The sequence below is a fragment of the Ruegeria sp. AM4 genome (genome assembly GCF_056540665.1).
On record NZ_JBQFXD010000021.1, the window covers coordinates 1 to 46,123 of the forward strand.

Consider the following 46,123-nt stretch of genomic DNA (forward strand, 5'->3'; position numbering starts at 1 on the left):
ATATCTTTATCGAGCGATCAATATACACAGCAAGACCCTTGATTTCATGCTGTCCGAGCGTCGGAACAAGGCCGCTGCGACGAGGTTCTTCTGCCAAGACCCTTCTGACAATACTGTATTTTTCTGTTAGTCATGAAGCAAAGTCGAAATACGGTGACTAACCAGTTCGCAAACTGCAAACGAACGGCGATATGAAACATCTTTCAAGCCCTATGAAGGGTCTAAGCTTGGAAACACGCGATCGGATAACACTGGGTTTTCTGACGTTTCCCGGGTTTCCGATGGCTTGCCTTACGTCTGTGATCGAACCCCTGAGAGCAGCCAATGAGATTGCCGCCCGCGAAGTGTTTTCCTGGAAAGTTGTATCTGAAACCGGCGCTTCGACGCTTTCCAGCGCGAAATTGCTCTTTCCATCTGACATTGCCTTGCAAGAAGTCCTGGGGCTGGAAATGCTGTTTCTTCTTTCAGAACCTGATGGGAAATTCACGGATCCTGACGCAGCAAATGGAAAACTACGATACCTCGCGCGGCACGGGACAAACGTTTGCGCGATTAGCGGAGGAATTTTCCCGTTAGCCCGTTCCGGTGTTTTGGATAGTCAGACCTGCTCTGTTCACTGGTGTTACAAAACAGCTTTTGAGAATGAGTTCCCGGACATAGAAACAACCGATGATGTCATTGTTTTGAACCAGCGCTGCTGCACAGCGTCCGGAGCGGCAGCCGCCTTTGATCTATCGCTTCATCTGATTGAACTTGTTTTTGGTGAGGCCGTCATGACCGAAGTTGCTTGTTGGTTTCAACACCCGTCAATTCGCAGCCCAGGCATACGTCAACAGACACCCGCGTTCGAAACCGATGACACCGCTGATCACCTTCCAAGCATCGTATCCAAGGCGATCCAACTGTTTTCGGAAAACCTGGAGTTTCCTTTGACCACGCGCGAAGTTGCGCAGCGCGTCGGAGTTTCAGCCCGGCATCTTGAACGTAGCTTTCAGAAGGCCACAGGGCGAAGCCCGGGTCGCTATTATCGGCTTGTTCGGTTACGGGCAGCGCGTGAGCTTGTAATTTATACACAAGATGCTTTCACATCTATTGCAAGTGCGGTTGGTTATTCCAATCCAACTTCAATGTCACGAAACTATTCTGAACAATTCGGCTCTTCTCCGCGACAGGATCGGCAAGAGCGCAACCGTTTTCGCGTAACCAGAAATGCACCCTTCAATTGAGTCTCTAGTGCGTACGAACGACAGTCCGGGCGGTTTCAGTAAGAGCATGGTGCAGTGATTTGGCCGACGACCGCGGCCCGAGTGCAGAGAAAGATGTTTCTGTCTCATGGCACCACAAATAGCACCCGATGTGGTGCATCGAGCATCGGGTGGCGGCACCGGACTGCATCGCTCGGATATCAACATTGCAAATCCGTTCGAGCAGATCGCAGGCTGCCGGGCCGGTGATGTCGAACCGGCACCAGCCATCGGTTTGTTCGACAACAGAAGCCGTATCTCCGACTGCTGTCTTGACTTCGTCGGCGAGCATCTCGTGGCTTGCGTGATCCGCATCGATCATCCAACTGTCGGGACCGATCCAAAAGGCGGAATAGGTCAGACACGCTACCGATTTGCCCGGTGAAGGCAGCACCGCACCGATCAACTCATTGACCTGCGCGCCGCACGCTGCCTCATGCCCATGACGTGCGGTTAGGGATGCCAGCGCCCGCGATGGGTTTTCTGTGATCGTCAAGCCGGGAAAGTCGTCGGATCTCGGCTCGGCACCGCCAAGCGGTGCGAGTGGTTTCAGCTTATGCACGCTGACGTCCTCCATCGGGATCAACGAAATGGGCACTTACCACTTCGACCTTTACTTCGTTGCCTTCCAGCGGGTTGACCAGCCGCAGAACCTCGCCTATCCGTTCGCCTCCGTTCTTCAGGAATCCGATGCCGATCGAACTGTGCAGGACTGGTGAAAATGCGGCCGAGGTGACGTAACCCTGATCGTGGGCTGCATCGATAGGACCATCACCGTTCATCAAATGGCCCCCTGCGACAACGGAGTCGCCAGTATCCATCGGTTTGAAGCCCACAAGACGCAGAGCATCTGGCTCGTTCAGCCCGACGCGCTCGCTTAGGGTGTTGCCGATGCAGTCCTTCTTTTTGCTGACCATCCGTCCCATGCCAAGATTCAGAGCCGTGGTGGTGCCATTCAGCTCATTACCGGCGGCATGCCCCTTTTCGATCCGCATGACGCCCAGCGCTTCGGTACCATAAGGAACCACGCCAAACTCTTCGCCTGCCTCCATCAATGCGCGGATCATCGCATCGCCATAGCGTGTGGGCACGGCGATTTCATAGGCCAACTCGCCGCTGAACGAGATACGGAACAGACGCGCCCGGCAACCGCCACAAACGGTAATCTCGGCGCAAGCCATGAATGGAAACGCATCGTTCGACAGATCAAAGCCCGGATCGACAACTATCTCCAGCAGTTTGCGTGCATTCGGTCCGGCCACGGCATACTGCGCCCAAGCCTCGGTGGTCGAGATCAGTTGCACGTCCAGATCGGGCCAAAGACACTGCCGCGCGAACTCCATCTGGCGGTAGACCAGAACGGCGTTGGCGGTGGTTGTCGTTACCACAAAGTGGTCCTCGGCCAGTCGCGCCGCAGTACCATCGTCATAGGCGATGCCGTCTTCCCGAAGCATCAGGCCATAGCGTACCTTGCCCACCGGCAGTTTCGCGAACCCGTTGGCGTAAATTTTGTTCAAGAAAACCGCCGCGTCCGTTCCCTGAACGTCGATCTTACCCAACGTGGTGACGTCGCACACACCGACCGAATTGCGGGTCTGCAGCACCTCACGATCCACCGATTGCCGCCAGTGCTTTTCACCTTTTTGCGGGAACCATTGTGCACGCAGCCAATCGCCGACCTCGGTGAACACAGCGCCCTGTTCCGTTGCCCATTTGTGACTTGGGGTCTCTCGGGTCGGATGGAAATGCTTGCCGACCGACCGACCGGCCAGAACACCCATCGAAACCGGCGTATAAGGCGGGCGGAATATGGTGGTGCCGGTCTCTGGGATCGACTTGCCCGTCATCTCGGCCATCACTGCCAAGCCACCCATATTCGAGGTCTTGCCCTGATCGGTGGCCATACCCAGCGTGGTATAGCGTTTCAGATGTTCGACCGAGACATAGTTCTCTTGATGCGCCAGTTTGACGTCTTTGACGGTCACGTCGTTTTGTTGGTCTAGCCAGGCCCGGCCCTTACCCTCTTTCACATACCAAAATGGTTGCAGGTTCACCGGTGCGTCCTCGGCCTGCGGCAAATCCTCGACCTGCGCCGCGATCCCGAGATCAGACAGAGCCGCTACCGCCCCTTCCGCGCCGGATTTCAGCGCGCCGTGTGTCGACATAACGCCCGCCGCAGCACCGGCGACCGACATGCCGACCGGCAACACGTCACCTGGTACAAACGCTGAGAGGTCTTCGTTCCATTGTGGACGCCCGCGCTGATGGCAGGTCAAATGAATGTTGGGATTCCACCCACCTGAAACCGCCAGGCCGCCGCAAATGATATCACGGGTAAACCCCTTGGCTGTACGGACTGTCACTGACCCCAGGCCCAACCTGCCCTTGCTGTTGATCACCTGCGCACCGGCGAACAGTTCGGTCCCTTCGACCGCAGGAGCGTCGGCCCGTGTGTCGATCACGGCGGTGACATGCACACCTTTCGATATCAGGTCGGCGGCCGTGCGATGACCATCATCGTTGTTGGTAAATACAGCCACGTGCGCGTGCGGGGTCACTGCCCAGCGGTTGACATAGGCCCGGGTTGCCCCGGCCAACATCACGCCGGGGCGATCATTGTTGGCAAAAGCAATAGGCCGCTCGGTTGCACCGGCACATAGCAGCGCCCGTTTTGAATAAATCCGCCACATGCTCTGGCGAGGCTGCGCGGCATCGGGCGCGGGCAGATGATCAGCTACCCGCTCGACAGCACCATAAATGCCATGATCAAAAGCCCCGATCACGGTGGTGCGCGAAAGCAAGCGAACATTGTCCATCGCCGACAGCTCCGCAAGGATCTGCACCGCCCAGTCCGATCCGGCCAATTCGCCGACCTCATAGCGTTCGGCGTTGAGTCGCCCGCCCATGACAAAGTCCTCGTCCGCGAGAATGACCCGCGCACCAGCTCGACCAGCCGTCCGCGCCGCCATCAGACCCGCCGGACCGGCCCCGATCACCAGCAGATCGCAGTGCAGAAAGCCTTTGTCGTACACATCCGGGTCATCTTGTCCGGACACGCGGCCCAAACCGGCGGCGCGCCGGATCACCGGTTCGTAGAGCATCTCCCAGAACGCCTTTGGCCACATGAATGTCTTGTAGTAGAAACCTGCCGTCAGAAAATTGCTGAACAAGTCGTTGACCGACAGCACATCCCGTTTCAGGGATGGCCAGCGGTTCTGCGATTTTGCTTCCAGCCCGTCAAAAAGCTCGGCCACCGTAGCGCGGGTGTTGGGCTCCTGCCGTGCGCCAGAACGGAGTTCGACCAGCGCGTTGGGCTCTTCTGACCCGCAGGTCAGTGGCCCACGGGGACGGTGATACTTGAATGAGCGCCCCATCAGACGCACACCATTGGCCAGCAGGGCCGAGGCCAATGTATCGCCGGGATGGCCTTGATACTGTCTGCCGTCAAAGTTGAACTTCAGGGGCTGTGACTGATCGACAAGACCGCCATTCAGCCGGTTGGTCTGTACGCTCATATGCTGCGCCCCCTTGCCCGGGCCACATCACGGGCCAGTTCGACGGATGTGATCTCATGCGTCAACGTATTGCGCGTCACTACCAACCATGAGCGGTCGCCTTGCTCGTGATACCAAAGTTCACAATGCTCTCCGGCCGGATTGTCGCGCAGATAGAGGTAGTCGTGAAAGGCGTCGGCTGCGTTGTCAGCCTGCCAGTCGGGGCGGTCGATCAGTGCCACGTCGCCGAGATAGACAAACTCCTGCGCGTCGCGGGGGCCAAGAAGCGGATGGGTGATAATCATAGCATTGGCTCCTTTCGCATTTTCGAACCGTAGAACCAGTTCTCGGTTTTACGGAATACACTCATATCCCTTCAGTGCAGGTTGGGCTGCGCGCCCACCCCCTTCTCATCGATCATGTGACCGGTACGGAACCGATCCAGACGATAGGCTGTTGCAACTTCATGCGGTCGATCGGTGGACAGAAGATGCGCAAAACACCAGCCTGATGCCGGGGTCGCCTTGAACCCGCCATAACACCAGCCACCGTTAAAATAGAGACCATCAATGTGCGTCCGGTCGATGAACGGAGAGCCATCCATCGACATGTCCATGACGCCGCCCCAAGCCCGCAGCAATCGCACCCGCCCAAGCGCCGGGATCAGCGCCACGCCGCTTTCCACAACATCCTCGATCACCGGAAGATTCCCCCGCTGGGCGTAGGTGTTGTACATGTCGATATCGCCGCCAAAGACCAGTCCGCCTTTGTCCGACTGACTGCAATAGAAATGCCCTGCCCCGAAAGTGATCACCCCATCTATGACCGGCTTGAGCCCCTCGGACACAAAAGCCTGCAGCACATGGCTTTCGATCGGCAAACGCATGCCCGCAGCCTCCATCACCCGACTTGATGAGCCGGCCACGGCCGCCCCGACTTTCCTCGCCCCAATGAACCCGCGCGAGGTCTCGACCCCCAAAACCTTGCCATTCTCGATGCGGAAACCTGTAACCTCACAGTTCTGGATGATATCCACACCAAGCAGATCCGCGCCGCGCGCGTAGCCCCAAGCCACTGCATCGTGGCGCACCGTGCCGCCGCGCCGTTGCAAGAGCCCGCCCTTAATCGGAAAGCGACTGTTATCAAAGTTCAGGAACGGATACATCGCCCTGACGCCCGTCGCATCCAGCAGTTCGGCATCCGAGCCGTTCAGGATCATCGCGTTGCCCCGGCGCCGTGCCGCATCGCGCTGCGCATCCGAGTGAACAAGGTTAAGAATGCCACGCTGGCTAACCATGGCGTTGAAATTGAAATCCTGCTCAAGTCCTTCCCAGAGTTTCAGGGAAAATTCGTAAAACGGCTCGTTCCCGTCCAGCAGGTAGTTCGAACGGACAATTGTCGTGTTTCGCCCCACATTGCCCCCTCCGATCCAGCCTTTCTCAAGAACTGCGATCCGCGCTTCACCGAACTCCTTGGCCAGATAGTATGCAGTGGCCAATCCATGGCCGCCTCCACCAACGATCACAAAGTCATATTGCGTCTTAGGCTCAGGATCACGCCAGGCTTGTGTCCAGCCTTTGTGTCCAAGAAGTGCTTCCTTGATTACCCGAAATCCTGAATAACGCATGATTAACCCGCATTCCTTTTGAAGCACGCTGAGGATCAAACTTCGGCTTGACCATTTCGATATGCGGCGTCGAACTGACCTTTTGCGACCAAATAACCGAATGTTTCGCGTTTTATCCTATGAATCGAATGCTTCCAAAATTAGCTGACCAGGTCAGCTAGAACCTAAGGGAGTTAGTTTAGCGAGGCTTGAATTCACAACGCCACAAGGATTCACAATAGTCAGTGAATTTACCATCATCTGTTCCCAAGCGTCAGTTTGCCTGTTGTGATTTGGATTAGTTTTGGATTAATTTTTTTACTTCTGGTTTCGATTTGGTTTAGTGTAGCATTTTGTCGCAGACTCTTGAAATTCGTCTGTGAACACCGAGCACGGTCGGGAACTCAGCAAGGTTGGGAACATGGAAGAGCAACTAGCAGAACTAGCGGCCAAGGTCGCGGAACTGGAAGCATCGACGTCTGTAACGAACACGATGTTTGCCGAAACCTACTACTACCTCACGATACCCTTAATGGTCATCATCCATGCCGGTTTCCTGGCTTACGAGATGGGGGCATCGCGCCAAAAAAACGTGCTGGCTTCGGGAATAAAGAATATTCTCGCCTTCGCATTCATGATGCCTACCTTCTATTTCTTTGGGTGGTGGGTCTACTGGGGTTTCCCAACTGGGATCACGTTCTCAGAGGGCGCCATGGGCATTTCAGGTTCCACGTACGCTTCATTCGCGTTGCCATGGTCAGATAGCGCTGGCCCGAACCTAGACGATCAGTCAACTGGTGTATTTTGGGGTGCTTTTGCCCTTTTCGCTGCGACAACGGCCTCTATCTTCTCGGGTGCTGTCATCGAACGGATTCAAGTCGTCGGGTTTGTCATCCTCGCAGTCGTACTGGGCTCTTTCGCATGGGTTGTCGCTGCTGCCTGGGGCTGGCATGCAGATGGATGGATGGTCACACAATGGGGTGTCCACGACTTTGGTGCTGCCGGACTGGTTCACGCGGTAGCCGGGTTCTTTGCCCTTGGTGTTCTCATCAACCTCGGTCCGAGAATCGGCAAATTCAATGAGGATGGTACGGCCAACCACATAGGCGGTCACAACATGCCATTCACAGTCACAGGCCTGATGCTGATCATCGTTGGTTTCTGGGGCTTCTTAATGGCCTGCGTAATCGTGCCGGGCGAAGCCTGGAGCTGGTACGCTGACAAAGCCACCACCATTTATGGCACGCCGATGACACTAAGCTCACTGGCATTCAACATCCTGATGGGCATGTCAGGCGGCATAATTGGCGCATGGGCAATCGCTCGGGACCCATTCTTCATGATGTCAGGCGCCCTTGCAGGCATCATCGCCACCGCCTCAGGCTTGGACGTTTACGACCCGTCTCTGGCGTTTGTGATGGGCTTTGCCGGCGGCGCTCTGCTTAAGCCGTGTTATACATGGCTGGAGAACCGTGGCATCGACGACGCTGTCGGAGCGGTCACCGTTCACGGCACGATTGGCCTGTTTGGTCTGATCATGTTTGGTGTCTGGGGGTCAGGGCTTCCTGCAATTCAGGGCGACGACGTCGCGACTGTGTCGCTGCTTGGCCAGATAGTCGGTGCCGTGGTCTTCTTCCTCGTGGGCTTTGTACCTGGGTACGTCATCAGCTGGGTTCTCAACAAACTGGGAATGCTGCGCGTCACAAAGGAAGCCGAAATTGCCGGCCTCGATCTGACGAAAGTGCCCATGCAGGCATATCCCGAAGGTATCTCACCTTCGGCCAGCCCTGCCGAGTAACATCTGGAACAAGGAGACAAAATAATGGGATTTAGCCTAGCGAATGTGGATGAAATGAGCGGTCCGATTTTTATGGGTGCCGGAGGTTCTACGCCGATGCTTTGGTTCGTGCTCGCCGTACTAATTTGTTTGTTCGCACTGTGGAGTGGACAAAAGCACGAGCATGATGCCTACAAAAAACTAAAGGAATAATAGCCACTGTACTAAACTAAAGGCCGCACAATTTGTGCGGCCTTTTTTGTTGGACACCGATGAGTCGAATTCTTCCCTTTCTTGACCTGACCAATCCGGGGTTTTCCACTCGATCTCCGGAAGTACGTATGGCGCGCGAGGCGTCGTGGTGCGCTCGGACACCATTCGGATTTGCGGTCCTCCGGCACCGCGAAGCCGGTACAATTCTGCGAGATCGTAGGTTTCGTCAAGGCAGCCACGCCTGGCCAGAAGCGGTTGGGCTTCAGGGCAGTTTTGCAGAGTTCTGGAAGCGCAGTGTCATCTCGCTGGAGGGCGAAGAACACGCCGCTTTACGGAAAATCGCCCAGAATGCCCTTGCCAAGGAACAAATCCTTGCGCTGGAACCCACATTCACCAAAATCGCTGAAACCTTGTGTGATACCCTAAGGGGCCCCGGGCCCTTTGACATAATTGATGGCTTCACCGAGCCGTTCGCGGGACAGGCGATTACGGCGCTTCTGGGGTTGCCAATGCAGATTTCTGGACGGCTTGCATCAGATGCAACCTGTCTTGGTTTGGCAATGGGTCCCGAGGCTCTCCGCTACCAGACAGAAGTCAACGCGTCTTTGGATCGGCTAGCGGTGTTAGCAAATCGGTTAATCGATGCACCGCCGCACGACAGTTTTGTATCTCGCCTTGTGTCCCAAAAATATGAAGATCGTCAGGCGTTGGTCGATCTGACTGTCATCTCCATCTTTGGCGGCGTGGATACGACCCGTGCTCAATTGGCATTCGCGGCACATCTGTTCTCGCAACATCCGGAACAGTGGGAATGGTTGCGGGCCAACCCGCAAGCGGTTTCAAACGCCATCGACGAGGTGATCAGGATGCGCCCAACAACGACCTGGGCGACCCGAGAAGCATTGGAAGATATCACGATTGGGGATGTGACATTTCACTCAGGGGCAACCGTGCATATTCTTGTCCACGCCTCAGGTACTGATCCAAAGTCCGGCCACAATGGCGCATTTGACATTCGCGCGCGCCGGAAGTCGCATTTTGGATTTGGAGGAGGCGCTCATCACTGTCTGGGGCACTTGGTTGCAAGAACAGACATGATGGCGGCACTGAAGGTCTGGCTGCGTTACTGGGAAGCTATTGAACTTGCAGACGATCCGGTGTTTTTGCCTGACAGTGGCAACACAAGCCCGCTGCGGATGACCGTTTTACCGAAATGGGCGAACTAGCCGTTTGCGCTTCTGTCTTCACGAGGATCAACCCAGTTGCGGTACCACAAATCAATTGGGCGCAGGAAATGAGGTCGGCCACCGGGATAGAACCAACGCGAAGAAAGCCTCGTCTGCGTAAAGGCCGTCTCGCCGTCTGGTGACCCCACGGCGCGAAGTGCTGCCTTGCGGCCCAACCACGGGGCCAACACAGTTCCCCCGCCTGAATACCCCAAGGCATAGTGAATACCGTTTCGCTCGCCTACATGTGGCAACTGACCAAAGGTGAAACCAGTGTTTCCGGTCCAGACATGGGACAGCCGAACATCCCGCAGTCTGGGCCAAATCTCGGCTATCTTATTGTGCAAGCGGCGTGCGGCCTTGTGAAGGTCGATATCCACCAATGCCGCTCGACCTCCGAACAGCAAACGGGACCCATCGGGCGAAACCCGGAAGTAGCTGTGGTGCATTCGGGTTTCCACCATCATGCGCCGACCGGGTGCCAGTTCATTTATCAGTCCACGTTCCAACGGTTCTGTTGCCACGAGATAACTTGGCACCGGAAAGACACGCCGGTTGAACCAGTTGAATTGGTTGCCTGTATAGCCATTGGTGGCCAGAATGACCCTGTCAGCGGAAATGCTCCCTTGCGGTGTCGAAACCTGCAAAGCCACGCCTGCCTTTTGCATATTCGCCGCCGGGCAATTCGAAACAACGGGAATGCCCCGAACTGACGTGGCATTTAGCAAACCGAGCAGATACTTGGCCGGGTGAATTGCGCCATGTGTCGGGAATAAGATGGCGCCCTTGTACAGTGGCGTCCTAATGTTCATTGGCAACTCATTGCGACCCAGAATCTTGCACGGTCCAGCGCCTTTTTCTGAAATCTGAGTCGCCATCTTTTCTTGCGCCGCGAACTGGGACGAAGTGTAAGCCAGCTGAATGCGCCCGCATTCTTCGTAATCGCAAGTGATTTGCTCTTTCCTCAATAGGACTTTGACCCACCTCAGCGCATCTGAAGCCTCCGAGAACAGAGCATCAGCGACCTGCGGTCCATAGCGATTTGACAACGCGTCCCAACCAACCCTCGGGTGGGCTCCCAACATGCCACCGTTTCGGGTCGAAGCCCCCTGCCCCGGCTTACCGCTGTCTATAACCAAAACCCGAGCCCCCGCATCGTGGGCCGCGATGGCCGCCGAAAGTCCGGTGTAACCGGCGCCAATGACAAGAACTTCTGTTTTTGTGGGCAGCCTGCATTCAAGAGTGGGCCACACTACATCGTCCCACCAATAAGGACGCCCAGGAACGGCATCCTCTGTGAAGAGGCTCAATCGTAGTTCCCTTTTACCCGCTCTTTCCCGGGGTCGAAATGCGGGAAGGCGACCACCCGGGCCTTCAGTCGCTTTTGCTGGCCGTCCAATTGGCCGATTTCAATATCCGTCCCGACTTCGGCATGTGCTGTCGCAACCCTGCCAAGCGCGATCACTTTCCCTAGAACCGGCGATTTCACGGCAGAGGTAATCTCACCGACTTGCGCCTTGCCGATCCGAACACAATCGCCGGGCGAAGGCACGGTTCCTCCTTCGATATCAAACCCGACAAGTTTTCGGTGCGGATGCGCCTTGCGTTCTTCCAATGCGGCGCGGCCAATAAAGTCGTCCACTTTTGATTTCAGCGGCACGGTAAAGCCAATTCCGGCTTCAAACGGGTCAGTTGTGTCGTCAAACTCGCTTCCCGCGAAAATCAGACCTGCTTCGATCCTCATCATGTCCAGCGCAGCCAGGCCCAGCGGCGCAAGGTCATAATCCTGACCCGCGTCCCAGACGGCATCGAACACCTCGACCGCATCCTTTGGATGGCAGAAGATTTCGTATCCCAACTCACCTGAATAGCCGGTTCTGGAAATCACAACCGCGGTTCCCGAGTAATCGCCGATACGGGCGATTGTCATGCGGAACCACGGCAGTTCCTCAACGGACGGTTGGGTTGGCGGCATCCAGAAGACTTTCTTAAGGATATCCCGGGAATAGCGCCCCTGCACGGCAATGTTGTGAAGCTGATCCGTTGACGGACGGACCCAAGCGTTCAAACCCCGCTTGGCAGCCTGCTCCTTAAGCCACAAGCCACTTGTGTCATTGCCCCCTATCCAACGGAAATTGTTGTCCCCCAAACGATAAATTGTACCGTCGTCGATCATTCCGCCGTGCTCATAGCACATGGCGGTGTAGCTGACCTGCCCGACGCTTATTTTCTTGACGTTCCGCGTCACGCAGACTTGCATCAGCTCTTCCGCGTCCGGCCCCGTCACCTCGTATTTTCGCAGTGGCGACAGATCCATGACCGCTGCCTTTTCACGCACGGCCCAGTACTCTGCAATGCTTCCAAGTTTGGGGATCGTATTTGCAAGCCAGTAGCCGTTGTATTCAACGAAGTCCTCGGTGTGACGCGCAAAGCAATCATGGAACGCGGTTTTTTTGGTTTCTTCCACATCCGCCTCCGCAGATTTTCTATAGCCGACGGATCGTTTGAAATCCTCGGTGGCTTTGTACGTGCGGACCTGGATATCCGTCGGGTTCCATCCATTTGCCGGGTCGACATCGCAGGGGCACGCGGTGCTGACGCAAACCAGATCAGACAAAGCTCGGAGCAACACAAAGTCGCCGGGTCGTGACCAGGGGTCGTCCATTCCGATGGCGTTCGTATCATCGAGCATCGTGTTGAAAAAGAAATTGATCGCGGGCCAGCCGCCGCGTGGCCGGACGTTGAATCGGGCCAAATCCGCATTCATGTTGTCCGAGCAGTTGATATGCCCGGGGTAGCCGAGATCCTCGTAGTACCGTGCCGTGCACGCAAGACCAAACGTGTCGTGACGCCCGCAGGTGTCCTGCACGATCTCAACCAGCGGCTCCTGATCAACGGACCAGTATTTTGAGAAAGTTCCCGGGTTAGGGTAGAGGCTTCCCATTAAGCTGCGGGTCGTCGTCGGATCTATCTCGCGCTCAAGACCATTATCGAGCGCACGTAAGGAAAAGGCTTGAAAATCCGAGCATTCCCTGCCCTTCACGTCCAGTATCTGGATGTACTCACCCTTTTTGACTTCGTAGGCCGATGCGTGTCCGGGTTGGATGTTCAGGTCTTGTAGCGGATCGGCCAAAGGATCAGGTGGTCCCATCGCGCCCTTGGCATGCTTCGGGTCCGCCCTGCGGATGTAGAGGACAAGTTCCGTTGGCGCATTCTGTGCCTCTGGGCTCATCGGTTTGCCCGGAGCCGCGCAAATCAACAAACCATCACGTTCTGCCGTAAAATTGGCTGTTTCGCCGGGCTTCGATTCCTCTGGGAAGACTCTGATCGCATCCCCGGTTTCGATAGTGAATCCCGATGCTGCCAACGCCTTCAGAACGGTTGCGCCCGAACGTGAACCATTTGCTAGCGTTTCAATTGTCGCGGTGGGCCGTCCCTTGCCGATAGTCCCAAGCATCGCCGCATCTGAGGTTCGATCAGGTGCAAAAAACACCAGTTCACCCTGTTGCAAACCTTCTTTGTCGACAATGCTGATCTCATCACCTCGAAAGATCGGCACAGCTCGTGATCCGCCTCCGGGCACTGGATGGCGCTCAACACCATGAGGCAGTATCGGAAGGCCGGGCGAGACAATCCCCCGTCTTTCCCAAGGATGCTCAATGAACTCCGGCTTGTTCATATCATCAACCGAGCCCCAGTACTTTTTTGCGCTTCTCGGCCCACGCCATAACCGCCAGATCAAATGTCAGAGCCATAAACGCAACGTTCATCCCTAGTACGATGTTCTTACCGAGCTCGGTGCCTGCCAGCGTCCGCTGCAATTCCTGACCTAGGTCCTGGGTCCCAATGAAGGCGGCAATGATCACCATGAAGAAGGCGAACATGATCGCCTGATTGAATCCCACTGCCATAGTCGGCAGGGCCATTGGTAACTGAACCGCCCAAAGCTTCTGTCGACGTGTCGCGCCGGACATATCAGCCGCTTCGGTTATTTCCGGCGGAACAGTACGCAACCCTTCAATCGTGTATCGCGTGAGCGGAACAGTGGTGAAGATCACGATCGCGAAGACCACTGCAACATCATTCACACCGAACAGCATGATAGCCGGAATAAGGTAGATGAAACTGGGGAATGTCTGTGCCGTATCGCAAGCCAGCAAAATACGGTTCGACCACTTTGCGGAACGCGCAGCAAAAATCCCCAGTGGAATACCGATCAGCATCGAAATTATGACGGCCGAGATGACTGTATATAGCGTGATAACGGAACGGTCCCACCAGCCTGAAAAGGCGACCAGTGTGAAGAAAACAAACCCATAAATCGCGGGTCGTTTGCCACCAAGCCAATACGTCAGCGCTGTTATCAGCAAAATGAACGCAGGTGTTGGGATCCACAGAAGCGAGTTTCGGAATGGTATCAGAACTTTCACATTCAAGAACCAACGCAACCATTCCGTCACTGCATTCACCGCATCTATCGCCAAAAAGCCCTTTATTACGACGTCAATCTCTTTGCCCTTTGAGAAAGACTGACGTCGACCGATTTCGGCAAAGACATCAACGAATTGTGCGATTACACAGAACACAAAAAAGACGGACAGACCAATCAACAGGTAAGCGTGTTGCTGCCACCACGGCGTACCCTTCTCAAAATGCTCGGGTTGTTTGACAACCCACGCCTTTGACAACCGGTCGAGCATGATTGCGAACAAAACGATGGTCACGCCAATCTCAAAAGAACGGCCAAGTTTGAAACTGCCCATCATCGCGAGCAGCTTTGCGCCCAGCCCGGGCATGCCAATAAAGGCGGTCAAAACAACCATCGCGAGACACAGCATGATGACCTGGTTCACGCCGACCAATATTTCGGTCCGCGCAGCCGGCAAATAAACTCGCGTGAGCATCTGCCATCGTGTGCATCCGGACATCTTGCCTGCCTCGACAATCTCGGGACTGACTTTTTTCAGTCCAAGTGTCGTCATCAAAATCATGGGAGGGATCGCATAGATGATGGTAGCAACCGCCCCTGCCGTTGGGCCTACCTTGAAGAAGATAACTGCCGGCAAAAGATACGTAAAAAACGGAAGTGTTTGAAGCACACTTAGAACCGGTTTGATCGCGGTATCCACCCAAGGGTATTTCCAGGCGGCAATACCCAAGAGAAGCCCGATCAAGAACGCAATCGGTGCAGCAACGACCAACACAGACATAGTCTGCATTGCAATGTCCCATTGACCGATGAGCGCTGTCCAGACAAACGTGCCACCCGCCAGGGCGGCAAGCCTCCAGCCGCCGAGGTAAAAGCCGAGCACCGTCGCCGCGCCCGCAATTGCCGTCCATGGGATCGGCCCCATCATCGGCCAGCGACGCTTTCCGTAAAGCAGGTTTGCCGTTGCATCCAACAGAAACTCAAGCGGCCCTTCTGCGATGAACCGGGTGACGTAGATCAGGCCTAGATCGTTCTGAACAAAGGCGAAAACAGCGTCAAGCACCTCTGCGGTTGGTGGGATCATGGCCTCGGGTATCCGCTGTAACCAAGGCGGCAGCACGCCGAATGCATGCGCGGCCACAAAGGCCAGCGCCGTACCTATCAGTGCCAACAAAACCGGATCTCGACCGCTACCATTATGGGTGCGAGCACCAACTTCGGAGGCGTGCGTGACGGCCATCAACCAGCCCCCAGCAACAGATCAAGCGCTTCGGACCGCTGCATCACCCCGACAACTTTTCCTGATTTGTCAGCCACCGGAATCGCTTCGCGGGTTTCATTCACCAATTGCCTGGCTAGATCCTGAATCGTGGATTTGGCATCTACGGGATCGCCCTCGAGCGCGTGCCCGTTTATCGGCCTAGAAAGACCGCGGGCATGAACAACCCGAGCTTTGTCGATATCCTCAGTGAATTTCCGAACGTATTCGGTTGCTGGGTTCATAACGATCGCGTCTGGCGTATCACATTGTTCGATCGCGCCGTCTTTCATAATTGCGATCCGGTCCGCCAACCGAAGCGCTTCGTCGAAATCATGAGTGATAAACACAATCGTCTTGCCCAGCATCTCCTGCAAGCGCAGAAACTCATCCTGCATTTCGCGTCGGATCAAGGGATCAAGCGCTGAAAACGGTTCGTCCAGAAACCAGATATCCGGCTCAATCGCCAGCGACCTGGCGATGCCGACGCGCTGTTGTTGTCCGCCTGACAATTCTCGCGGGAAATAGTCCTCGCGCCCTTCGAGGCCAACCAAACGCACGACTTCCAACGCACGTTCTCGCCGCGTGTGTTTGTCTTGCCCACGCATCTCTAATGGAAACGCAACATTTTCCAGAACCGTTCGATGCGGCAACAGGCCAAAGGACTGAAACACCATTCCCATTTTGGACCGGCGCAATTCAATCAGGTCTCTTTCCGCCAATGACATAATGTCCTGACCCTCGACCTCGATGGTGCCGCCAGTTATATCGTGCAACCTGGAAAAACAGCGAACCAGAGTTGACTTCCCGGATCCGGAAAGCCCCATGATAACAAGCATTTCACCTTGACCGACATCTACAGAAACATCTTTGACCCCGGCAATGTACCCGTCGGCACGAATGTCGTCGAAGCCATGGCTTTCAGGCATCGAACGCAGGTATTTCTCTGGATGAGCCCCAAAAAGCTTCCAGACATTTCTGGCCGAAATTACCGGTGCCATGCCATTCCCCTGTCGTACAGTCACCTGCCCCACATGGTCTCGCGGGACAGGTACATTTGTCAAATCAGCTCAAGTTAACCCGAGCACTCCTGGATCCATGGATCGACAATGCCACGGTTTGCGGCCAGCCATTCAACGGCTGCTTCATCCGGTTCCAACTCGTCTGTGTCCACCAGTTTCGCCATTTCGGCGATTTGAGGGTTCGTGAACGAGATCTTGGTCAGCACGCAATACGCTGTTGGCCATTTGCCTTCCATTCCGTCCCAGGCCGCCTTTTTGAGATAGCCAGTGGCGGGGTTGCCGCAGTCGTACAGAGCGTCCGGATTTGGTCCGACGGAAGGATCGGTGTCGCACCCGTCCACCCACGCAGGAAATTCAACAAACTCACCCGGCCATACGGCTTCGGCAAAGTTGGGCGTCCAGTTGAACACGACGACCGGTTTCTTTTCAGCTTCTGCTGCACCAATTTCCGCCCAAAGCGCCGCAGCCGAACCGGCATTCACGACAACGAAGTCCATGTCCAATGCCTCGACACGTTCCTGTCCGTGTTTCAGCCAGTCCACCGGACCGTCCAGGTACCGGCCTTTGTCGCCCGTTTCAGCGGTTGCAAAAACTGCTGCACAATCGTTCAGCGCTTGCCAATCCGGCAGACCGGGGCACGCGTCCTTGGTCCACATCGGATACCACCAGTCTTCGCGGGTGACCGCGTCGTGGTCGCCGGCATCATGCAGACCGCCTTTTGACAGCGCTTCGCGGAATGACGCCCCGAACGCACCTTCCCAGACTTCCAATTCCAGCGCGACATCGCCCAGACGCACCGACTCGTAGACAGCCTGGCTGTCTGTGGTGACGTATTCGACATTCAGATCCATCTCTTCAAACATCTGACCAACGACATTCGACATCACGATCTGGCTTGACCAGTTGTGGATCGGGATCACGATCGGATCATCGCTGTCAGCGGCATGCGCCGAAACGGCCATCGCCGCGACCGCACTTGCAGAGGCCAATAAAGTCAGTTTTCTCATCTTCAGTCTCCCTGTTGTTTTCGGCGGTGGTCCGACGCCCGGTCAGGGCGAGGGTTCACGCGCCCTGTTCAAGTCTTCAGGTAATCCTCAAGACTGTCGTCCAGCGCATCCTTCCAGACCGTATGGTGCGGGGGCGCCTTTGTGCCGGTCATTGGGCTGGTATAGCCATGGTCCCGGAATTCCATAATTCCCTTCTTCTTGTGCTTCTTCCACTCGTAGAATGCCTGATTGGCCGCTTCGATATCGAACGAGGGATAGTCGGTCTCGGCGATCAGTTCGGCGGTATATGCGCCTTGATACGCAATGCAGGCATAGTCATCTTCGAGAGCGTCTTCGTCGGCCTGCCGTTTCTGCCAGTCCGCCGCCATTGTTGCGGCATCCGGCAATGCTATGCGGTCCATTATCACGTCCCGCACCCACCAGGCCTGCGCATCGAACATGTTGAACGTGTACCACTGGTCTTGCATCCCCAGATAAAAGAGGTTCGGGTTTCCGGTGTACACGACACCCTTATAAAGATCGTTTGCTGCCAATCGGTTAGCCGTTTTCAATCGCAAATCATCTGGAAGGAATGGGAAATGGTGCTTGTATCCAGTGCACAGAATAATCGCATCCACGTCGCGAGAGGTTCCGTCAATGAAGTACGCGGTTTTTCCGTCCACTCTCTCCAGCGCCGGGACTTCCGCCCAATTATTCGGCCAATTGAAACCCATGGGCGCTGTCCTATGTGCCACCGTTACTGATTTGCACCCGTACTTCCAACACTGAGAGCCGATATCTTCAGCAGAATAGGATGTTCCTAGGATTAGGATGTCCTTATCCTTGAACTCCACCGCGTCCCTGAAGTCATGTGCGTGCAGGATGCGACCTTTGTAGGACTCGAAACCGGGATAATGCGGTACATTCGGGAAACTAAAGTGCCCTGATGCTACCACGACCTGATCAAAGATCTTTCGCTCTTCAGTATCACTTAGAGCATCACGAACCGTTACTTCAAACCCGTCTTCAACCGTCCGCACATCTCGCACAACAGTGTTGAATTGAATGTACTTTCGGACATCCGCCTTTTTTACCCGGCCTTCGATATAGTCGAACAGGACAGCACGCGGTGGGTAGGACGCAATGGGTTTTCCAAAGTGTTCTTCGAAGGTGTAATCCGCAAATTCCAGCCCTTCTTTGGGCCCGTTTGACCACAAATAGCGATACATTGAGCCATGGCAGGGATTGGAATGTTCATCCAGACCAGTCCGCCACGTATAGCGCCATAGCCCACCCCAATCGGCTTGCTTTTCGTAACAAACGATCTCGGGGATATCCGCGCCCTTTTCAGCAGCTGATTGAAAAGCCCGCAATTGCGCAAGCCCCGAGGGGCCTGCCCCGATGATACAGATACGTTTGGTCATGCTACCCCCTCGACTATTGTCTGAACGCTGCTAGATGCGGACATTCGAAGTTCTTTGGCTTCTGCGTAGTCGGGTGAATGGTACCAGTCTTTGGGCGCCTGAAAGCTCGGGAACCGGATGACAACATGCCGATCACCATGTGGCGTGCCTTCGTGGCTTTCACTACGCCCGCCGCGCACAAGAAACTCGCCGCCGAACTTTTCGATAATCTTCTGAACCATCGCCACGTAGGTCGGATAGGTCTCTGCGTCTGTCACGCGGATCTGAGCGATCACATAACCCGGCACCATGTCAGCGCACCTCCGATTCAGATGAACTTGCACTCCAATCCGGCTCAAAGCCCAGAACTTCTGTGTCTTCTGGCAAAGCCGGGTTGAACAGTCGGTTATGAGCCATGGTCGCCTGATGCAGCGGGTTATGAAGGGCCAGCCGCCAGACCTTGCAGGACAAATCGAACACCTGCATATACGCCTCGAACCGTAGGCGGACCGTGCCCGCTTCGCGGATCGACGCGGCACCTGGAGAGCCTGGTGGGAACGTGGCCGTCAGGATATCGGAAAACTCTGCCGCTTTCTGATAGTATGTGGCCGAAAAAAACCGGATCGCCTGATCCCGCCGCTGTGCGGGATCATTTGTCTTTTTGGCCATATGCAACAGTTCCGGGGTGACCGAGTACCCAGTCGATTTGTTCAACACTGTGATTATGTGCCCCAGCGGATCGTCCTGCCCGGGCAGAAACAGGGCCGGGGTAATCGCGTCGTCGGGGCGACCGTGACTATCCCGCATAGCGATCTGACGCACCCGGCACTGCCATTTGAGAAAAGCCAGCCGCAGCGGCGAGGCTGAATAGCTTTCTCCAAGGACCGGGCCCAGTGAACTCATGCGACATCCTTCTTTTCTGAAACTCCAACATGATACGGCCTATCATGGCGTAAACTTGGAATGCGCGCCGCCGTAGACTGTACATGGACAAGGTCCAGTTGGGCGTGGATCACGCCAGGAATGTCGCCGCCGTCAGCCAGAACTTCACCCCAAGGGCTTACCACCAGCGAATGCCCATAACTGGCACCGCCACCCGGAACAGGACCGACCGCGCACGGTGAGACGACGAACGCAGTATTCTCAATGGCACGCGCGCGATTAAGAACATGCCAGTGCGCCTTGCCGGTCGTTTTTGTGAAAGCCGCCGGGCAGCACAGGATTTCCGCCCCATTCTGGGAAAGATCCCTGAATAACCCCGGAAAGCGAATGTCATAACAAATCGTGTGACCCACTTTGCACAACGAAGTGTCGTAGACCCGCGCACGGTCACCCGGCGCCACGGTATCGCTTTCGCGGTAAATGGCCCCTTCGGCCAGGTCCACGTCGAACAGATGTATCTTGTCGTATGACCCAAAGATATCGCCGGACGGATCGAGCATATAGCCGCGGTTGATAATTTTATCATCTGGCCCATCCACAGCGATTGAGCCCACATTCACCCAGACGTTTCGCTCGGCCGCGAAGCGGCGCAGCTTTGCCAGAACCTGATGCTCGGGCTCGGGCTGAGAAGGCGGGCACAGCTGCGCACCCTCTGACGCCAGCCCGCCACAATATTCGGGCAGGAACAACATCTGCGCGCCCGCGCGAACTGCCGCCTCGGCCATCGGCAAAGCCTCGGCTAAGGCACTCTCCATCGTCGGCATCGGCCGGGTCTGGAGGCAAGCGATATTTAGCGGGCGCGGCATGGGTCAGAACTTTTTGTAAGCCTTTCTGAGCATGACCAACGGATGGCGGTCAGACATCTGGAATTTCAACAGCAGCTCGCGTGCGATCATGTCGCGATCCTGCTGATTGTCCGGCAGATCGATGCTGTCCGGGATGCGGACCCAGCCGTTGATGTTGCGGTCAAAGACGGCGGGTTTACCTTCCTCGTAACCCATGTGAATGTCTTCGAGCCAATTGAGATCATCCCACCCCATGAATTCGATATAGCTTTTGAGGAAGGGCGTGATCCGGTTGTAGTCCGGCACAAGGTTCACGTCATAGCGATAGCCAATATGCTGGCCGATCTCTTTCTCACGTTCAGACTCCAAACCATCCGCATCGTTGATGAACTGGTTGACGTCCTTGATTTCAGACCCGCGGTACTGTGTTCCGGCCATGTCTCAGCTCTCCTTACAGATGGTGATAGTCTTCGACGCCAACAGTGTGGCTTGTCCCTGCCAGAGGGACGCCGGCCATCGCCGAGGCTTCCATGGTCAATGCGGCCAGATCTTCGGGCTCCAGCGAATGCAGATGGGTCTTGCCGCAGGCGCGGGCAAACAGCTGAGCCTCGATCGTCAGCGTATGCAGGAAGTTGTAGACACGCTCGGCCGCTTCATCGGGATCAAGGCGTTGACGCAACAGGGGGTCTTGTGTTGCGACGCCAACCGGGCAACGGCCCGTATGGCAGTGGTAGCAATAGCCCGGCTCTGCCCCGATCTCTTCGGGATAGTTGGCCTCGGGGATGTCCTTGTTACAATTGAGCGCCATCATCGCCGAGTGTCCGATGGCAATAGCATCAGCGCCAAGGGCAATCGCTTTGGCCACATCAGCGCCGTTACGGATACCGCCAGCGTAAATCAAAGTGATGTCGCCGCGTTTCCCAAGGTCATCGATGGCCTTGCGCGCCTGGCGGATCGCAGCCATGCCCGGAACACCTGTGTCTTCGGTCGCAAGGTGCGGGCCCGCGCCCGTGCCACCTTCCATACCGTCGATATAGATCGAATCCGGGTCACATTTCACGGCCATCCGAACGTCGTCATAGACACGGGCCGCGCCCAGTTTCAGCTGGATCGGGATCTGCCAGTCAGTTGCCTCACGGATTTCCTGAATTTTCAGCGCCAGATCGTCCGGACCCAACCAATCGGGGTGGCGGGCTGGCGATCTTTGGTCGATGCCCGCAGGCAATGACCGCATTTCGGCGACCTGATCCGTCACCTTCTGCCCCATCAAGTGACCGCCCAGACCCACTTTGCAGCCCTGCCCGATGAAGAACTCGCAACCATCTGCAAGCACCAGATGATGCGGGTTGAACCCATAGCGCGACTGAATGCACTGGTAGAACCACTTTGAAGAATATCGACGTTCGTCCGGGATCATCCCACCTTCGCCCGAACAGGTGGCAGTGCCCGCCATCGTTGCACCACGCGCCAGGGCGGTTTTTGCCTCATAAGACAGAGCCCCAAAGCTCATGCCCGTGATGTAGACCGGGATATCCAGCTCCAGCGGCCGTTTGGCACGCGGGCCGATCACCGTTTTGGTTTCGCACTTCTCGCGGTAGCCCTCGATCACAAAGCGCGTCAGCGTGCCGGGCAGAAATGTCAGATCATCCCAATGCGGTATCTTTTTGAACAGCGAGAACCCTCGCATCCTGTACCGGCCAAGTTCGGACTTGATGTGAATGTCATCCATGACCCTGGGCGGGAAGATAAAGCTGTCTCCGATGCGGTTGACATCACGGTCGAGCGCTTTCTTGGTTGGCGGGTTTCCATCTGCCATGTTTTATACCTTTCAAAGGGTTATCGGGCATCCCTGTCGCGCAGGGCCGTCCCTCAGAGGATGAGTTTCTTCTCGTTCGGTTCGAGGTTGTCGTAGTTCCAGAGCTGCTTGCCCGCGACGACCTTGGTGAAATGGTCCACGCCCTTGTCCGGCATCAGCCCGTATTGGGTCAGCTTTCTGGTCAGCCATGCCTTGTCTAGATCGGTCAGCTCCGCCTCGACCGCATCAACGCCCAAGGACTGGATATCGCCGCCGATGTAGATCGTTCCGTCATACATCGAGTCGCCCAGGTTTTTGCCGGCATTGCCGCAAACCACCATCCGACCGCGCTGCATCATGAAACCTGAAAGCGCACCCGTATCACCACCCACGATGATCGTACCGCCTTTCATGTCGATGCCGGTGCGTGATCCGACAGACCCCCGGCACACAAGATCTCCGCCGCGAATGGCCGCACCAAAGGTGGAACCGGCGTTCTTTTCAACGATCACCGTGCCGGACATCATGTTTTCGCCGCAGGACCAGCCGACACGCCCGTTGACCCGCACGTTCGGGCCGTCAATCAGGCCAACGGCAAAATAGCCGGTCGAGCCTTCGACGATCAGATTCAGCTTGTTCAGAATCCCCACGCCAAGGCTGTGCATGCCGCGCGGGTTCTTGATGACGATCGATCCGAAACCTTCCTCCATCAGCGCCCGGATGTTTGAATTGACCTCGGTCGCGGTCATCTCGTCGCAATCCAGTTCGGTCCGCTTGTTGAAATCGACGTCAGGTGCCCACGGATAGGCGAACCGTTCGGTCGCATCCGGGTCGAATTCCATATACATGGACCGCCCTGTCAGCTGATCCGTTGTCATGCCCAGTGCCTTGACCCGTTCTTCCTGGGTCATGCCCTTCAGGTCTGCATCGCTTACGCTTGCCATACGCGAACCTCCTCATCATAGGGGTCGGTTGTGTCGATTTCATGGGGCAGGATTGCGCGGATCGCGACCTCTTCTGAGGCCATGGCGATCAGGTCGTCGCTTTCGTAAAGAACCAGCGGTTTGGCGGCCATCGTATCCTTGGCCATGCCCAATTGATCCTTGGTGCAAACAAGGTACGTGAACACCCCGTCGATCTCATCAATCGAACGCCTTAGGCTGTCTTCCAGCGTGACACCGTTTGCAAGGTTGTGCGCCGTGTAGACCGCCAGCAATTCGCTGTCGCAATTCGACATGAAGCGATGACCTTTCCGCTCCATCTCGCGCCGCATGATCCAATAGTTCGTGATCTGCCCGTTATGGACGACCGAGACGTCGTTATAGGGAAACGCCCAATACGGGTGGGCCGATTTGATATCGACGTCGGATTCGGTGGCCATTCTGGTGTGACCGATCCCATGCGTGCCGCGGAAATCATCCAGACCATAAGCTTCGGCGACTACGGATGCATCGCCTAGATCCTTGATCAACTCCAGCCCATTCCCGAGCGACAGGATCTCTACATCTTCGATCTCTTCGATGTGTTCGGCCATCTCGCCGGTGTTTCCGTCATGGGTCAGGACATAGCGCAAGGCATAGGGGCGCACGCGCTCCTTGTCTTTCACGTTCGCGCCGTGTTCCGCCAGAATGGCATCGACCTGAGCCATCCGCTCTTCCAGGACATCGTGAATGCCGCGTCCGCGATCCATGTCCTCGGCCTCGGCGATCTTGACCCGCATCACGTAGTCTTCTGCATTCTCACGATAGACCGCATAACCGGTTGAATCCGGCCCCCGGTGCTTCAGTGATTGAAGCATTGCTGTCATCTCGCCGCCGACGTTTGACGCGCCCTTGAGATGAATTAGTCCAACAATTCCGCACATTTGACCTGCGCTCCTCCTACGAATTCTTCAATCTGGCGTAGTTCGATGACTTGGCGGATGTCCTCAGCCATCCGCCAAAGGCCTGCAGCTAGGGCAGACACTCCATGTACGTTTCATTATCCCACTCGGTGACAGTGGACATGAAGCGCGCAAACTCATCGCGTTTGTATTCTTCGTACAGACGATACATCTCGCCCGGCATGCCGCGCTTGACGACTTCGTTCCCGGCCAGATGGTCCAGAGCCTCGCCCAATGACATCGGAAGCTTTTTGACCTCTTTGCCTTCGGCCATCGCCTCGTAGATGTTGCGCTCTTCGGGCTCACCGGGATCAAGGTTGTTGTCGAGCCCGTCATCCATCGCCGCCAGCAGGGTTGATCCCATGATGTATGGGTTCACCATCGAGTCGACCGATCTGTATTCAAACCGTCCGGGCGCCGACACCCGCAAACCGGTCGTCCGGTTCTGGAACCCCCAGTCGGCAAAGACCGGTGCCCAGAACCCGGTATCCCACAAGCGGCGATACGAGTTCACAGTTGAACACCCGATGGCCGTCAGTGCCTGAAGGTGCGTGACCACACCGCCAATGGCCTTCAGACCCTCTTTGCCAGGCATCTGCGGATCATCCGTGTCGGGCATGAATGTGTTTTCACCACCCTTTACGTACATGTAGTTTTCTTTCATTCCGGGCAAATCGCCAGGATCGTTGCCAACCGGAACGAACTCATCCTCACCGCCTCTCCACAGGCTCATGTTGTGGTGGCACCCGCTGGCCGACACGCCCATGAACGGCTTGGTCATGAAACACGCAAAGATGCCGTTTTCACGCGCCACCTGCGCACAAATCTGGCGATAGGTGGTCAGACGGTCGGCGTTGCGCAGCACGTCGTCAAACATCCAGTTCAGTTCAAGCTGGCCGGGCGCGTCCTCATGATCGCCCTGGATCATGTCCAGACCCATCTGGCGCGCATAGCGTATCACCTGCATGGACACAGGCCGCAGGCTTTCAAACTGATCGATGTGATAGCAATATGGCTTTGAGAACCCATCACGCGGCTTGCCGTTCTCGTCGAATTTCAGCCACATCATTTCGGGTTCGGTACCGATCCGAAGCTTGGTTCCGTGCTTTTTTGTGAATTCCTCGTGCAGCCGACGCAGGTTCCCCCGGCAGTCAGACGTCAGATAGCCACCGGGATTTTCCTTTTCCTCGCGGTTGCGAAACAAGGTGCAGTAAAACCGCCCGATCGTCGGGGCCCAAGGCAATTGCATGAAGGTTTCAGGTTCCGGAATACCTACAAGTTCGGCCGCCTCGGGACCATATCCGAGATAGTTGCCAGCGCGGTCCGTAAACAGGTTTACCGTCGCCCCATAGACAAGCTGGAACCCTTTCTTGGCAACGGTTTCCCAGTGATCAGCTGGGATACCCTTACCCATGATCTTTCCAGTGACCGACACGAATTGAAGGTAGAGATACTCAATGCCTTTGGCATTGATCATTTCCCGTACCTGCTTGATTTTCTCATCGCGCCCCGGCGCGTCTACAAATCTCTCAAGATCGGTGGCCACTTTCTATCTCCTTGCTGGCTTGACGGAGCACTCTTCCGGCGCTCTTCAATGCGAACTTGGTAATTCTAACTCCACGGATATGGGCTGTTGGATACGGGGTGCAGTTCACCCTTGGCGAACCGATCAAATCGGAACGGCTCCAGAAGTTCCTGTCGTTCTCCAAGCACTTCGTCCGCAATCAGGTGACCAACACCCAGCATTTTCCAACCGTGGTTGCTGTCGGCGATCACGGTGACGTTCTCCCGGAAATGGTCGAAAACCGGAAAGCTGTCCGCTGTGAAACAGCCAATCCCGCCGGATGCTTCCTTGTGGTACTTCGGCATCATACCTTCGTAGCGCGCCTGACAATGGGCCAGCGCACTGACCCACATATGCGCAAATTCGTGGCTCGAGACGAATTCGGGCGAAGACGGCCCATAAGGGTCGATCTGTACCTGATCGACCGGCGTATCCACCTTGTACGGGCTGGCGCCGCCCTGAATGCCGCCAAAATGCCAATCGGGCTTGTAGTAGATGCCCCACATCTCTTCGGTGATGATCAACCCATCGACAGTCGATTTCAGTGCCGCATCCGTGTCGACATGAATCACTGGCGCAAGGCTGCCATCATCGGCTCGCCCAATATCCGGGTCGATATCCAACACGCCTTCCTCAAGCTGCCAGAACCGCCACATGTCGATGCCTTCATGGACCTCGCCCTGCAGGTCTTTGACAGTGATCTGGCTGGGCAGGTCCAGCATCGACCAGAAATCACGCACCCACGGACCGGCCCCGATGATGACGCGCTCGCAGCTCAGACTGCCTTTGTTCGTTTCAACGGACCGGATCGCGCCCGAGCCGTTCATGGCTTCGAACCCCAAGACCTCTACCCCGGTGATGATCCGCACACCCAGCGCCTCGACCTTTTCGGCCAGCGCATACATCGTCTTGGTTTGATTAGAGAACCCACCGCGTTTTTCGTGCAGAACCGACGTGATGTTCTGCGCCTGCCAGTCGTCGAAATAGCCGCGCATATATGACGTGCAGGCGTTTTCGCCCTCGATGAAGACGCTTTCGTATCCGATTGCCTGCTGTTGCGCGTAAATCGACCCTACATCATCGCGCATGCTTTCGGACGAGATCTGCATGTACCCCACCGGATGGTACGACAATCCCTCCGGATCGGTTTCCCAGACGTCGACCGAATGGGCCATCAACCTGCGCATTGCTGGCTGAAAATAGTTGTTGCGCACCACGCCGCATGCAATTCCGGACGCCCCGGCAGCAATCCCGCTTTTGTCCAGAACGACGATGCGACCCTCAACAGTTTCGCCGCGCTCCTGTAATCTCTCAGCCAGCTTCCAAGCTGTGGATATGCCATGGATGCCAGCGCCGACGACTACGAAATCTGCGTGTTGAGGGAATGCCATGTGTTTCCTCGTCCGTGGATGTTGCGTAAAAGAAGAGCCGCACTGAAAACCAAAATCAACAACTTTTAATCCAAAAATTGCATTTTGGACCACTGAATGCTAAATTGGTTTAAAATTGGACTATTAAATGGATCAAAAATGGGAAGACGAAATTTCTCCGACGTTGCGTCGGAACTCAGGCGTTCGATCGAAGAAGGGGATTTCCAGCGATTCGAGCGCCTTCCACCATCGCGGCTATTGTCGGAAAGACTGGGAGTAGCTCGAAACACGCTGCGCGACGCGCTCTACCAGCTCGAAAAGGAAGGACTGTTGGAGACCCGTGCTGGCAGCGGCACGTACGTCACAGCCGCAAAACAGGATGTTGTTCCATCTGCAGTAGAAGAAGCCACCCCGTTAGAATTAATCGACGCGCGTTTCGCACTGGAACCGCATATCTGCCGTCTGAGCGTTCTACACGGCCGGCGAGAAGATTTCGAAGCGTTGGAAGCGCTTTGCACTCAAATGGAGGCGGCACAGAACGATCCCGTTGTATTTGCCGAGGCAGACACCGCATTTCACCGCAGGTTGGCCGCTTCGACAAGAAACAACTTGCTGATTTGGTTAATCAGTCAGATCAATACGGTGCGATCCTTGGATGAATGGACCCGCATGCGTCATCTCACACTCGAAGAAGAAATTATTCAACAATACAATGCCCAGCACCGCGAAGTTCTCAACGCCTTGCGCTCACGTGAACCCGAGCGCGCCGCCGTCAAAATGAAAGAGCATCTGGAAACTGCACGTTTGTCGCTAACGCGTGCGGCAGAAGCGTAGTGCGCTTGCCCAGTCCAGACCTTAGGTCTCTCGGCGCAGTCTGCGCCGGGGTGTTGAGCGCACTACCCGTTCCTACGCTGGCAAGTGACTGCGAGATAATCGAAGCGTTGAACCGCTTTGCCACTTCGGGTTCGGCACCCGAAGGCGCAGTTTGTGTAACCTATTTATCGTCTTCTTCGACAACCGGAGTCTCCTGTTACTGGAGCCACTCTTATAGGAGTCCTTCCGCGGAAGATCAGGCTTCGGCGATGTGGAGCACGCTGACGAAATGCAGAGATGGCAACCTTTTGAAGCCAGATGATCAGGTGAACCACCCCGACAGTTACGACCTGAGGCAGTGGGCGCATAGACAGGACTTGTATGCCGTTTCGGTCAAAGACAAGGCCAACAAAAATAGAACGTTAGTTTTCCTTCGTTTCGAGCCCGGCGAAGCCCCGCCTGCTGACTGATCACCGGGCCTGCGCAGAGGTCTGCATCCAATTGATGTAGAGTCGTTCCGCCATGGCATTGAACTCCGGAATAAGCTTCGAGACATCGGCTGCAAGACGCCCGGTGGCATTTGCGCCGAAAGCTTCATCCAATGCTGACCGGTACTCGGGGATTTCGGCCCAATTCGTCACAGTGTCTTGCTCTACTTCGATGTGGAATTGCGCAGAATAGGCACGCGTCCCCCATTTCATCGCTTGAACGGCGCAGTCTGGCGAAGTTGCAAGGCAAGTTGCCCCCGGAGGCATCTGCGTAACCTCCGCCGAATGCCATTGAAGACATGGAAAGCGATCAGGCAATCCATCCAGTATGACGCCAGAAGCTCCTTCCTCAGTTAGCTGAACGTCCATAACGCCGATCTCAGGTGTCTCAGATGGCCCCACGCTTCCGCCCAAGGCTTCGGCCAATAGCTGATGCCCCAGACACAAGCCTAGAAAAGGCAGACCTCTGACTTCTACGGCCTCGCGAATGAAAGCCTTTTCGTCTTTGAGCCATGGATAAGTGTCTTCCTGCCAAACGTCCATTGGCCCCCCCATAACCCACAGACCTTCGTATCCATCCAATGAAGGCAATTGTTGATTCTGATCCAGTTCGACCGCGTCATAGTCGTGACCATCTTCCCTGAGGAAGTCGCGGAAAACACCTGGATGCTCAACAGTCGCGTGCTGCAATACAAGAAGCTTCATAGCCCTTCCTTTTTCAGATCAACTTAATTGTAGAACGATTTTTTCCTGTTGCGAAAGGCCGCGTGTGTTGTCTACCAACTCAACAAGGGTCCTTCGGCCACAAACAAACAGCGACAAATACTACCTGTGGCTCGATGTCAAAACGAGTTTACGTACGTCAATACCTAGAGGCTTCAGAAAGACCAAAAAAAACCAGTCCATGCAAACTACTAGCTATTGAGCAAAAACCTGCGAAGATCGGGCATGCGTAGATTAACCATCCTGCTACTGTATTCATCGTTGCTGATGCCAGCGCTTGCACGAGCAGAACCGTGCCGACTAGCGCTTGTACTTGCGTTGGATGTATCTGGCTCCGTAGACGAAGTTGAATATTCGCAACAATTGAACGGTCTTTCCTACGCACTGAACAACGCCGAAGTACGGGCAGCTATTTTGAAGGACCCTGAAACCCCGGTTCACCTCGCAGTCTTTGAATGGAGTTCCCAGAATCATCAGTTTTTGATTCAACCTTGGACGATACTAGACAGTCAAAACGCAATCGACGCCGCTATTGATCGAATTCGGACGTATCGCAAGAAGCGCGCAGGCTTAAAGACGGCGCTTAGCACTGCACTATTGTTTGCAGGCGAACTTCTCGAAGAAAAGAAGGAGTGCTGGCAAAAGACCGTGGACGTGTCGGGAGATGGCAAAAACAACATAGGCCCACCTCCTAAGCGCGTTTACGAACTCAATATTTTTACGAACGTAACAGTAAATGCTCTGGTAGTGGGGGATCCGAAGCCAGAAAAAACGGGCGACGTGGGTGAATGGTTAACTCAAAATGAGCTTCAAAGATATTTTGAGCGTGAGGTTATCTATGGACGTGCAGCATTTGCAATGATTGCGAATGGTTACGAAGACTATGCTCAAGCGATGAAAAGAAAGCTACTAAGGGAAACCACCCTACCCGTTTTCGGTCAATGCGGATATCCGTTCCGGAAACGCTAGTGAACACTACAATCTGGTTCCGGGGGATGCTTAAAGGTTGTTCCGGCGCACTGCGCGGATGCGTTTGTTCTTCATGTTAGATCGCCTCGTCCATTCCGGCCGCCTGACCCAAAACCCAGTCAATGGCGCGCAAAAAGTCGTCGATTGTCAGGGGATTGTTTTCTCCGCTGGAGGCCGAAAGCACGAAGCCATGAGCATAGTCGATCAGCAGGTGAACCAGCACATCTCCGCCATCGCTGTTCTCCAGTTGGTCCGTACAGGCCTTCAATTCCGCCGCAACACGGACAAGGTCCTCGCTCATGAGTGTAACGTCGTTGAGGATCGCGCGCAGAAGATTGGCGTTCTTCAACGCATATCCGTAGTAGTTCGCCAGTATGCTGCGGGCCCGTTTGACCGGGGGCGTTTCTTCAATGCCGTCCACGACCCCCCTGAATGCATCCTCCACCAGATCGGTCAAAAGCTGCTTCTTGCTGCCAACGTGATATGTGACTGCCATCGGGCTAACACCCAGCTGATCGGCAAGCACACGGAATGACAGCGCATCGACACCGCCTTTCTGAACGATTGGCAGCGCCGTCCCCAGGATCACTTGCTTTGACAGGTGTTGCGACGATTTTGTCGGTCGTCCAACGGACGCAACCTTGGTCATCGTTTCACCTTGTATTCAAGGTCCACCAGCCCGGACGGGAAGGCGGTCGATGACACCAGCTCCAGATCAATGTCCGTGTCATTGGAACCAAATATCCGGATGCCGTCGCCAAGAAGGATCGGCACGATGGATATTTTCATATCCTCGATAAGCCCCGCCTGGATAAAGGACCGAATAATCGCGCCGCCATCGACATATGCCTGTTTCAAACCGCGCTTTTCCAACGAGTCCAGCAGGGATTTGGGCGCAAGTGTCGAAACCTCGACCTTGCCGCGCAGATCCTCCCGAATGTCTTCATCAGTCATAGTGCGGCTCATCACGATGCAGGGGATGGTGTATGGCCACTCCCCGAACCCTAAAACCGTGCGAAACGATCCCGACCCCATGACGATCGCGTCCATCCGGTCCTGAAACGCGGCAAAGCCGTGATCTTCATCTTGCGTCGCTTGCTTATTCAACCAGTCAAGCGCGTGGTCGGGTCTCGCAACAAATCCATCGAGGCTCATGGCCATCATGATGTGCCCGGTTGTCATATCCGTGTCTCCATGAATCGTATTTATACAGCGTATAAATATTAAGTCGATGATGTTCAAGCAGACGAGGTCAGGATTGGCTGGTCAACCATTCCGAGAAGGCGGCCACGGCCTCCGTCGCAACAGTGTTTTGTGGCTGAACCAGAAAGTACCCGTAGTCGGGTAGTTCAATATCAGACAACCGGAACAGCAGTTGCGCCTCCAGGTCGGCCGACACAAGGTCATCCATCAAGGCGATGCCCTGCCCGTCGATGACGGCTTGCACCCGGACATTGGGGTCAGGAACGATCAACACATCCTGCCGCGATTGCTGGGGCAGATGTGCGGCGGTCAGCCAATCGGACCAGGCGTTGCTGTCATCGCGATCTCTGAGCAAGGTGAGTTGTGATATGGCAACGTCCATTCCCAATTCCTCAACCATTCGGGCTGTGGAGGCGTTTCCTACGGGATAGGGCGGCATCGGCATGAAGGGCGTCAAACTGCCGTGACTGAACTCGCCGTTTCCCCATCTGATCGCCAGATCAACATCCGGAATCTCGTGATCAGAGAATTCGATCATCGGCTGAATACGCAGCTGCACGTCCGGGTGGCGCTGCATAAAGGTCATCAGACGCGGGGATAGCCATCGCGCTGCGAAGTAGGTCGATACTCCGACGGTAAGGGATCGCGATACGCGCCCCCTCATCTCCAGAATGTCAGCTTCGATTTCCTGATAACGGGTCTGGCAAGCCGCCAGAAGCTTCAACCCTTCATCCGTCAGGGTAACGCCGCGTGTCGTGCGGCGGAATAGTGCCATCCCCAGATCAGCTTCAAGCGTCTTGATCTGATAGCTAATCGCACCCTTGGTCATGTTCAGCGCTGCGGCAGCGTCTGAGAAACTGGAATGCCGGGCAATCTCGGCGAACAATCTAAGCAGGTCATGATGGCGAAAGTGTTGGCGCATACCAATCTAGTACAAAATTTTTGAACGCGATGGCCAGAAAATTTCGATTTCCAAGCGGGAAAAAACACCAATCCTTTCAGGGAACAAATGAAACGGAGTTTCGCGTTTGGGTGCTTTGAACACCACCACGGACATCTCGAAACCGGCAGTGCGCCGAAGCCGCTCCCGTCGTGATCGACCCTCATATGGTGACACGATTTCTCCAGGCGCTCCGTTCTCGACGCGAAAGATACCTGCATACGAATTGCTGAACGACGCGGCCTTGGCACGGATCGAAGACCAGGCGGACTGGATTCTTACAAAGATAGGCGTCGAGTTCCGGGGCGATCATGAGGCGCTCGAATTGTTTGCCGCGTCCGGTGCGCAAGTCGATGGTGAGCGAGTCAGGTTTGAGCCTGGACATGCGCGCAATATTTGCGCCTCAGCTCCGTCCGAGTTCAAGCTGCACAGTCGGGACCCTGCCAGAACCGCGACCCTTGGCGGAGACAATATTGTCCTGATGCCGGGATACGGGTCGCCTTTTGTCAGTGATCTGATCAATGGCAGGCGATACGCCACGCTGGAAGATTTCCAGAACTTCGTAAAACTCACATACAGCTCCCCTGCCCTGCATCATTCCGGAGGAACCGTTGTTGAGCCAACGGATGGGCCCGTGAACAAACGGCATCTGGACATGATGCTTGCCCACCTGACCCTGTCGACCAAACCCTTTATGGGGTCCGTCACTGCGCCAGAACGCGCACAGGACAGCATCGACATGGCGCGACTGGTCTTTGGACGCGACTTTATGGAACGCAATGCGGTGATGCAGGCCAATATCAACGTCAACTCTCCGCTTGTGTTTGATGACACCATGTCCTCCGCGCTCCGCATCTATGCCAAAGCAAACCAATGCGTGTGCGTCTCTCCGGCGATTTTCGCCGGGGCCATGGGGCCGCTCTCGCCGGCAGCCGTCGCCGCGCAGACGCTGGCTGAAGCCATGGTCGGTATCGCCCTGGCCCAACTTGCGCGACCCGGTTGTCCGGTTGTCATGGGGTCGTTTCATTCCAGCATGAACCTACGCACGGGTGCGCTGACCTTTGGATCAGCAGAAGCGAACATGGTCACCATGGCGCTGGCACAATTGGGGCGCAGGCTCCGCGTTCCGGTGCGCTCTGGCGGTGGACAGATCACCGCGTCCAACGCGCCGGACGGACAAGCGATGCAGGACAGTACGGGGGCCATGTGGTCCACCCTTCTGTCCGGCGCGCATCAGGTCTGGCACGCGGCCGGCTGGCTCGAAGGTGGGTTGGTCATGTCCTATGAGAAGTTCATCATGGACGTCGACCATTGTGGCGCAATGCTGAAACTGCTGCAGGGTTTTGACACGGGCGATGAAGCCTTTGGCCGCGATGCCTATCTCGAAACCGGCCCGGGCGAGAATTTCCTCTCCACCAGTCACACGCTGCGCCACTACAGATCGGCAAATTTTGAACCGCAAATCCCGGATGCCGGCCCTTTCGAGACCTGGACAGAGAACGGCGCGCTCACGTCAGACCAACGCGCTACGACGCGGTGGCGCCAGATGCTGGACGACTATCAACAGCCAGAAATGAGCCCCGGCACCCAAACCGCGCTCGAAGACTTCGTGTCCGAACGCAAGGCAAGCATGTCGGACGAATGGTACTAGAAAGGAAGACCCATGACCGAAGAACTTAGCCGCACATCCGCCCTTGCATCGCGCCATACCGCGCTTGGCTCTGGGTTGGAGGACTGGAACGGCATGGGTACGGCCTGGACCTATAACTCGGATCCCAATGATGAGCACGATGCGGTCCGTGAACGGGCCGGTATGTTCGACATGTCTCCCCTGAAGAAAGTGCTCGTGCGAGGCCCTGAAGCTCAGGCAGTGCTGGACCATCTGACCACGCGCGATCTGACCAAAGTAGGACCAGGCAAGGCTGCCTACCTCTGCGTTCTGACCGATGACGGCGGGATCGCCGACGATGCGATCGTGTCGAACAATGGTGGCAACGAATGGATGATCGTGCACGGCTCCGGCGACACCATGGCGCTGCTGGAAGCCTCGGCGGCAGGGCGTGACGTTCAGATCGAATTTACCGACGAACTGCATGACCTGTCGGTGCAGGGCCCTGCCTCTCTGGAGATCCTGAGCGCCCACACGGATATCGACCTGGCCGAACTGGCTTATTTCGAACACGCGCCAGCGGTTCTGTTCGGTCATCCCTGCCGTATCTCACGCACGGGCTATTCCGGCGAACGCGGCTATGAGATTTTCGCAGATGGAACAGTGATTACGGATATCTGGGACAAGCTCGTGCAGGAGGGCGTTGTGCCCTGTTCCTTTACCGCTCTGGACAAGGTGCGGATCGAAGCCGGGCTCTTGTTTTACGGCTATGACATGACCGAGGACAACACCCCATGGGAGGTCGGCCTCGGCTTCACCGTCAGCAGCACCAAGGCCGACTATCGTGGCAAAGCGGCTGCCCTGGCTGCGAAGGGAAAGGAGAAGATCGACAATGTGTGCCTGGACATAGATCACCCCGACATGGTCGCCGGTGGTGAAACGCTTTCGCTGGGCGGCCAAACTGTCGGCGTGATCAACAGTCCCTGCTACTCACACCGGATGGGAAAATCGCTTGCCCTTGCGCATGTTGTTCCCGGACTGACAGCTGGAACTACCCTGGCCGTGTCAGGCGACGGCCTGAATACGCAAACAACCATCGCAGCAAACCCCATCTACGATCCAAAGAAACTGCGAACGCACGAATAGAGGGGTCGTTGCCAGTTGCTGTAGAGCGCGGCCCAAAGGAGACATTTAGAACGGAACCCAAATGCTGCAGAGGCATCTCGTTCTGTGGACATTCGCAACCGTTGTGCCTGCTCTTCATTGGTCACTGATTCCAAAAAGCCACGTTCTTGTCGCTTCAAGCCCTTCGCGCAAGACAGAAAACACTTTCTTAATTTCACTTTCGCTAATGATAAGTGGCGGCGAAAGAACGCACATATTGATCACAGGTCGAACCAATAACCCACGTTTTTGGCATTCAATATCGATCTGGCCACCAATCTCGTAGTCGCGTCCCAAATCGCTCTGAGGATCACCATCAACCGAGCATTGAACGCACCCCATCAAACCCATCCCGCGCACATCGGCAACGATGTCAACGTGACGCAATTGCTGCAGTTGATCTTGAAATTTCGGAGCGACTTTTCGAACGTGTTCGAGTAGCTTTTCTCGTTCAAAAATCTCCATGCTTTTCAATCCGGCGGCCGCGCTAACTGGGTGACCAGAATAGGTGTAGCCATTTGAGAAGGTTGCACCTTTTCCTGCAACGTCTGCGATCAATCGGTCAGAGATTATCGCGGCGCCCATCGGCGCGTACCCAGAGGTCATTCCTTTGGCACAAGTGATTATGTCCGGTTGAATGCCGAAAACGGCCTCTGACGAAAACCAATGACCCAATCGCCCGAAAGCTGTCACCACTTCGTCGGAGATATACAGAACATCATACTTCCTGCAGATGTTTAAACAGCCTTCGTGATATCCTTTTGGCGGCACGATCACGCCACCAGACGCCAGGACCGGTTCAGCGATAAAAGCGGCAACATTTTCTGGACCAAGTGCCACAATGGCATTTTCAAGATCGGAAACTTTCTCGTTCAGAAAGCTCACTTCGCTTTGACCAGGTGCGCGGTAGAGCGGATTCACGTCCGGCAGGAAATGTGCGAGGTCATCGGCCTTGTCGAGCCAAAGCCTGTCACGCTCTTTTCCACTGACGCTGGCCGCCAAGTAGGTGCTTCCATGATAGGCCTTTTGCCTTGAAATGATTTTCTTTTTCTCGGGACGACCCATAAGATTGTTTCGAAAATGGACAAATCGGATAGCCGTATCCACCGCAGTGGAACCACCGGTGGTAAAAAAGACATTGTTCAAATCGCCCGGCGCACGTTTGGCGATTTCGCGTGCGAACCAGGCAGCGGTCGAGTTGGCGTTGTTGAAGGGCGAGAAATAGGCAAGGTTACGCGCTTGCTCAGCCATGGCCTCGGCCATCTCCTCTCGTCCATAACCGATCTGGGTGCACCACATGCCTCCCGGCCCGTCGATCAAGCGTTCGCCTTGTTCGTTCACCACATGGATGCCGCTGGCACCTTCGATAAATGTCCGGTCGTTCTCGCGCAAAGTTGCCATCCCTTCCCACGGGTGAAGGAAGTGATCGTTGTCCCATTGCTTGGCGTTAGTATTATCCACGGCGGGCCATGCTTTCTACGCTCATCACAATTGGGAACTCTTCACGAACCTGAGCGTCTGAGGCACCGAAGTAGTTGGGGAAATGGTTGTCGAGAATGGAATTGGCCTTGTCACGGGCACGGTCCAGCAAATCTGTTTTGCCTTCGTTTTCCCATGTATCTGTACGCTCACGATCCATAAGCCGCGGGTAGACGAATTCGCTGTTCATATAGTTCAGCGTGTGCGGGTTGCCGAGGAAATGACCAGGGTCGATGGCGCACTGGTGGATCACATCCACTGCCATGGTTTCATCCGTTACCTCTATCCCGCGCAACGATCGCAGGATCATACCGCCCGCTTCGTCATCGATAACCATGCTTTCAAAACTGCATCCCATCAGGCTGCCGATCATACCACCGAACTCGCATAGGCGATTGGCTCCGGCATGAGCGGCAAGCGTGAAGGTCAGCGCCTTTTCCAATCCGTATTGCGCGTCGGGTATTTTGGCATCCGTCATGCCTGCACCAACGGATGTGGGAAGACCGTAGAAATTGCCCATCTGAATGGCTGCCGCCCCTATGAGAGCCTGTTCACCGCTGCCGCCGGTAAACGACCCGCTGCGCAGATCGGTGATAAATGGCCAGGCAGCAAAGCAGATAGGACAACCTGGTGTGATGAGGTTCACGATCGCAACACAGGCCAACGTTTCGGCCACGGTCTGAACCAGTGTTCCCGCAAGCGTCGCGGGGGCTGTGGCCCCGGCCTGCGGAGGTACAGCCAGATCGACTGTCAGGCCAAGTTTGGCGGTATCAATCAGGATCTCCATATTTTCCTTGCCGATCCGCAGCGGCGAAACCATGGGACAGCCGCCAAAAATGACGCTTGGCTTTTTCATAAAAGCCCCCTCGCCACCCTGAGCCAAATCAAACATGCGGATGGCATGCGGAATATGACTGCGGTCGCGAAAGGTCAGACAGGCAGGCTTTTGGCTACCTGCGAGCATTGCATATATGGTGTTCATATCGTGGGCGAAATCATCGGTCACATCCGTGGCCAAGACTGTGTCGCCCAACATATGGATGTTGTCCAATCGATCCACCAGACGGGTAAAGTCATAGACATCACGCAGGACCGATGGGCGATAGGACTTGGTGTGCGAGTCAAAGGTCGTGACGGCGGTGCCAGAGTTGGCGAAATAGACACTCTCGGCCGAGCAATGCATGTCGTCTTTGCCTTCACGCTCACCGCGGGCATAGACGTAAAACTCCTTGGCAGCGCCAGCCAGGATGTCTTCCATCAGCGCGCGTGGGAAGCACAGCCGATTGAGGTCATTCATAACCGCGCCATTGGGAAGCACCAGATCAAGCAGTTCCGGGAAATGGTCGGTAACGCCGGTGTTTTCCAGAACGGTCAGGGCAGCTTGGTGGATGTTCTCCATATCTGATTGGGTCAACGGCTTATAGCGCCCGCCGCTTAGGCCTCCACGTACCGCCTCATTGCCAGTGGTTGCCTGTTGAACCTTGATGCGCGCGGCGCGCCCGCCGCCGCCTCGACGGCGTGATTTCGCCTCAGCCATGACCGGACATCCTTTGTTCTGGTTCCGGGCTGATCATGTCGAAATAGAAATCGTAGAAGTCCTGGATCGAGGTTTCCATCTCGCCCAAGGGGCCCGGTTGGAAGTATTGAGAATTTACGCCGGACTGGTTGTGGCGAATGATACGTTCGTCATCCAATGAGGTGACATGCCAAAGCCAGGTCAGGTCTTCTTTGTCGTAGTCTTGGCCTTCTTCGGCGTCAGCGCGAACCATCCAGACCACCTGAATGTCGGTTTCCTGCAGGCCACGTGGAATGAAACGGTAGCCGACCATGTGATCCGAATAAATCAGGAACCAATTCAATGGACCAATATCAAAGTCAGTTGCACCACCGTCGAAGCCTTTCAGCGTACCAAGCAATGGGGCAAGTGCCTCGCCCGATTTGCTGCCGGTTTTGTAGCTTTGGTAAAGTGGGTAGCGCCGATAGTACCCGCTGGTGAATGGGGTGGGCGCCACGTCGCCGACAAGCGCCAATTCATCAGGTAATAGGCCAACTTCCACCGCCCTTGCCTTTAGCGGTTCGATCAAGCCAACCATGTCTTGCGGCGATTTCAGGCTATGGGAGCGAGAGTATTCTTTGTGCGCTGGTCCGCAGTGGTAGCATTCGAGATAGTTCTCAACCGCTAGCTTCCAATTCGCAGGAACGGGAAATGACTCCGTATGCGCAACTTTCAGATCGTCCAAACCATAGGGTTCGACCAGAGGCGCAAGTTGGCTGAGAACTGGATCAAGTGATGGGGTGTTTGCATCAGCACAGACAAAGATCAGGCCATTGAAGACATTCACCTGAACGGGAAAGAGCCCGAATTCGGATGGGTCAAAGTGTTCTCCCATGTTCTGGCCCGCACGAAGTTTTCCCGACAGCTCATATGTCCAGGCGTGATACGGGCAAACAAGAACACGGGCGTTGCCCGACTGTTCAGTGCAGACGCGAGATCCACGATGGCGACAGACGTTCAAATGAGCGCGAACTTCGCCCTCACGATCGCGGACAATGATGATGCTCTCCGGGCCATAGTCAAACAGGAAATAGTCACCGGGGTTTGGGATTTGGCTGGCATGCCCAGCCCAAAGCCAGTTGCGGTTCCAGACCTGGGCGATGTCATAATTATAGATGTCTTGCGAGGTATAGAAACCGCGCGGTAAGGCGTGGCCGTACTGGTGCGATGCTATCAACGCATCCAACTCAAACGGTCGGCTGTTCATCACGTTTCCTCCAAATCGATTATCTCGCGGCGAAACCAGTCCTTGTCTGCTTCTGCCTCGGGGCGTTCAAAGTCGCGGGCGGCACGGTGACCTGCGAAGACTGCGTCGACGATCAGTCCCGGAGAAGCGGCATCGCCAATAAGTTCAAGGGTCTTCAACCCGAGACCGCGCAAGCTGTCATAAAGCGCTGTCTCTCGATGGCGCTCGGTGACCAGAATTGTCGAGGCACACGGAATATCCGTTTCGCGACCGGTAAAGGCACAACCGATGCGCGCCATGCCACCTTCAACCGCCGTCAGCACCTGATTGCAGCGAATGTCGATGCCTAGCTCGATCAGACGGGCCTGAATACGCGGCTGCTCCAAAGTATTGACGGCGTAAGCCGAGACCAAACTCTCCGGCGTGACAAAAGCCACCTGGTATCCTGCGGTTGCCAGTTTTTCGGCGATCACCCCTGCCAGATAGATGTGGTCATCATCATAGATCGTCACCGGCCCATCCGGAGGCAGAAGACCGTTCATGATGTCATCAGGCGTCAACACTTTGGCGCTTTGCTCGATCTGAGGCATACGGCGTTGTGTGCTACGGCCGATGCCGTCGGTGCGCCAATGGCTGCCGGTGGCCACAAAGACGTGTTCGACGCCTAGCTCTGCCACCTGATCGCCATTTAGCCTGCTGTCAGTGAACAACTGAACGTTGCCGCGCTGCTTTAGGTCATTCAGGCGGTAGTCGACGACGCGGGAACAAGCTGCGAGGCCGGGAAGTTTGCTTTCCTTCGCAACCCGCCCGCCCAATTCGGCTGACGCCTCGGCCAAGGTCACTTGATATCCTCGCCTTGCCAACTGCGTAGCGCATTCAAGACCTGCAGGGCCACCGCCAATGACCAAAGTATCCGCGTTACTCTTCTTCGGCGCGATGATCTCGGGGTGCCAACCGCGCCGCCATTCCTCGCCCATAGTGGGGTTTTGAGTGCAGCGGATCGGGATGCCCAGATTGTCGGATGAAACGCAAATATTGCAGCCGATGCATTCGCGGATTTCGTCAATGCGGCCCTCTTCAATCTTTTTCGGAATGAATGGGTCCGCGATGGAAGGTCGTGCGGCTCCGATGAGGTCGACAATACCCTTTTTGACCATCGACAGCATCATGTCGGGGGATGTCAGGCGCCCGACACCTACCACAGGTTTCCGGGTGATCTGTTTGACGTGTGACAGAAACGCGTTCTGATATCCGTCTTCTGGCTGAAAACGGGTCGTCGCACTGTCATTGGACCAGTCGGCTACATTCACATCCCAGAGATCCGGAAGGTCAGACAAAAGCTCGACCACGGCGCGGCCTTCTTCCGCGGCCTGCATGCCGCTGACGCCCATCATCTCGTCAATGGCAAAGCGGAACGCCACGGCGCAGCTGTCACCCACCGCTTCGTGAGTATCCTCCAGCAATTCGCGTGTCAGACGTACCCGATTTTCAAGTGACCCGCCGTATTCATCGCTACGCTGGTTCATATGCGGCAACATAAAATGCTGCGCCAATGTCATGTTGTGTCCGGCATAGATGTAAATGATGTCGAACCCGGCATCTTTAGCGCGCATGGCGGCGTCGCGGTGCCAACGGCGGAACTCCCGAATATCGGACTTATCCATGGCCTGCGCCTGCTTGGGCTGCGTCGTGTCGACGGACATCTCGGAAGGCGCAAGAACCGGCGCGCGGGTAAGCAGGTTCTGCGCATGGTTGCCATTGTGCACCAGCTGGATGGCCGCCAGCGCCCCATGCGCGTGTACCGCATCCGTCATCAACCGCAACGCGGGCACATCGCGACCGTCCCATATCCGTCCCTCGGCATAAGGAGACAAGTCTGAGGTTGGGTGGATCTCAGTTTCCTGATTTGAAACCACCGCCCACCCGCCTTCGGCTTTCATCCCGCGAACGGCAGCATCCGCCCGTGGACGGAGGTGCCCCAGCCCAGTGCAATGGGGCACCTGATAGAAGCGGTTCCTGGCTGTCACCGGACCGATCTGGACCGGTTCAAAAAGCAGAGCATATGGGTTCGCGTCCAACATGTTCACGCGTTTTCCTGTATTTGGGATCCGGAACCGAAAGGCCCCGGAAATGGAGTTGTGTCAGAAGCCGGCTTTGATCCGTTCAAATTCAGACAGCATTTTCGCCTCAAGCTCGGGATTCACCGCATCAAAGAACAAGCTGCCTTCGAAGAAGCTTTTTGGATCCGAGAACCCATAGGCTTCGATGTTGGCTTGATCGGCTATTTCGAACGCTTTTGCGTTGGAATGTGGGTAGCCCCAATTGTCGATGATGTACTGGCCGCTGGCAGGATCGGAGAGCGCGTTCAACAGATCGTAGACCTGATCGACAGGTGTCGTCGAAGATTTCAGATGCACGTAGCCACACGCCCAGGTCGCGATACCTTTGTCGACGTCTCGCATCATGGCGGCAGGCACTTCGTTCCAGATCAGGTTCAGTTCGGACTGGTTCCAGGCCCAGCCCAGTTCGATCTCACCACTGGTCATGGCCTGATCGAACTGACCCGCATCTGACCAGTAAAAGCGCATGTTCGGGTGGATCGAGCGCAGGAAATCAGATGCTTCCTTGAACTGTTCGTCACTCAGATTCGTGTAATTGTCGGCATTTCCAGTAGCCAGCGCTGCCAAGGCATATGCAGACGATGCGGCATCCGGGATGGCGATCTTGCCCGCATAGGCCGGATCAGCCAGCAGTTGCAGCGAGATGTCATCGCCGGAGATTTTGTCGGTGCGATAGATAAGGCCCGTGTTCCCCCACTCGAACGGCAACATGTAAAGCTGGCCGTCCAGAACGATGGCGTCAACTTCCTTGATCTCGGGCAGCACATCGGCCCAATTTGTCAGCTTGCTTTCGTCCAGCGGTTGGATCAAATCGGCTGCGACCCATTTCCGGACCGCGTCGGAACAAGGATGCGCCAGATCAGCTGTGAAACCCGAACTTAGTTTCGTAAAGGCTTCCTCCTGACTCCCGAAATAAGAATAGCTTGGCGCCTCATTCCCGTACTTTTCCATGTAGCTGGCAAAGAACCCGGGATCTTCATATCCCGACCAGTCAAAAACCGTAAGATCAGCGCCATTGGCACTGGCACTTCCCGTACAAATCGCCGTCGCACATGCGAAGGCCGCAATTCTCTTAAGTTTCATTCTATCCTCCCACTGTTTTACTTTGTGTCTGTTCCAAGATCGATCACGCTGGCCCCCTGAAGCCCCAGCCAAACTACGTCTCCGCGCTTGAAATCGACCGTGTGAAAATAGTTCGGAACCGATACCGAGATTGGTTTCTCAGCTCCCGCCACTTGAATGTGGTAGTGAATGTTCTCGCCATAGAAGGCGACGTTGCTGACAGTGCCTTGGACCGTTGACGGGTAGTCTTCGGGCTTTTCAGCAGAGATTTCCAATTGTTCCGGGCGAATACCGATGTTCATGTCTTTACTGCTGGTTACAACGTTGGGATTTTTCTCGATCTCAATCCGCCCGAAGGCGGCTGCGTCGATCGACAACATATCGCCGGTTTCACCCAGCAACTGAGCATGCAGTATGTTCATTTCACCGATGAAACTGGCCACTTGCTGATCACAAGGACGGGCATAAAGCGTGGTTGGTGTGTCCACCTGCTTGAGCCGTCCGTTAAACATCACGCCAATACGATCTGACATGGTCATCGCCTCATATTGGTCGTGTGTGACCATCACAAAGGTGATACCAAGCGATTGCTGCAAATTGCGCATTTCAAACTGCATCTGTTCGCGCAACTTCTTGTCGAGCGCCGACAAGGGCTCATCCAGCAACAACACTTTGGGTCGCATGATCAGCGCACGGGCGAGCGCCACCCTTTGCCGTTGCCCACCCGACAATTCACTTGCGCCGCGATCCTGAAGGCCGCCCAGCTCGACCATTTCTAGGGCTTCGGCTACGCGCTGGTCGATCTCAGCCTTGGGTGCCTTGCCCCGTAGTCCATAGGCCACGTTGTTCCCGACGTTCAAGTGCGGGAAGATGGCGTAGCTTTGAAAGACCATGTTTGTTGGCCGGTTGTTGGCTGGGACACCTTCCATATCCTGACCATCGATCAGCACGGTGCCCTCGGTCGGTTCCTGGAATCCCGCGATCATCCGCAATACCGTGGTTTTGCCACATCCCGATGGGCCGAGGAGTGAGAAAAACTCGCCCTCTTTGAGATCGAGATTGATCCCGCTAGCCGCTAGGAAAGTGCCATAGCGTTTCTCGACGCCCCTGAGTTCTATGATATTTCTGACTGTCATCGGACCTCTGATGCAGATGAGCGGCGGCGGAAATACTCGGCCAATACCAAAAGCAGAACCGAGGTGAGCAGCAGGATGGAGCCAAGCGCCAGCACATTGGGAAGCTTGGCGGGGAAACGGATTTGGCTCCAGATATAGACCGGGAGGGTCGGCTGGTTGCCTGACAGGAAAAAGGCTAGGACGAACTCATCGAAGCTGACCGTAAAAGTGACCAGCATACTGGCTACGATACCGGGGGAAACGACTGGCAGCGTCACGCGGCGGAAGGTTTCGAACACGCCGACGCCCAGATCGTAAGATGCCTCTTCCAGCGACGCGTCAAAGTCATCAAAGGCAGATTTCAAGATCGAAACTGAAAACGGTAAGGCGAGGAACGTATGGCCCAGAACAACGGTCAGCAAAGACGGTTTGAGACCGAGAAACAGAAACAGGACCAGCATTGACGAGGCCACGATAATACCCGGAATAACCAAAGGCAGCATCACCAGCCCTTCAGCCGCACGCTGACCCCTAAACCGATAGCGAACAAAGGCGCGAGCAGCAAAGAGCCCCATAGCCGTGGATAGAATTGCGACGACCGTGCCGACGCCAAGCGAATTCCAAAGGGCCTGGATCAACGTATCCTGTTCGCCCAGCTTGCGATACCAGTCCAGCGTCCAACCCTTGATCGGAAAGGCAACGATTGTGCCGCTGTTGAACGAGAACAACGGCAGGAAAAGGACCGGCAGGTACAAAAATACCAAGTAGAGGAAAGCGTAAGCTGTCAGGGTTGAAGGACGTCTCATTTGATCCGCCTCCCAAGCCGGGTGGCGGTAATGACAAACACGATGGCGACAAAACCAACCGACAGCATTGCGATCAGTGACAGCGTGGCACCGAGGGGCCAGTTGTTGGCGGCACCGAACTGCACCTGAATAAGATTAGCGATCATCTTCCCGTCCGATCCGCCGACCAGTGCCGGGGTCACATAGTCTCCGACAGTGGGGATGAAGATGATCAGGCAAGCGGCAATAATTCCCGGTATCGTCAGCGGCAACGTCACCCGCATGAAGCGTTGCAAAGGGCTGTTGCCGAGGTCGGTGGCGGCCTCCAACAGGCTCGGATCGATCTTCTGCAACGAGACATAGATCGGCAGGATCGCAAAAGGTGCCCAGGCGTGGGCAAGCGTCAGTACGACAGCGAATTCATTATAGAGCAAGAAGTCGAGCGGTTCGTCGATCAGACCAAGCATCAGCAGTGCAGAATTCATCACCCCGTTGAACCCAAGGATGAGTTTCCAAGCAAACACACGCAACAGATAGCTGGACCAGAACGGAATGGTGATGAGCAGAAGCCAGATGGTCTTTTTCCGGGCCTTCATCGCGATGAAATAAGCGATGGGATATGCCAGTGCGACAGTGACTACCGTAACTGCTCCGGCAATCCAGATCGACCTTAGCATCAAGTGTCGAACCAGCGGATCAGCAAAAGCCTCGTTATAGTTTTTCAGCGTCGGTGTCTTGTCGAGCGTTACGTAGGTTTGGGTCCAGAAAGAATAGGCAATCAAGATCACTAAAGGCGCTGCCACCAGAAACCCCACGTAAGCCGTGGCCGGTGCGCTAAGGGTAAAACCCCGGGACGCTTCGCTGCGAAATATCACCATATCCCCTTCTTGGAATTACGAGCCACTAATGGACGATCGTCCATTTAATGTTGCGCCAGAAAGGCCTTTCGTGTCAATCTTCCTGTGAACCGCCCAAATTAGAAGACCCTAAGCCAATGGAATCATTGAATAGAGCGACAGAATTCAAAGGACGAAAGCGTAGTTCGAAGCGTGACCCAGAGGCCAATCGGCAGCTTCTGATCATGGCAACTTTGGACACTATTGCTGATATTGGAGTTACCGATACGTCGGTCAGCCGCATCTGCGAGCGTTCCGGTTTATCACGCGGAATGATCCATTTGCATTTTGGTGGGAAAGACAATTTGTTGACGGCGGCAGCCCAACATTTCAGCACCCAGTATTATGCTGAGATGGACAGATTGACCGATCTAGGCTTGGATGCATCGCCTGAAGACCGAGTGATGGCTGTTGTCGAGGCAGATCTGTCCGAAGCTTTGCTGAATCCAAGAAGCACGAAAATCTGGCATGCTTTCCGAGGTATCGCAAGCTCACACCCAGGCATTGCTCGGTACAGCAGCACTCAGGATCACAGACTTGTTGAAACCTTGCGGCTTGCGTTCTTGGAGATAGCGCAACAAACCGGGCGTGACCCAAACTTGGTGGACGACGCCGCCAGCGGAACGCTGGCATTGCTGGAAGGTATGTGGGTAAACTACCTTACTGATATGCAGGGTTTTTCGCGACGTCGCTCTGTCGATCTAATAAGAAGGTTCTTAGGCGGGCTTTTCCCCGGAAAGTTCAAATTGTGAGCCTTGGCGACGCTTAAATCTTAGCTAGATACGAAGCCTCTTCTTGGATAGCCGACCATTGGTTTTGGCGGGCCTCCTCGCTCCTAAGTGTTATCCACCCTGCCTTTGACAAAATTCAATGTCTGCTTTGTGCTGGAGAAAGCTCCCCATTGCAGATGCAGCGAAATTTCGATTTCCGCCGATTCCGTTGAAAAACAATGTTTTGCTGACGCAGAAAGTGGTCATCCGAACAGAGTGCGAGCGCCTTTTTATCAGACTTTTCGCGTTT

At 55.5% G+C, this 46,123-nt stretch carries 39 protein-coding genes and 1 pseudogene; 9 read left to right on the forward strand and 31 right to left on the reverse strand.

From position 1 onward, the window contains the following. Both ACR0JA_RS22745 and ACR0JA_RS22750 read left to right on the forward strand, forming a co-directional pair. Positions 1–97, forward strand: a pseudogene (locus ACR0JA_RS22745) (DDE-type integrase/transposase/recombinase); the annotation flags it as partial. A gap of 130 nt (positions 98–227) precedes the next feature. After that, positions 228–1,226, forward strand: a complete 999-nt coding sequence (locus tag ACR0JA_RS22750; protein WP_480579949.1) for a GlxA family transcriptional regulator — start codon at positions 228–230, stop codon at positions 1,224–1,226. Positions 1,227–1,230: 4 nt separating this feature from the next. On the opposite strand, the gene ACR0JA_RS22755 is transcribed toward ACR0JA_RS22750, so the two are convergent. From ACR0JA_RS22755 to ACR0JA_RS22770, 4 genes are all read right to left on the reverse strand, one after another. Further along, positions 1,231–1,806, reverse strand: a complete 576-nt coding sequence (locus ACR0JA_RS22755; RefSeq protein ID WP_480579951.1) for a sarcosine oxidase subunit gamma — start codon at positions 1,804–1,806, stop codon at positions 1,231–1,233. After that, the gene (locus tag ACR0JA_RS22760; protein WP_480579953.1) at positions 1,799–4,759 is read right to left on the reverse strand and encodes a sarcosine oxidase subunit alpha family protein; all 2,961 of its coding nucleotides are present in this window, start codon (positions 4,757–4,759) and stop codon (positions 1,799–1,801) included. Before ACR0JA_RS22760 ends, ACR0JA_RS22755 begins: the two co-directional genes overlap by 8 nt. Further along, positions 4,756–5,043, reverse strand: coding sequence for a sarcosine oxidase subunit delta (locus ACR0JA_RS22765; RefSeq protein WP_480579955.1), 288 nt, complete (start codon positions 5,041–5,043; stop codon positions 4,756–4,758). Before ACR0JA_RS22765 ends, ACR0JA_RS22760 begins: the two co-directional genes overlap by 4 nt. Before the next feature lie 71 nt (positions 5,044–5,114). Next, positions 5,115–6,365: a sarcosine oxidase subunit beta family protein gene (locus tag ACR0JA_RS22770; protein WP_480579958.1), complete on the reverse strand. Its 1,251-nt coding sequence runs from the start codon at positions 6,363–6,365 to the stop codon at positions 5,115–5,117. A 400-nt stretch (positions 6,366–6,765) separates the two neighbouring features. Between ACR0JA_RS22770 and ACR0JA_RS22775 the strand changes: the two genes are divergently transcribed. Next, complete coding sequence (locus ACR0JA_RS22775; RefSeq protein WP_480579961.1) at positions 6,766–8,142, forward strand: ammonium transporter; 1,377 nt, start codon at positions 6,766–6,768, stop codon at positions 8,140–8,142. 320 nt (positions 8,143–8,462) lie between these two features. Beyond that, positions 8,463–9,560 (forward strand): cytochrome P450, encoded by a 1,098-nt coding sequence (locus ACR0JA_RS22780; RefSeq protein WP_480579964.1) that lies wholly within the window; start codon positions 8,463–8,465, stop codon positions 9,558–9,560. Here ACR0JA_RS22780 and ACR0JA_RS22785 read toward each other — a convergent pair. From ACR0JA_RS22785 to ACR0JA_RS22855, 15 genes are all read right to left on the reverse strand, one after another. Continuing rightward, the gene (locus ACR0JA_RS22785) at positions 9,557–10,813 is read right to left on the reverse strand and encodes an NAD(P)/FAD-dependent oxidoreductase (protein ID WP_480580049.1); all 1,257 of its coding nucleotides are present in this window, start codon (positions 10,811–10,813) and stop codon (positions 9,557–9,559) included. The genes ACR0JA_RS22780 and ACR0JA_RS22785 overlap by 4 nt on opposite strands. Positions 10,814–10,866: 53 nt before the next feature. Beyond that, positions 10,867–13,239, reverse strand: coding sequence for a trimethylamine N-oxide demethylase (locus ACR0JA_RS22790; RefSeq protein ID WP_480579966.1), 2,373 nt, complete (start codon positions 13,237–13,239; stop codon positions 10,867–10,869). A 4-nt stretch (positions 13,240–13,243) separates the two neighbouring features. Beyond that, positions 13,244–15,229: an ABC transporter permease gene (locus ACR0JA_RS22795; RefSeq protein ID WP_480579969.1), complete on the reverse strand. Its 1,986-nt coding sequence runs from the start codon at positions 15,227–15,229 to the stop codon at positions 13,244–13,246. After that, the gene (locus ACR0JA_RS22800; protein ID WP_480579972.1) at positions 15,229–16,248 is read right to left on the reverse strand and encodes a quaternary amine ABC transporter ATP-binding protein; all 1,020 of its coding nucleotides are present in this window, start codon (positions 16,246–16,248) and stop codon (positions 15,229–15,231) included. The genes ACR0JA_RS22795 and ACR0JA_RS22800 overlap by 1 nt, the downstream gene beginning before the upstream one ends. A 74-nt stretch (positions 16,249–16,322) precedes the next feature. After that, on the reverse strand, positions 16,323–17,276 hold the full coding sequence (locus tag ACR0JA_RS22805) for an ABC transporter substrate-binding protein (protein WP_480579975.1): 954 nt from the start codon (positions 17,274–17,276) through the stop codon (positions 16,323–16,325). A 68-nt stretch (positions 17,277–17,344) separates the two neighbouring features. Beyond that, the gene (locus ACR0JA_RS22810) at positions 17,345–18,679 is read right to left on the reverse strand and encodes a flavin-containing monooxygenase (protein ID WP_480579978.1); all 1,335 of its coding nucleotides are present in this window, start codon (positions 18,677–18,679) and stop codon (positions 17,345–17,347) included. Beyond that, positions 18,676–18,969 (reverse strand): DUF1330 domain-containing protein, encoded by a 294-nt coding sequence (locus ACR0JA_RS22815; protein ID WP_480579981.1) that lies wholly within the window; start codon positions 18,967–18,969, stop codon positions 18,676–18,678. Before ACR0JA_RS22815 ends, ACR0JA_RS22810 begins: the two co-directional genes overlap by 4 nt. A gap of 1 nt (position 18,970) precedes the next feature. Next, positions 18,971–19,561: a hypothetical protein gene (locus tag ACR0JA_RS22820; RefSeq protein WP_480579984.1), complete on the reverse strand. Its 591-nt coding sequence runs from the start codon at positions 19,559–19,561 to the stop codon at positions 18,971–18,973. Next, a complete protein-coding gene (locus tag ACR0JA_RS22825) occupies positions 19,558–20,406 on the reverse strand; it encodes a carbon-nitrogen hydrolase family protein (RefSeq protein WP_480579987.1) in 849 nt (282 codons plus the stop codon). Before ACR0JA_RS22825 ends, ACR0JA_RS22820 begins: the two co-directional genes overlap by 4 nt. Positions 20,407–20,409: 3 nt before the next feature. After that, entirely contained in the window at positions 20,410–20,823 is a 414-nt protein-coding gene (locus tag ACR0JA_RS22830; protein WP_480579990.1) for a hypothetical protein, read from the reverse strand. Positions 20,824–20,836: 13 nt separating this feature from the next. Next, positions 20,837–22,201 (reverse strand): FMN-binding glutamate synthase family protein, encoded by a 1,365-nt coding sequence (locus ACR0JA_RS22835; RefSeq protein ID WP_480579993.1) that lies wholly within the window; start codon positions 22,199–22,201, stop codon positions 20,837–20,839. A gap of 53 nt (positions 22,202–22,254) precedes the next feature. Beyond that, complete coding sequence (locus tag ACR0JA_RS22840; RefSeq protein WP_480579996.1) at positions 22,255–23,124, reverse strand: GltB/FmdC/FwdC-like GXGXG domain-containing protein; 870 nt, start codon at positions 23,122–23,124, stop codon at positions 22,255–22,257. Further along, complete coding sequence (locus tag ACR0JA_RS22845; protein ID WP_480579998.1) at positions 23,112–23,978, reverse strand: class II glutamine amidotransferase domain-containing protein; 867 nt, start codon at positions 23,976–23,978, stop codon at positions 23,112–23,114. The genes ACR0JA_RS22840 and ACR0JA_RS22845 overlap by 13 nt, the downstream gene beginning before the upstream one ends. A gap of 154 nt (positions 23,979–24,132) precedes the next feature. Then, the gene (locus ACR0JA_RS22850) at positions 24,133–25,608 is read right to left on the reverse strand and encodes a glutamine synthetase family protein (RefSeq protein WP_480580001.1); all 1,476 of its coding nucleotides are present in this window, start codon (positions 25,606–25,608) and stop codon (positions 24,133–24,135) included. Between the two features lie 65 nt (positions 25,609–25,673). Beyond that, positions 25,674–27,017 (reverse strand): NAD(P)/FAD-dependent oxidoreductase, encoded by a 1,344-nt coding sequence (locus tag ACR0JA_RS22855; RefSeq protein ID WP_480580004.1) that lies wholly within the window; start codon positions 27,015–27,017, stop codon positions 25,674–25,676. 96 nt (positions 27,018–27,113) lie between these two features. Here ACR0JA_RS22855 and ACR0JA_RS22860 point away from each other — a divergent pair, with 96 nt between their 5' ends. Then, a complete protein-coding gene (locus ACR0JA_RS22860) occupies positions 27,114–27,830 on the forward strand; it encodes a FadR/GntR family transcriptional regulator (protein ID WP_480580007.1) in 717 nt (238 codons plus the stop codon). Positions 27,831–28,279: 449 nt separating this feature from the next. Here the strand turns inward: ACR0JA_RS22860 and ACR0JA_RS22865 are convergent, their stop codons facing one another. Beyond that, entirely contained in the window at positions 28,280–29,002 is a 723-nt protein-coding gene (locus tag ACR0JA_RS22865) for a type 1 glutamine amidotransferase (protein WP_480580010.1), read from the reverse strand. A 243-nt stretch (positions 29,003–29,245) separates the two neighbouring features. Here ACR0JA_RS22865 and ACR0JA_RS22870 point away from each other — a divergent pair, with 243 nt between their 5' ends. After that, the gene (locus ACR0JA_RS22870; protein ID WP_480580013.1) at positions 29,246–29,989 is read left to right on the forward strand and encodes a DUF1194 domain-containing protein; all 744 of its coding nucleotides are present in this window, start codon (positions 29,246–29,248) and stop codon (positions 29,987–29,989) included. 76 nt (positions 29,990–30,065) lie between these two features. On the opposite strand, the gene ACR0JA_RS22875 is transcribed toward ACR0JA_RS22870, so the two are convergent. The 3 genes from ACR0JA_RS22875 to ACR0JA_RS22885 all read right to left on the reverse strand — a co-directional run bounded on the left by ACR0JA_RS22875 (position 30,066) and on the right by ACR0JA_RS22885 (position 32,114). Then, positions 30,066–30,638, reverse strand: coding sequence for a TetR/AcrR family transcriptional regulator (locus tag ACR0JA_RS22875; RefSeq protein WP_480580016.1), 573 nt, complete (start codon positions 30,636–30,638; stop codon positions 30,066–30,068). Further along, complete coding sequence (locus ACR0JA_RS22880; RefSeq protein ID WP_480580019.1) at positions 30,635–31,171, reverse strand: dihydrofolate reductase family protein; 537 nt, start codon at positions 31,169–31,171, stop codon at positions 30,635–30,637. The genes ACR0JA_RS22875 and ACR0JA_RS22880 overlap by 4 nt, the downstream gene beginning before the upstream one ends. A gap of 70 nt (positions 31,172–31,241) precedes the next feature. After that, positions 31,242–32,114 (reverse strand): LysR substrate-binding domain-containing protein, encoded by an 873-nt coding sequence (locus tag ACR0JA_RS22885; RefSeq protein WP_480580021.1) that lies wholly within the window; start codon positions 32,112–32,114, stop codon positions 31,242–31,244. Between the two features lie 106 nt (positions 32,115–32,220). Here ACR0JA_RS22885 and ACR0JA_RS22890 point away from each other — a divergent pair, with 106 nt between their 5' ends. Further along, complete coding sequence (locus ACR0JA_RS22890) at positions 32,221–33,783, forward strand: trimethylamine methyltransferase family protein (RefSeq protein WP_480580024.1); 1,563 nt, start codon at positions 32,221–32,223, stop codon at positions 33,781–33,783. Positions 33,784–33,795: 12 nt separating this feature from the next. Next, complete coding sequence (locus ACR0JA_RS22895; RefSeq protein ID WP_480580026.1) at positions 33,796–34,887, forward strand: aminomethyl transferase family protein; 1,092 nt, start codon at positions 33,796–33,798, stop codon at positions 34,885–34,887. A 114-nt stretch (positions 34,888–35,001) separates the two neighbouring features. Here ACR0JA_RS22895 and ACR0JA_RS22900 read toward each other — a convergent pair whose 3' ends face one another. The 8 genes from ACR0JA_RS22900 to ACR0JA_RS22935 are packed head-to-tail and all read right to left on the reverse strand — an operon-like array spanning position 35,002 to position 45,085. After that, positions 35,002–36,366 (reverse strand): aminotransferase, encoded by a 1,365-nt coding sequence (locus ACR0JA_RS22900; RefSeq protein WP_480580029.1) that lies wholly within the window; start codon positions 36,364–36,366, stop codon positions 35,002–35,004. Further along, complete coding sequence (locus ACR0JA_RS22905; protein ID WP_480580032.1) at positions 36,359–37,921, reverse strand: trimethylamine methyltransferase family protein; 1,563 nt, start codon at positions 37,919–37,921, stop codon at positions 36,359–36,361. Before ACR0JA_RS22905 ends, ACR0JA_RS22900 begins: the two co-directional genes overlap by 8 nt. Beyond that, complete coding sequence (locus tag ACR0JA_RS22910; RefSeq protein WP_480580035.1) at positions 37,914–39,146, reverse strand: aromatic ring-hydroxylating oxygenase subunit alpha; 1,233 nt, start codon at positions 39,144–39,146, stop codon at positions 37,914–37,916. The genes ACR0JA_RS22905 and ACR0JA_RS22910 overlap by 8 nt, the downstream gene beginning before the upstream one ends. Further along, positions 39,146–41,206, reverse strand: a complete 2,061-nt coding sequence (locus ACR0JA_RS22915) for an oxidoreductase (RefSeq protein ID WP_480580051.1) — start codon at positions 41,204–41,206, stop codon at positions 39,146–39,148. The genes ACR0JA_RS22910 and ACR0JA_RS22915 overlap by 1 nt, the downstream gene beginning before the upstream one ends. Before the next feature lie 60 nt (positions 41,207–41,266). Further along, positions 41,267–42,328, reverse strand: coding sequence for an extracellular solute-binding protein (locus ACR0JA_RS22920; protein ID WP_480580038.1), 1,062 nt, complete (start codon positions 42,326–42,328; stop codon positions 41,267–41,269). 17 nt (positions 42,329–42,345) lie between these two features. Beyond that, the gene (locus ACR0JA_RS22925) at positions 42,346–43,443 is read right to left on the reverse strand and encodes an ABC transporter ATP-binding protein (RefSeq protein ID WP_480580041.1); all 1,098 of its coding nucleotides are present in this window, start codon (positions 43,441–43,443) and stop codon (positions 42,346–42,348) included. Further along, the gene (locus ACR0JA_RS22930; protein ID WP_170465243.1) at positions 43,440–44,228 is read right to left on the reverse strand and encodes an ABC transporter permease; all 789 of its coding nucleotides are present in this window, start codon (positions 44,226–44,228) and stop codon (positions 43,440–43,442) included. The genes ACR0JA_RS22925 and ACR0JA_RS22930 overlap by 4 nt, the downstream gene beginning before the upstream one ends. Continuing rightward, a complete protein-coding gene (locus ACR0JA_RS22935; protein ID WP_480580044.1) occupies positions 44,225–45,085 on the reverse strand; it encodes an ABC transporter permease in 861 nt (286 codons plus the stop codon). The genes ACR0JA_RS22930 and ACR0JA_RS22935 overlap by 4 nt, the downstream gene beginning before the upstream one ends. A 116-nt stretch (positions 45,086–45,201) precedes the next feature. Between ACR0JA_RS22935 and ACR0JA_RS22940 the strand changes: the two genes are divergently transcribed. Further along, positions 45,202–45,855: a TetR family transcriptional regulator C-terminal domain-containing protein gene (locus ACR0JA_RS22940; RefSeq protein ID WP_480580047.1), complete on the forward strand. Its 654-nt coding sequence runs from the start codon at positions 45,202–45,204 to the stop codon at positions 45,853–45,855. Positions 45,856–46,123: the final 268 nt, after the last annotated feature.

Bases quoted from the DNA above. Each gene is read 5' to 3' on its own strand.
- ACR0JA_RS22760 (WP_480579953.1), bottom strand. From the start codon at position 4,759: ATGAGCGTACAGACCAACCGGCTGAATGGCGGTCTTGTCGATCAGTCA.
- ACR0JA_RS22765 (WP_480579955.1), bottom strand. From the start codon at position 5,043: ATGATTATCACCCATCCGCTTCTTGGCCCCCGCGACGCGCAGGAGTTT.
- ACR0JA_RS22770 (WP_480579958.1), bottom strand. From the start codon at position 6,365: ATGCGTTATTCAGGATTTCGGGTAATCAAGGAAGCACTTCTTGGACAC.
- ACR0JA_RS22775 (WP_480579961.1), top strand. From the start codon at position 6,766: ATGGAAGAGCAACTAGCAGAACTAGCGGCCAAGGTCGCGGAACTGGAA.
- ACR0JA_RS22780 (WP_480579964.1), top strand. From the start codon at position 8,463: ATGGCGCGCGAGGCGTCGTGGTGCGCTCGGACACCATTCGGATTTGCG.
- ACR0JA_RS22790 (WP_480579966.1), bottom strand. From the start codon at position 13,239: ATGAACAAGCCGGAGTTCATTGAGCATCCTTGGGAAAGACGGGGGATT.
- ACR0JA_RS22795 (WP_480579969.1), bottom strand. From the start codon at position 15,229: ATGGCCGTCACGCACGCCTCCGAAGTTGGTGCTCGCACCCATAATGGT.
- ACR0JA_RS22800 (WP_480579972.1), bottom strand. From the start codon at position 16,248: ATGGCACCGGTAATTTCGGCCAGAAATGTCTGGAAGCTTTTTGGGGCT.
- ACR0JA_RS22805 (WP_480579975.1), bottom strand. From the start codon at position 17,276: ATGAGAAAACTGACTTTATTGGCCTCTGCAAGTGCGGTCGCGGCGATG.
- ACR0JA_RS22810 (WP_480579978.1), bottom strand. From the start codon at position 18,679: ATGACCAAACGTATCTGTATCATCGGGGCAGGCCCCTCGGGGCTTGCG.
- ACR0JA_RS22815 (WP_480579981.1), bottom strand. From the start codon at position 18,969: ATGGTGCCGGGTTATGTGATCGCTCAGATCCGCGTGACAGACGCAGAG.
- ACR0JA_RS22820 (WP_480579984.1), bottom strand. From the start codon at position 19,561: ATGAGTTCACTGGGCCCGGTCCTTGGAGAAAGCTATTCAGCCTCGCCG.
- ACR0JA_RS22825 (WP_480579987.1), bottom strand. From the start codon at position 20,406: ATGCCGCGCCCGCTAAATATCGCTTGCCTCCAGACCCGGCCGATGCCG.
- ACR0JA_RS22830 (WP_480579990.1), bottom strand. From the start codon at position 20,823: ATGGCCGGAACACAGTACCGCGGGTCTGAAATCAAGGACGTCAACCAG.
- ACR0JA_RS22835 (WP_480579993.1), bottom strand. From the start codon at position 22,201: ATGGCAGATGGAAACCCGCCAACCAAGAAAGCGCTCGACCGTGATGTC.
- ACR0JA_RS22840 (WP_480579996.1), bottom strand. From the start codon at position 23,124: ATGGCAAGCGTAAGCGATGCAGACCTGAAGGGCATGACCCAGGAAGAA.
- ACR0JA_RS22845 (WP_480579998.1), bottom strand. From the start codon at position 23,978: ATGCTTCAATCACTGAAGCACCGGGGGCCGGATTCAACCGGTTATGCG.
- ACR0JA_RS22855 (WP_480580004.1), bottom strand. From the start codon at position 27,017: ATGGCATTCCCTCAACACGCAGATTTCGTAGTCGTCGGCGCTGGCATC.
- ACR0JA_RS22860 (WP_480580007.1), top strand. From the start codon at position 27,114: ATGCTAAATTGGTTTAAAATTGGACTATTAAATGGATCAAAAATGGGA.
- ACR0JA_RS22865 (WP_480580010.1), bottom strand. From the start codon at position 29,002: ATGAAGCTTCTTGTATTGCAGCACGCGACTGTTGAGCATCCAGGTGTT.
- ACR0JA_RS22870 (WP_480580013.1), top strand. From the start codon at position 29,246: ATGCGTAGATTAACCATCCTGCTACTGTATTCATCGTTGCTGATGCCA.
- ACR0JA_RS22875 (WP_480580016.1), bottom strand. From the start codon at position 30,638: ATGACCAAGGTTGCGTCCGTTGGACGACCGACAAAATCGTCGCAACAC.
- ACR0JA_RS22880 (WP_480580019.1), bottom strand. From the start codon at position 31,171: ATGACAACCGGGCACATCATGATGGCCATGAGCCTCGATGGATTTGTT.
- ACR0JA_RS22885 (WP_480580021.1), bottom strand. From the start codon at position 32,114: ATGCGCCAACACTTTCGCCATCATGACCTGCTTAGATTGTTCGCCGAG.
- ACR0JA_RS22895 (WP_480580026.1), top strand. From the start codon at position 33,796: ATGACCGAAGAACTTAGCCGCACATCCGCCCTTGCATCGCGCCATACC.
- ACR0JA_RS22905 (WP_480580032.1), bottom strand. From the start codon at position 37,921: ATGGCTGAGGCGAAATCACGCCGTCGAGGCGGCGGCGGGCGCGCCGCG.
- ACR0JA_RS22910 (WP_480580035.1), bottom strand. From the start codon at position 39,146: ATGAACAGCCGACCGTTTGAGTTGGATGCGTTGATAGCATCGCACCAG.
- ACR0JA_RS22915 (WP_480580051.1), bottom strand. From the start codon at position 41,206: ATGTTGGACGCGAACCCATATGCTCTGCTTTTTGAACCGGTCCAGATC.
- ACR0JA_RS22920 (WP_480580038.1), bottom strand. From the start codon at position 42,328: ATGAAACTTAAGAGAATTGCGGCCTTCGCATGTGCGACGGCGATTTGT.
- ACR0JA_RS22925 (WP_480580041.1), bottom strand. From the start codon at position 43,443: ATGACAGTCAGAAATATCATAGAACTCAGGGGCGTCGAGAAACGCTAT.
- ACR0JA_RS22930 (WP_170465243.1), bottom strand. From the start codon at position 44,228: ATGAGACGTCCTTCAACCCTGACAGCTTACGCTTTCCTCTACTTGGTA.
- ACR0JA_RS22935 (WP_480580044.1), bottom strand. From the start codon at position 45,085: ATGGTGATATTTCGCAGCGAAGCGTCCCGGGGTTTTACCCTTAGCGCA.
- ACR0JA_RS22940 (WP_480580047.1), top strand. From the start codon at position 45,202: ATGGAATCATTGAATAGAGCGACAGAATTCAAAGGACGAAAGCGTAGT.